This is a genomic window from Buttiauxella noackiae (assembly GCF_000737905.1).
GTDB classification, from domain to species: domain Bacteria; phylum Pseudomonadota; class Gammaproteobacteria; order Enterobacterales; family Enterobacteriaceae; genus Buttiauxella; species Buttiauxella noackiae.
This window is the reverse complement of record NZ_JPRU01000001.1, coordinates 1,497,961-1,555,631: the sequence shown is the minus strand read 5'-3', so window position 1 is coordinate 1,555,631 and position 57,671 is coordinate 1,497,961. Positions and strand designations below refer to the sequence as shown.

The window sequence follows — 57,671 nt, the reverse complement described above, 5'->3', positions numbered from 1 at the left end:
GTTCGCCTGCGGATTCGCCGCGCGTAACGCCGCCACACGTTCGGTGATCGCTTTATCCAATTCCGGATTGCTACCAGCCAGATTGCTACCGCCTGAGGCCATTGGATTATATGGGGTTTCTGCCGTAGCAGAAGGGCGGCCTTGTAAATACTTCGCCTCGGTAAAGTTTTGCCCAATCAGGCTTGAGCCGCGCACTACATTAGTATCAATAATCAACGAGCCATTGGCTTGTGCCGGGAACCACCACTGGGCAAGCAGTGTTGTCATTAGCGGGTACAACCCCCCTGTAATCAGGGTTAGCAAAATCAGTAACAGTATAGCGGGACGTAAGGTAGACATTTGTTTTTCCTCTTAAACCAGGCCACATACGGTCAGGAACAGATCGATAGCTTTAATACCAATGAACGGCACAATTAATCCGCCCAGACCGTAAATCCACAGGTTGCGACGTAACATCGCCGCAGCACTTAACGGTTTGTAACTCACTCCGCGCAGTGCCAGTGGGATCAGGAAGATAATGATCAGCGCATTAAAAATAACCGCACTTAAAATGGCCGAAGCAGGGGAGTGCAGGTGCATCACGTTTAGTGCATTAAGTTGCGGGTAAGTGGCGGCAAACGCGGCGGGGATAATCGCGAAATACTTCGCCACGTCGTTGGCAATACTGAACGTGGTCAGCGAGCCACGCGTCATCAGCATCTGTTTGCCGATGTGCACAACTTCAATCAGCTTGGTAGGGTTGGAATCCAGGTCCACCATGTTGCCCGCTTCTTTCGCCGCTTGCGTACCGGAGTTCATGGCAACCGCCACGTCTGCCTGCGCAAGCGCTGGGGCATCGTTGGTGCCGTCGCCAGTCATCGCTACTAAACGACCTTCTGCCTGATACTGGCGAATTAGCGCCAGTTTGGCTTCCGGTGTCGCTTCCGCGAGAAAATCATCAACACCCGCTTCGGCAGCAATAGCTGCTGCTGTCAGACGGTTATCCCCGGTGATCATCACCGTTTTAATCCCCATTTGGCGCAATTGTGCAAAGCGCTCTTTAATGCCGCCTTTCACGATATCCTTTAGGGCGATAACACCGAGTACATTCGCACCTTCTGCCACCACCAGCGGTGTTCCGCCTGTACGTGCCACGCCTTCTACAAGCGTCTCCACCTGCGGCGGGAAATGTCCACCGTTCGCTTCAACGTGGCGGCGAATTGCATCGACAGAGCCTTTGCGGATCATGCGATCCTGAATGTTGATCCCGCTCATGCGGGTTTGCGCGGTAAACGGTACAAACGTGGCATGCAGGTTTTGCACGTCGCGTTCGCGCAGGTTGAAGCGTTGTTTTGCCAGCACAACAATACTACGGCCTTCCGGCGTTTCATCAGCAAGCGAAGAAAGCTGAGCGGCATCCGCCAGTGTTTTTTCTTCAATCCCCGGAGCGGGTAAAAACTCGGATGCCTGGCGATTACCCAGCGTGATGGTGCCGGTTTTATCTAACAGCAAAACATCGACATCACCCGCCGCTTCCACAGCACGCCCGCTGGTGGCAATCACGTTCGCGCCCAGCATGCGACTCATCCCCGCAACGCCAATCGCAGAAAGCAGTCCGCCGATAGTGGTTGGAATCAGGCAAACCAGCAGGGCAATCAGCACCGTGACGCTGACCGCCACGCCGCCATATTGTGAGAAAGGCCAGAGCGTGGCGGTTGCCAGTAAAAAGACAATCGTCAGCGCCACCAGTAAAATCGTCAGCGCGATTTCGTTCGGGGTTTTGCGGCGCTGTGCGCTTTCCACCATCGCAATCATGCGGTCGAGGAAGGTTTCGCCTGGGTTTACGCTGCACTGAATCACCAGCCAGTCGGAAAGAATGCGCGTCCCACCGGTGACAGAGGCAAAGTCACCGCCAGATTCACGAATCACCGGCGCGGATTCGCCCGTAATCGCACTCTCATCTACCGACGCGCCGCCTTCCAGCACTTCGCCATCGCACGGGATAATATCGCCCGCTTCCACCAGCACAATGTCGCCTTTACGTAAATCAGCAGCGGGGACGTGGTCCATTGGCGCGTCATGCTGCGGGGCGCGCAGTTTGCGTGCCCAACTGGTTTTCTTAACGCCTTTCAGACTATTGGCTTGCGCCTTGCTACGGCCTTCTGCCAGCGCTTCGGCAAAGTTTGCGAACAATACGGTAAACCACAGCCAGACGCTGATGGCTAAGGTAAACAGTGCGTCGCCCTGAAGTTTGCCACTGAACATGGCAATCGCCAGAACCGTAGTCATCACGCTACCTACCCAGACGATAAACATCACTGGGTTACGCCATTGCACCTGCGGGTTAAGTTTTTTAAAGGAATCTATTAGCGCCTGACGAATCAGCGATGGTTCAAATAGCGCCTGTTGCTTGCGACTCATGGAAGCCTCTTAATCACAAATTCACGAAGGAAAGGTGTTCCGCAACCGGGCCTAATGCGAGGGCGGGAATAAAGGTCAGTGCGCCGACTAACAATACGGTGCCAATCAGCAGGCCGATAAACAACGGGCCGTGAGTGGGCAGAGTACCTACGCCTGCGGTTTGCGATTTTTTAGTGACAAGCGTTCCGGCAATCGCCAGCACCGGCACAATCACAGCGAAGCGCCCGAACCACATGCACACCGCCAGAAGCACGTTCCAGAAAGGCGTGTTGGCGCTAAGCCCAGCAAATGCGCTACCGTTGTTATTAGCGGCAGATGAGACGGCGTAAAGCACTTCACTAAAGCCGTGGATACCTGGGTTAAATATTCCGGCACGACCAGCCTCTGTCATCATCGCAAGGGCGGTACCGAGGAGTACTAACGTTGGGGTGACAAGGATCGCCATTGCAGTCATTTTCATCTCTGCGACGTCTATTTTTTTACCCAGATATTCCGGTGTGCGGCCAATCATCAGCCCGGCGATAAACACGGTGAGCAAGACGAACAACAACATGCCGTACAGCCCGGATCCGACGCCGCCGAACACCACTTCACCAATCTGCATCAGCCACATAGGGATCATGCCGCCTAATGCTGTGAAGGAGTCATGCATTGCGTTGACCGCACCGCAGGACGCGGCGGTAGTCACCACAGAAAACAAGCTGGTGGCGAGGATCCCAAACCGGCTCTCTTTACCTTCCATATTGATATTGCTATCAGCGCCAAGCTGCATGAAATGAGGGTTCCCTTGTGTTTCTGCCCACATCACCACCCCAACGCAGATAACAAAAATGATACCCATCGCCCATAAAATGGCGCGTCCCTGGCGTTTATCACCTACTGCTTCACCAAAGGCAAAACACAGAGCGCTTGGGATTAGGAAGATCGCCAACATTTGCACAAAGTTGGTCAACGCCGTTGGGTTCTCGAACGGATGAGAGGAGTTAGCGTTAAAGAAACCGCCGCCGTTGGTGCCGAGCATTTTGATGGCTTCTTGCGAAGCCACCGGCCCCATCGGCAAGACATGCTGCACGCCTTCAAGCGTGGTAAACGGTTGATATGCGGCGATGTTCTGCAAGGTTCCCTGGCTAACAAAGAACAGTGCAATCAAGAGTGAAATCGGCAGTAGGATGTAAAACGTGATGCGAGTTAAATCGACCCAGGCGTTACCAAGGGTAGTTGCGCTGTGGCGGGAAAATGCTCGAATCAGCGCAAACACCACGGCGATACCCGTTGCCGCGGAAAGGAAGTTTTGTACAGTTAAGCCAACCATCTGGCTGAAATAACTTAGCGTGGTTTCGCCACTGTAGGATTGCCAATTGGTATTGGAGACAAAGCTGACAGCGGTGTTTAAAGCCAGATGCCAGGAAAGGCCAGGCAATTGCTGTGGGTTAAGCGGCAAACTCCCTTGCGTCATTAATATGACGAAAAGCAGTAGCAGACCTAAAACGTTGAATGTCAGGATCGCGGCAAGATAGCGTTTCCAGCTCATTTCAGCCGTTTCGCTTCCCAGCACTTTCCACATCACCGATTCAACACGGCCAACGCCCGGCAGCGGTTCACCTTCAATTAATCGCGCAAGCACGCTTCCCAGCGGTTTTGCCAGCGCGAAAAGCACCAGCAAGAAACTGGCTATTAATAAAAATCCGGATGCGGTCATCAGAATGCCTCCGCGTTAATCAGGGCATAAATCAAATAAGCCAACAGCGCAAAAACGAGCACCACGCCAACAATCAGTCCTGCACTCACAGTCCACCTCGACACTTAAGGAATTACAGTGAGTGTGAAAGTTTTGGTGCAAAGAAGTCGTAAAAGTCTGCAGGTGGGATGTAAAAAAAGTATAAAAATGCCATATACCCGTCGCCCTTCATGATGCAGCCAGGCTACATCCCTAAGTGGCTTGGGTATAAAACCATTGATTAACTAATGATTAGTATTTATTTAACTATTTTGTAACTTAATTACGCGCGGGAATGTAAATTAGTGGCAAAAATCGCTCTTTAGTGGTCGGATGAGTAGTAAAGTTTCAGCCAATGCGATACTATTTTGGTCAGATAACAAGTTCCAACTTCCCGGTTTTTGCTACCGGTCACAATTTAAGGGAGAAGCCTATGACTCTATATAAAGACTATCCATTGCATCAGGTCATCCTGCGTCGCACATTTGTTGTTGTAGCAGGTGTTCTGGCTTTGCCAGTGATGCTGTTCTGGAAAGATCGCGCCCGTTTTTACAGCTACCTGCACCGCGTATGGTCTAAAACCAGTGAAAAACCGGTTTGGATGGCTCAGGCTGAAGCCGCATCCGCTGATTTTTACTAAGCTTGCTGAGAAGTCATCACTACGGATACAAACATTAAAGCCCCATCAGTTCACAATTGATGGGGCTTTTTTACGCGTTATGGTCGCGAGCTAATGTGTCAACTCTCTCCAGTTATAAATTTGATTGGTGGTATCCATTACGGGTGCTTTTCCTGCCAATCGGTTAGCGATGTGTTGCACCGTTTCTTCAGGCTTGTCTCCTGGTTGCGAAATTCCCATCCAGCAGCGCAATATTTTGTCGTTATTCACCGTTGAATAAATATCCTCTACCGTTCCGGTATCCGGGTTATTAACCAGTGGGCTGTACCAGATAAACATTGGCACTTCAAAAGCGTGTTGGCTTGGTTTTACCCCTCCGTGATGATAAACCACGTTTTGTGTCGGTTCGCGCTCCAGCGCATGATCGGAAAAATAAGCGACAGAGGCTCGCCTGTCTTTCAATAGAGAGAAAATATTACCGAGTAATTTATCAGTGAAGTGGATTGAGTTGTCATAACAGGCATCAATACCATCACCTTGCTGAGTAAAGGGGGCATCAGTGGCAGGAAAACGTGTGCATTCCGGTTCATGGCTGCCATAAATATGTAGCACAATAAGCTGTTTACCTTGATGGTTTAACGCTTTACGCAAATCAGGTAACAGAGCATCATCAAAACCATCGTTAACCCAATGTTTATGGGCGGCATTCATCGCAATACCCGTAATCGCATTATTGTAATCGCCAAGCATCCCTTGCTTACTAAACCACGATGTATCAAAACCTGCTTGATTCGCCAGATTAATTATATTGTCCGAATAGTGCTGGATATTATGGTCTTTCACAGTATCGGCCGTGATCGCCAGCGGTACAGCGGTAATTGTGATAGGTGCGCCGCTAATGGCATGATTCCATAATAAAAGATGGTTGCGCTCGGCTTCTAATTGTGGCGTGGTGGGCTGCGGGTAGCCATAGATACTCATATTTTCGCTGCGCGCAGATTCCCCGATCACCAACACATAAGTATCAATACCGGTTTCATGTGTTTGCAATGAATAATCGGGAATTTGACTCGCAATCTGTTTAATTAAGAGCTGGTCGCTCCATGCCTGAAGAAAATATTTAACATTACTTATTGGTAAGTAGTTAATCACCCGGGCAGTAATACTCCCCTGGCTATTTTTCTTAATATTATGAGCCGTCGCTTGCACAATATTACTGAGTATCAACAGGATTAATAAATATAGCGGAGATTTTGCCAGCCATTTACCGCTAAATGTTGGAATAGTCACCACGCTGCGTAATAACAAAATAACCAGAGCCAGAAAACCAAAGCAGTATTTTTGGTACAGCCACAGCATCGCGCTGATTTCCTGAGTGTCACTATCCAGAACGCTCATAGCAAAGCCATAGCTAAAAGCTGAGCCAAAGGTCCCCCGAGCATAGAAAGTCAGTGTGATGTCCCATGCCACCATCAATACTGGTAAGAGGGCCACGAATAAACGAAGAGATCTATTTTTAATTAAACCAAGCGACAACATTAACAACACAAATATGATTAATCTTTGAAACATCACATGTACTGGAGAGAATAAAACATTGGCTATAGCCACAATCAATACACATATTCCCAAAGGAATAAATTGGCGTATTTTACTTAACATATAAACAACATCCACGAAGACTGACCGTTTTAGACGGTTTTATAAAAATGGCTATCAACAATATGGATTAATATACTTAAATGTATTAATAAGCACAGACATATTCACATGATGAATTATTTATTTGATTTGTGTCAGCCGATGAACAATTGTCCCTGGACTATTATTTATCGAGCAAAATGTGTGAAGATGACCTAATCCTCGTAATCACTGGAGCACAGCATGTTGATTTGGCAAGATTTACACCATTCAGAATTGAGCGTGACCGATCTCTACACGCTTCTGGCATTGCGTAATGAAGTATTTGTCGTCGAGCAGAATTGCCCCTACCAGGACATTGATGGTGACGATTTAGTCGGTGAGAACCGCCATATTCTTGGCTGGCAGGGCGGTAAGCTGGTGGCCTACGCCCGCATACTGAAAAGCGAAAGTGAGTTTGAACCGGTGGTGATTGGTCGTGTCATTGTCGATAAAAGCGTGCGCGGCGAAAAACTTGGCTACCAGCTGATGGAACAGGCGATGGCTTCGTGCCAGCAGTTTTGGCCAGAAAAAACAGTCTATTTAGGCGCTCAGGCTCATTTGCAATCGTTCTATGCCCACTTCGGGTTTGCTCCAGTTACGGACGTATATGACGAAGACGGAATTCCCCACATAGGCATGGCGAATCGTTAATGACAGATTAATCGCCAGGTAAAAAGCATTAGCGTTGTCTATAGTTAGCGGACGAGTATTTTTTAAACACGGAGAATAGTGATGCAACCGTATGAATCTCGTCTTGATGATGATTTAACTCTGCTAAGTGAAACGTTAGAAGAAGTGCTGCGTTCTTCAGGCGACCCTGCTGACCAAAAATACATTGAGCTGAAAGCACGCGCAGAAGCTGCGCTCAGCGAAGTCAAAGCCCGGGTTAGTAGTGCGTCGGACAATTATTACTATCGTGCAAAAAAAGCCGTTTATCGCGCTGATGATTATGTGCGTGAAAAACCATGGCAAGGAATTGGGGTTGGGGCTGCAGCGGGTCTGGTGTTAGGGCTTTTATTAGCCAGACGCTAGAGCCATATCGGCACATCGTCTCAAGGTGTGCCGATTAAAAGAAATCTTACCCATTGGGTGGGATTTTTTTTTGCCACCATGACCACGTATAATCACGGGTTTTTCAGGGAAGGTGAGGTAAACGTGAATTCAGTTGTCGTCGCGCTGCAACAGTTACAGCTTGCATTGAACGCAGAATTTGCGGATGCGCCGGGTTTACAGCAATTATCTTGTGCTGTCACCCTGAGTGATGCCTCTGATGCACTCGCATGGCTGACTAGCCAACGTCTTTATCCCCAGTTTTACTGGCAACAGCGTAATGGCGATGACGAAATTGCCGCTCTCGGTGCGGTGCGCCAGTTCGATACGTTGGATGCGGCGAGGGTATTTATTGATGACTATGCGGACCAGCCAGCTGTTCGCATTACTGGCGTGAATGCATTCTCACCCACCAGCAGTTTTTTATTTCTCCCACGCCTTGAATGGCGGCGTATCGGTGGGGATGCTTTTCTCTTCCTTAATATTTATAGCGAAACCTCTCTGCAAAATGATGCGCGGGCCGCTCTTCAATTCCTCGAACAAATTCTCCCTGCAAAACAATTGCCATTGCAGCGTTTAAATTGCGTTGGGGAGCAACATATTCCAACACAACCAGAATGGAATCATCTGGTTGACCTTGCCACTACAGCAATTGAGCAGCATAAACTTGATAAAGTTGTACTGGCCAGAGCCACCGATCTGCAATTTACTACCGCAGTTTCCGCAGCCGGTTTTATGGCGGCCAGTCGCCGGGTGAACCTGAATTGCTATCATTTCCTGATGGTTTTTGATGGCAGTCATGCGTTCCTTGGCTCAAGTCCGGAACGCTTGTGGCGGCGCATTGATACCGCTTTACGTACCGAAGCGCTAGCCGGAACTGTCGCTAACCATCCCGACGATCATCGAGCCTGGTCTTTGGGGCAGTGGTTACTTAAAGACGATAAAAATCAACGAGAAAATATGCTGGTCGTTGAAGATATTTGCCAGCGTTTACAAAAAACGGTGGGGGCTATTGATGTATTGCCGCCGCAGGTGGTGCGTCTGAGAAAGGTGCAACATTTGCGCCGTTGTATCTGGACCGATCTGGCTCAGCCTGATGATGCTGTATGCCTTGCAATGTTGCAGCCTACTGCGGCTGTAGCCGGGTTGCCGCGTGATGTGGCGCGTGGGTTTATCGCCAATAATGAACCGTTTGAGCGTGAATGGTATGCGGGTTCGGCGGGCTATATCTCGCAGCGGCAGAGTGAGTTCTGCGTTGCTTTACGCTCGGCAAAAGTCATCAATAATATGGTGCGTTTATACGCCGGAGCTGGAATTGTCGCTGGTTCTGATGCGGCGGAAGAATGGCAGGAAATAGAAAATAAAGCCGCTGGGTTACGAACGTTGCTAACAGCATCAACGTTTAATTGATGTCCAAAATAATTCGAACTGCATTTTTAAGTATTTCGCGAAGCGAGCATTGCCAACAAAAATGCAGTTTGAAGGGTATTACCGACCCATATCAAAATAACAGTTCCAGCAATAATTATAATGAGTCAGCAAAATTGACTCAGGACTAAATCATGTCGATAAGCTCGTTTAACCGCCGTTGGGCTACGGTAATCCTTGAAGCGCTGACTCGCCACGGCGTGCGCCACGTCTGTATCGCTCCCGGTTCGCGTTCAACACCTCTGACCCTTGGGGCCGCTGAAAATCGGGCTTTTATTTGTCATACACATTTTGACGAACGTGGTTTAGGGCATCTGGCATTAGGTCTGGCAAAAGCAAGCCAGGCTCCGGTCGCTATTATCGTGACTTCGGGTACAGCGGTCGCCAACCTCTACCCGGCCATTATTGAAGCCGGTTTGACGGGTGAAAAACTGGTGGTACTTACTGCCGATCGTCCACCGGAACTTATTGATTGCGGTGCCAATCAGGCGATTCGCCAGCCTGGGATTTTTAGCTCCCATCCTACTCAATCGATTAATTTACCTCGTCCAACACAGGATATTCCTGCGCGCTGGTTGGTTTCGACTATCGATAATGCGCTAGGTCAGCAGATGGCTGGTGCGGTTCACATCAATTGCCCGTTCGCCGAGCCGCTGTATGGTGAACCTGATGAAACAGGCATGAGTTGGCAACATGCATTGGGCGACTGGTGGCAAGGTGATAAACCCTGGTTACGCACGGGCCTGGCGCAGGAAGTGCTTAAACAGCGTGACTGGTTCTTCTGGCGGCAAAAACGCGGCGTTGTGGTTGCAGGGCGGTTGAATTCTGAAGAAGGAAAGCAGGTCGCTGCATGGGCGAAAATGCTCGGCTGGCCGTTAATAGGCGATGTGTTATCGCAAACTGGTCAGCCGTTGCCATGTGCAGATTTATGGCTGAGCAACAGCCAGGCGGTAACCGAACTTGCCGAAGCGCAAATTATTATTCAGTTTGGCAGTAGCCTGACCGGAAAACGCGTCCTGCAATGGCAAACAACCTGTGAGCCTGAAGAGTATTGGCTGGTGGATAACCTGCCAGGCCGGCTTGATCCCGCGAATCATCGTGGCCGTCGCTTGTGTTGCGATATTACACAATGGCTGGAAGCTCACCCCGCTGAAAAGCGCGTGGCGTGGGATGAGAAATTAACTACGCTTGCAAAAATCGCCCAGCAGGCGGTGAAGAAGGGCACTCTCGAATTTGGCGAAGCCCAGGTTGCGGCGCGCCTTGCTGAATTGTTACCGGAAGCCGGGCAGTTGTTTGTCGGCAATAGCCTGATTGTTCGTCTGGTAGATGCTTTCGCACAATTGCCAGCTGGCTATCCGGTATTTAGCAACCGCGGTGCAAGCGGTATCGACGGCCTCCTTTCAACAGCTGCTGGCGTGCAACGAGCCACCGCCCGTTCGACGCTGGCGATTGTTGGCGATCTCTCGGCACTTTACGACATCAACTCACTGGCATTATTACGCCAGGTTTCCGCGCCTTTCGTTTTGCTTATCGTGAATAACAATGGCGGGCAAATATTCTCGCTGTTGCCAACGCCGGCAGACGAACGCGAACGCTTCTATACCATGCCGCAAAACGTCACTTTTGCCCATGCAGCAGCGATGTTTAGCCTCTCCTACAACAATCCGACAAGCTGGGATGAGTTGCAGGAAGCAGTGACCCATGCCTGGCGTTCTCCTCATGCGACCATCATCGAACTCACCGTTGGTGATACGGACGGTGCGCAAACCTTGCAGCATTTGCTGGCGCAGGTGAGTCAGGCATGATTCTGGATGCTGTTTTTCATGAAGGCCGAGATGCCAACTTGCCGTGCCTGGTCTGGCTGCACGGCTTTTTAGGTAACCGGAAGGAGTGGGAATCTTTCAGTGAACATTTCACCGATTGGCCTCAACTCTTCATCGACTTGCCCGGTCATGGGAAATCAGCCGATATTACGGCTGAAGGCTTTGTACAAGTCGATAAATTACTGCGAAAAACGCTCCTTAGTTACAACATCCTAAGATATTGGCTGATTGGCTACTCCCTTGGCGGACGAGTGGCGATGTACCATGCTTGTCAGGGTGAGAATACCGGTTTGTGTGGTTTGATTGTTGAGGGGAGCCATCCTGGACTTACGGATGAGAATGCTCGCCGAGACAGAAAAAGCAGCGACCAACAATGGGCGCAGCGGTTACGTACACAACCGCTAAAAGTGGTGCTGGACGACTGGTATCACCAAGCTGTTTTCCTGTCGCTCAATGATCAGCAACGTGCTTCGCTTATTGCGCAACGCAGCCAGAATAATGCCCAGAGCCTTGCCGCAATGCTTGAGGCGACCTCTCTGGGTAACCAGCCAGATTTAAAGGCTATGCTCAAGCAATTGCCGTTGCCTTTTTACTATCTTTGCGGTGAACGGGATGAAAAATTCCGCGCAGTGGCAACTAGCCTGGAATTGTCACCGCACCTTATTACTGCTGCAGGCCATAATGCACATCGGGAAAACCCGATTGCTTTCACGGCCTGCCTGCTCAATTTATTGCGAAAACCTATCGAGGAAACACCATGATTTATCCAGATGAAGAAATGCTGTACGCGCCAGTTGAATGGCAGGATTGCTCGGAAGGTTACACCGATATTCGCTATCACAAATCAGCTGACGGTATCGCTAAAATCACGATTAACCGTCCTGAAGTGCGTAACGCATTCCGCCCGTTGACCGTAAAAGAGATGATTAACGCGCTGGCTGATGCCCGTTACGATGACAACATTGGCACCATTATCCTGACTGGCGAAGGCGAAAAAGCCTTCTGCGCAGGCGGCGATCAAAAAGTACGCGGCGATTACGGCGGCTACCAGGACGCAAGTGGCACCCATCACCTGAACGTGCTGGATTTCCAGCGTCAGATTCGCACCTGTCCAAAACCAGTGGTGGCGATGGTGGCCGGTTATTCCATCGGCGGTGGTCATGTGCTGCATATGATGTGCGATCTGACAATTGCTGCCGAAAACGCAGTCTTCGGCCAGACAGGCCCGAAAGTCGGTTCGTTCGATGGCGGCTGGGGTGCTTCTTACATGGCGCGTATTGTCGGCCAGAAAAAAGCGCGTGAAATCTGGTTCCTGTGCCGCCAGTACGATGCGAAAGAAGCGCTGGATATGGGCCTGGTGAACACCGTTGTGCCGAATGCCGATCTGGAAAAAGAGACCGTGCGCTGGTGTCGTGAAATGTTGCAAAACAGCCCAATGGCGCTGCGTTGCCTGAAGGCTGCGCTGAATGCCGACTGCGATGGTCAGGCTGGTTTACAAGAACTGGCTGGCAACGCCACCATGCTGTTCTACATGACCGAAGAAGGTCAGGAAGGCCGCAATGCGTTCAACCAAAAACGCCAGCCGGACTTCAGCAAATTTAAACGGAATCCATAATGCGTTGTGCCGAATTATGGCGCTTTCAGGTGCCGATGGATGCAGGTGTGGTGCTGCGCGAGCGGCGCCTGAAAACACGCGACGGGCTCCTGGTGCGTCTGACAGACGGCAAAAAACAGGGCTTCGGTGAGATCTCGCCGTTGCCTGGTTTTAGCGTAGAAACTGTCGATGATGCCCTGAGCGTGGCACAAACCTGGCTGCAAGCCTGGCAAACGGGCGCAGAAATCGCTCTGCCAGAAATGCCGTCTGTGGCATTTGGCCTGAGTTGTGCGCTGGCCGAAATCAGCGGTGAATTGCCTCAGGCGGCGGATTACCGCGCGGCACCACTGTGCACCGGTGACCCGGACGAACTATTTGCCATGCTGGCTGCTATTCCTGGCGAGAAAATCGCTAAGGTGAAAGTTGGTTTGTATGAAGCGGTGCGTGATGGGATGGTGGTCAACTTGTTGCTCGAAGCGATGCCAGATTTGCGTCTGCGTCTTGATGCCAACCGTGGCTGGACACCGCTCAAAGCGCAGCAGTTTGCCAAATACGTCAACCCTGATTTCCGACCGCGCATCGCATTTATCGAAGAGCCGTGCAAAACCCGTGAGCAATCTCGCGAGTTTGCCCGTGAGACGGGAATTGCGATCGCCTGGGATGAAAGCCTGCGTGAGCCGGATTTTGAGTTTGTCGCCGAGCCTGGCTTAAATGCTGTGGTTATCAAGCCGACCTTGACCGGTAGTCTTGAGAAAGTGCGTCAACAGGTGGAACAGGCTCATGCTCTTGGATTGACGGCGGTTATCAGTTCTTCGATTGAATCGAGCCTCGGCTTAACACAACTGGCGCGAATTGCCGCGTGGCTGACGCCGCAAACGTTGCCAGGGCTCGATACGCTGTCGTTGATGCAGGCGCAATTGGTGCGCGAATGGCCAGGCAGCACACTACCGTGCTGGTCGCTGGAATCTCTTGAGCAAGTGTTATGAGTTTTCAAGATTTCCCCTGGCAGCATTGGGCACAAATTCGTGGTGACCAACCGGCACTCACATTAGGCCATGAAAGCCTGAACTGGCGCGAGCTATGCCAGCGCGTTGATGCGTTGGCAGGCGGCTTCCGTCAGCAGGGGGTGCTTGAAGGGCAAGGCGTTGTGTTGCGTGCGAAAAACGGCCCAGAAATAGTTTTCGCATTGCTTGCGTTGCTGCAATGTGGGGCGCGTGTATTGCCGCTAAATCCCCAGTTGCCTGAATCTGTGCTCGAACAGTTACTCCCGGATCTGACTATCAGCCATGCATTGACCTTTGATGCGCCGCTTACCGTTGCCGATATTAACCCGTTAACTCTGCTGGAAAGCGAACGTTTCCAGGTTGAGTGGCAGCCTGCAAGGTTTGCATCAATGACGCTGACTTCCGGTTCTACGGGGTTACCCAAAGCGGCAGTTCATACCAGTGGTGCCCATCTTGCCAGCGCCTCAGGTGTGCTGGAGGTGATGAACTACGGTGCGAATGACCGCTGGTTGTTATCACTGCCTCTGTTCCATGTCTCCGGCCAGGGCATTTTGTGGCGTTGGCTGTTGGCGGGTGGATGCATGGTAGTGCGTGTTTTACATCCTTTGAGCGATGCGCTGGAAGGCTGCACGCATGCATCGCTGGTGCCGACTCAGCTGTGGCGAATGCTTGAGCAATCTCCACCGCAAGCATTGCGTGAAGTGTTGTTGGGTGGTGCTGCAATTCCCATTGAACTCACGCAAGCTGCGCAGGAAAAAGGCATCAATTGCTGGTGTGGTTACGGGTTAACGGAGTTGGCTTCGACGGTGTGCGCCAAACGTGCTGATGGGTTGCCTGATGTGGGTGAAGCTCTGCCGGGTCGCGAAGTGAAAATCGTTGATCAGGAAGTGTGGATTCGGGCCGATAGCCTGGCATCAGGCTACTGGAAAGCGGGTGTTGTCGTACCGCTGGTTAATTCCGAGGGCTGGTTTGCCACCCGCGATCGTGGTGTTCTGAATGGGCAACGTCTAACGCTGATTGGCCGCCTCGATAATCTGTTTTTCAGCGGTGGGGAAGGGATCCAGCCGGAAGAAGTTGAGCACGTGATCGCCGCTCATCCCGCGGTGAAGCAAGTTTATGTCGTGCCAATAGATGATGTTGAATTTGGCCAGCGCCCGGTGGCGGTGGTTGAAGCCGACGAGGATTTTGACCTTTCGCTATTGTCAGAGTGGTTGCCGGGAAAAGTAGCCCGTTTTCAGCAGCCGGTACGTTGGTTGCGCCTGCCTGATGAGCTCAGGCAGGGCGGGATTAAGATTTCGCGGGTGCAGTTAACGTTATGGGTAAAGCAGGTGGCTAAAATTTAATGCCACCGGCTCGTTTTAGGGTCGGATGCCGCTTGCGCTAATCCGACTACATGCCCGATTCTAAGGCTGATTTATTCCGCTGCCGGCGAATCATGCGCAGAACCGGTGGTACGATAATCACCGTTACGGCCATAATCAGCAGACCTTTCGCTACACCACTCTCCCACAGAATGCTCAACCCGCCGTTGCTGATTGATAGCGCGCGGCGCAGGTTTTGCTCCAACATTTCACCCAGGACGAAACCCAGAATTAATGGTGACATTGGGAAGTGCATTTTGCGCAGGATATAACCCAGTACACCCAGCCCGACCATCAACAGCAAATCGAAGGTCGTACTATGTACTGCGTAAACGCCAACCGCAGAAACCGCAGCAATGGCTGGCACCAGGAACCACAACGGAATACTCAACATCTTGGTAAAGAAGCCGATTAACGGGATGTTCATGATAAGCAGCATCACGTTGGCAATCAGCAGCGAAGCAATCAAACCCCAAACAATATCCGGCTGCTCGGTAAACATCGCAGGCCCAGGCGTAATGTTATAGAGCGTCAGCGCGCCCATCATCACCGCCGTGGTGCCAGAACCCGGCACGCCGAGCGTTAACATTGGGATAAACGAGCCGCAGGCAGAGGCGTTATTTGCCGCTTCCGGTGCTGCAACGCCACGAATATCACCTTTACCAAACGTGTCGCTATTACCGCTTATCTTCTTCTCGGTCATATATGCAATGGCACTGGCGATGGTGGCACCTGCACCCGGCAAAATCCCGACAAAGAAACCGATAACGGATGAGCGTAAAGCGGCTCCGGTACAGTGTGCGGCCTCCTTCATGCTAAACATCATGCGCCCGGTTTTACGCACCAACACTTGCCCGCTACTGGTGCTTTCGAGCATTAACAGAATTTCTGAAACTGAGAACAGACCAATTACAACCACAATAAATTGCACACCGTCGGAGAGGTGAACGCTATCGAATGTGAAGCGATATACCCCGGTGTTGGCATCCACTCCGACGGTGGCAAGACCCAGACCAATCAGTGCTGCAAGAAACGACTTCAGCGGATTTTGCGCCATCATGCTACCGAGGCAGGCAATGGCAAAGACCATCAATGCAAAGTATTCAGCAGGTCCAAACGCTAGCGACCATTGCGCCAGTGCGGGTGCAAAAAGAATGATGCCAATAATTGCCAGTAGGGAGCCAATAAACGAACTTACGGCGGAAATAGATAACGCCACGCCACCACGACCCTGCTTCGCCATCGGATAACCATCGAGTGCGGTCATAATGGCGGCCGCATCCCCCGGAACGTTAAGAAGTATCGATGAGATGCGTCCTCCGTATTCACAACCGATATAAACCGTTGCCAGCAGAATTAATGCTGACTCCGGCGGTAATTTAAGTGCGAAGGCCAGCGGCAGTAAAATCGCCACGCCATTAATCGGGCCGAGGCCAGGCAGCAGCCCAACGATGGTACCGACAAAGCAACCAATCAGGGCGATCATTAGGTTTTCCGGCGTCAGAGCAACGGCAAAACCTTGCGAGAGATAGAACCAGGTATCCATAAGTACTCCGTTCACCCCGCCAGCTTTCAAGTTGCAGATGCGTAAGTTTGCCGCCTGCCTACACCTCGAAAACTAAAGGGGCTAGATCATAGGTCAATTCAGCCAAACACCGAGAGGAAGGGTCACATCCAACAGACGGTCAAAGGAGTAGAACAACACGCCCCCCATCACCACTCCGGAAATTAATGCTGCCGGAATTGTCGCGCCAAACAGCAAACCGAAACAGGCGGTGAGGAGCGTCGTTGCGAGAGGAAAACCGAGCCATTCGAATGCCCATGCGTACAGTGCAAGGGTTGCGACCATAATCAGTAAGCGTTGCAGCGTCTGGCGGTGCGGCCACTCCACCACGTCGGGATGACGCAGTATCAACAACACCGCGCACATCAACATCAGACCGATAATGGTTAAAGGAAACGGGCGCGGCCCTACGGGTTCATAACTGTATTCGCTCTGAATTTGCCAGCCGATAAACAGGCCACCAATACACAGAACAATCCAGATCCCGGCAAAAATACGATCGCTCATCATCGCCTCCTGTTACTTAGCAAGGCCAAATGCTTTGGCTTGCTCGCGATAATCAGTGACCTGTTTCTTCACATAATTATCCAGCTCTTTGCCAGTCATGTTGAATTCGAACAGGCCACGTAGATCGCGCTGTTTTTTAAAATCGTCGGTTTGTTGGAGTTTGTTGAAGGTTTCGACCCACCACTGGTATTCCGCATCGCTCACTTTCGGGCCGACGTAGAAGCCGCGGATTATCGGCCACACCAGATCATAACCTTGCTCTTTTGCGGTAGGGATTTGTGCCAGTTCACCGGGTAAACGTTCGTTAGCAAACACTGCCAATACACGCAGTTTGTCACCGCTGATATAAGGCACCATTTCGCTAAGATCGCCTGAAACTACCTGAACGTGATTACCCATCAGCGCCGTTACCGGTTCGCCACCACCTTCAAAAGCGACGTAACGCATTTTGTGTGGATCGACGTTAGCTTTTTGCGCAAGCAAGGCAGTCTTCATCCAGTCCTGGCTGCCGATGGATGCACCGGCACCAATCACCACGCTGTTAGGATCTTTTTCCATCGCAGCTAACAGTGATTTCAGATCTTTCCACGGTGAATCAGCACGCACGGCAATCATGCCGTAATCGGTGCCAACACTTGCCAGCCAGCGCACATCATCCACGCCATAACGGCCAAATTTACCTTGCGATAGGTTCAGCAAAGAACCACCGGAGAAGGCGACAACAGTGCCTGCTTCCGCAGGGCGCTGAGCAACAATTGCGTTGTAAGCCACAGCGCCGACGCCGCCTGGCATGTAGGTAACGCGCATTGGTTTTTCAAGTACGCCCGTTTCTTGCAGGCTGACCTGAATCAATTTGCACGTCAGGTCAAAACCACCGCCAGGTTTGGCCGGGGCGATACACTCGGTGCGGGAGGGGACTTCTGCTGCCAGCGTACTGAAAGCGGTTAATAAAAAAGCTGAAGCAATAAAACCAGAGATTAGGGTACGTTTCATTTTTTATTCATCCTCACGTCAAAAAGGCGGTAGATGTTTCGCATTATGTGAAGCGCATTACAGCTGCTTCGTTGCGTGATTGTTAAAGCAATAACCTTTCATTTACCTTTCAGGACGGCAGAAACTTTACAGGATGTGATATGCGTCTCTTACTGGTGGAAGATAACCGTGAGCTGGCTCACTGGCTTGAGAAAGCCCTGATACAAGCGGGCTTTGCGGTGGATTGTGTGTTTGATGGTCAGGCTGCCGATCATCTATTACAAAACGAACGTTATGCGGTCGCAGTAATGGATATCGGGATGCCGAGAATGGATGGTCTGGAGGTTTTACAGCGTTTGCGTAAACGCGGGCAGATATTGCCGGTACTGCTGCTAACTGCACACAGTACGGTGAGCGATCGTGTTAAAGGGTTGAATACGGGGGCTGATGACTATCTGCCAAAGCCTTTTGAGCTCGAGGAGCTCGATGCACGGCTGCGGGCACTGGTGCGACGTAGCGAGGGGCAAATCCATGAGCAACAACAGCTGGGGCAACTCGCTTTTCACGATGAGGGTTATTTCCTGTTGGATAACAAACCGCTGGCATTAACCCCACGAGAACACGCGATCCTGACGGTATTGATGTACCGCCGTACGCGTCCGGTTCCCAAGCAGCAGCTGTTTGAACAGGTGTTTAGTTTGAGCGACGACGCCAGCCCGGAAAGCATCGAACTTTATATTCACCGGTTACGGAAAAAATTAATCACCAGCAATGTTCAGATAACCACGCTACGCGGGCTCGGCTATGTGCTGGAGTGCAGTGATGCGAGCCATTAAACCGCAATCTTTATTCGGACAATTGCTGCTTTTCCTGGGGTTACCATTATTTATTTTGTGGGGCTTATCGGCGGTGAGCGGCTATTTAAGCGCGATGAATGCTGCCACTCAGGCCTACGACCGTACATTACTGGCCTCGACACGCACTGTGGCGGAACAGCTGGTGGTGCATGACGGTAAGCTCGCAGTGGATGTGCCGTGGGTCGTACTCGATAGTTTCGAGCGCAATATGAACGACCGGTTGTATTACAAAGTCACAGATACCCAGGGCAATGTCATATCGGGTTACGACGACTTACCCGATATGCCAAAAAATACCCCCGGCACCGATCTCTATCCCGCGCTGGCGTGGTTCTATAACGCCACATACCGGGGACAGGCATTGCGAGTTGCGCGCCTGCTTCAGCCCGTCAATGAAGGTGGGGTAAACGGGATGGCACAAATTATTGTTGCCGAAACCGTTCAGTCGCGGCACGCACTTGCGGTTCGTTTGTTGATGTCTGCGACCCTGACTCAAGGGGGCCTGGTGCTGCTGACCCTGACGCTCGCCTGGCTGTTATTAAGACGTGTGCTAAAACCGATGCGCCAACTTTCAGTGCTGATGGTGCGCCGCGATCCTGGCGATCTCAACCCGCTACCTGATTTATTGCCCTGGTCGGAAACCCGCTTATTGATAGTTTCGTTTAACCGCTATATCGATAGGCTGCGTGGCCTGGTTACCAGGCAGTCCCGGTTCAGTGCCGATGCTTCCCACCAACTGCGTACACCCCTCACGGTGCTAAAAACTCAGGCGTCAGTAGCACTCAGTAGCCCCGATCCGATGCAGTGGCGTGAAAGTCTGGAGGCAATGCAGGTCACGCTGGATAACACCATCCATTTAACCGAGCGGTTATTACAACTTTCGCGGCTTAGTCGCCTGGATCAGTCTGAAGGGCAAACGATGGAGGCGGTGGATTTGGTGAAAATCGCCCAGGCGTGTTGTTTCTCCTGTATGGCGCAGGCGAGAAGTAAAAATATCGATTTGGGCTATGAAGGCTTATCAGAGGCTTTGATAACCGGCGAGCCGTTGCTGCTGGGGGAGATGTGCATGAATCTGCTGGATAATGCGCTGAAATACACGCCAGAGAACGGCATTGTGACTATTCGTGTCACCCGTGATGAATCGCAAATTGTCTGGCTGGAAATTGAAGACAACGGCCCGGGTATTGAGAGTGGCCAGGTTCGCCATGCGCTGATGCCATTCCATCGTTTAGATAACAGTGCTGAGCAAAGTGGAGCGGGGATTGGGCTTGCGCTGGTTAATGATATTGCGCGTTATCATCGTACACGGCCTGAATTGCTGCGTTCAGCAGCTGGCGGGTTGTTGGTGAGAATTAAACTTTTGGGCACTTAAGGCGCCGTGAAATACTTTTTTTTCATTTTCTTACAAAGGAATGACGAAAAGTATTCCTGATACATTGCTTACATCAATTGGGGCGGTAGAATCGGCGCTTTTCAGGGATATCCCTTTTTCTGCTCAGGATTGAAAGCATGAACAAATTATTAATGGCTGGCGTTGCCGGTTTGGCACTCGTATCTGCATCGGCAAGCGCAATCAGTGTTAGTGGTGAGGCGGGTGAAAAATATACTAACGTTGGCGTAGGTTTTGGTACCGAATCCTCAGGTATTGCTATCAACGGCAACTATGCGCACAACGATGATGATGGCGATATTGTCGGTCTTGGCTTAGGTCTGAATGTTCCATTGGGGCCAATGATGGCAACGGTTGGCGGGCGCGGTGTTTATCTGAACCCGAACGACAGCAAAGAAGGCTATGCAGTTGCAGTAGGCGGCGGTCTGAGCTGGCCTATTTTCGAAAGCTTCACCGTGTTTGGTGATTACTATTACTCCCCGGATTCACTGTCCAGCGGCGTGAAAAACTATCAAGAAGCAAGCGGCGGTGCGCGTTGGACAATCATGCGCCCGATTAGCGTTGAAGCAGGTTACCGTTACATTGGTGTTGATGGTAAAGATGGCGATCGTAATAACACCATCGCTGATGGCCCATATGTCGGCGTAAGCGCAAGATTCTAATCTTTTCAGGCTGCGACATTCTGTCGCGGCCTATTCATTTCAGCCCAATCTATCCTGCTTGAGTTATAGTAAATCGTTATCTTCCCGCGGAGTACAACGATGATAAAAGTGGAAATGCTCTCTACCGGCGACGAAGTGCTGCATGGTCAAATTATTGACACTAACGCAGCCTGGCTTGCTGATTACTTTTTTAACCAGGGTTTACCGATGTCGCGCCGCAATACGGTGGGCGACAGTCTTGAAGATTTAATCGCGGTGCTTAAAGAGCGCAGCGAGCAGGCGGATGTTCTGATTGTAAATGGTGGCCTTGGGCCAACCAGCGACGACCTCAGTGCACTGGCTGCTGCCACTGCCGCAGGTGTGGAACTGGTAATACATCAGGAATGGCTTGCGCATATGGAGCGTTTCTTCGCCGAGCGCGGACGTGAAATGGCACCGAGCAATCGCAAGCAGGCATTAATCCCTGCGACCAGTGAAATGGTTGATAACCCGGTTGGTACAGCCTGTGGCTTTGCTCTAAAGCTGAACCGCTGTCTGATGTTTTTCACTCCCGGTGTTCCTTCCGAATTTAAGGTGATGGTCGAACAACAAATCATGCCGCGTTTGCGTGAGCGCTTTGTGCTGCCAGAGCCGCCAGTTTGCCTGCGTCTTACCACTTTTGGGCGTTCCGAAAGCGAGTTAGCTCAAAGCCTTGAGCCGATTCCGTTACCGGAAGGTGCGGTAATGGGCTATCGCTCATCAATGCCGATTATCGAATTAAAATTGACCGGCCCGGCAAGCCAACGCCAGGCGATGGAAGCCGTATGGCCGCAAGTGCAGCGTGTTGCCGGTGAAAGTGCCATTTTTCAAGGAACAGAAGGTTTACCTGCGCAACTTGCCGAGCGCCTGAGAGCGCAGTCGCTCAATATTGCAGTCAGTGAGCAATTCACCGCCGGGCTGCTCTGCTTGCAGCTTGCCAGCGTGCAAGCGCCGCTGGGGAACAGTGAAGTCTTATCGTCTCGTCCTGAAACACTGGCGCAATTGACCGGGCGTGCTAAAGCGTTCGCACTGCAAGCCGGTAGCGCTGTTGCGCTGGTGGTGGGAAGCCTGGATGACGAGCAGCTTAACTTTGCGCTACACACACCAAAAGGCACTTATGGATTGCAGGTCAAATTCAGTGTGACCCGCTACGCCCTGCGTACACGTCAGGAAGTCTGCGCGATGATGGCACTCAATATGCTGCGTCGCTGGCTTAACGGCTGGGATGTTGCCGCAGAGCATGGCTGGGTTAATGTTGTGGATGTGATCCGTGCGTAATTAACAAATCAGTACGCATAAAAAAACCTCCAGCAGGAGGTTTGAGACGAATGACAAATCTTTTCGTAGGTCGGATAAGCACAGCGTCATCCGACAAAACTGGCGAAAATGGTGGATGACGCTGACGCTTATCCACCCTACAAAATCCATTCATCACCCTTTGTTAGCAATCTGAAACCTCCAGCAGGAGGTTTTTTTACATCTCTATCTCAATATCGCCCTGCGCCTGGCAGCAGCAAGGCAATATTTCACCGGGCTGTATAAACGCCAGCGGTTCGGTAAGCCACTTCACTTCGCCCGTAATCAAGCGGGTACGGCAGGAGCCGCAGTAACCTTCTCGACACTGATATTCTACGGCGACCTGGTGAGATTCCAGAGTCGCCAACAGGGAAGGATGTTCTTCTTCACACAGGAGTTGTGCTCCGGTGATTCGTAGCGTAATGCGGCTCATAATTTACAGCTGGAAATCGCTTAAATCGTCGGTATTAACGTTTGAATCAATCTGCCCGACCAGATAAGAACTCACTTCCACTTCTTGCGGTGCAACCTGCACGTTGTCAGACACAAGCCAGGCGTTGATCCATGGGATTGGGTTAGAACGTGTTTTAAATGGCAGGTCCAGACCAACTGCCTGCATACGGATGTTGGTAATGTAATCAACATACTGGCAGAGAATATCTTTGTTCAGCCCGATCATCGAACCGTCACGGAACAGGTAGCTTGCCCACTCTTTTTCTTGCTCGGCGGCCAGTACGAACAGGTCGTAGCACTCCTGGCGGCATTCCAGGGCGATTTCAGCCATTTCAGGATCGTCTTCACCAGAGCGCATCAAGTTTAGCATGTGCTGCGTGCCTGTCAGATGCAGCGCTTCGTCACGGGCAATCAGCTTGATGATTTTAGCATTGCCTTCCATCAGTTCGCGTTCGGCGAAAGCGAAGGAGCAGGCAAAGCTGACGTAGAAGCGAATCGCTTCCAGCGCGTTAACGCTCATCAGGCATAAATAGAGCTGGCGCTTGAGTGCTCGCAGGTTTACGGTCACGGTTTTGCCGTTCACGTTGTGCGTACCTTCACCCAGCAGATGCCAGTAGCTGGTCATTTCAATCAGTCGGTCGTAATAACCGGAGATATCTTTTGCGCGCTTTAAGATTTCCTGGTTAGTGACGATATCGTCAAACACAATCGCCGGATCGTTAACGATATTACGGATGATATGAGTGTAAGAGCGCGAGTGGATAGTTTCGGAAAACGCCCACGTTTCGACCCAGGTTTCCAGCTCAGGAATAGAGATAAGCGGCAGCAGAGCAACGTTAGGGCTGCGGCCCTGAATGGAGTCCAGCAGGGTCTGGTATTTCAGATTGCTGATGAAGATGTGTTTTTCGTGATCGGGCAGCGCCTGATAATCGATACGGTCGCGAGAAACGTCCACTTCTTCCGGGCGCCAGAAGAAGGAGAGTTGCTTTTCAATCAGCTTTTCGAAGATGTCATATTTTTGCTGATCGTAGCGTGCCACGTTCACCGGCTGGCCAAAGAACATCGGTTCTGCAAGCTGATCGTTTTTCGTCTGTGAAAAAGTGGTGTAAGCCATGAGGTCAAATCCTGTCATGCGTCGAAAAAATCCCCTCAGCAAAGTGAGGGGATTTTAAGTTAGATTTTACATGCGCCGCTTTCGCAGCCATCGTCCTGGATTGAAGGCGCCAGGTCGTCTTGCGCATCTTCCGCGCCGTCGCGGGTATTCTGATAGTAAAGCGTTTTAACACCGAATTTATAGGCGGTGAGCAAATCTTTCAGCAACTGCTGCATCGGCACTTTACCAGACGGGAAGCGCGTTGGGTCATAGTTGGTGTTTGCAGAGATCGACTGGTCGATAAATTTCTGCATCAGACCCACTAATTGCAGGTAACCGTCGTTATTTGGCAGATCCCATAGCAGTTCATAGTTGTCTTTCAGTGTTTCGTAATCCGGCACAACCTGGCGCAGGATACCGTCTTTCGACGCTTTAATGCTGATATGGCCGCGAGGTGGCTCGATACCATTGGTGGCGTTAGAAATCTGCGAAGAGGTTTCAGACGGCATCAACGCAGAGAGCGTGGAGTTACGCAGGCCGTGAGTTTTAATCGACTCACGCAGACCTTCCCAGTCCAGATGCAGCGGCTCGTTGCTGATGACATCCAGGTCTTTCTTGTACGTGTCAATTGGCAGAATGCCTTTTGCGTAGGTGGTTTCGTTGAACCACAGGCAAGGGCCTTGCTCTTTCGCCAGCTCGTTCGATGCTTTCAGCAGGTAGTACTGAATCGCTTCAAAGGTTTTGTGCGTCAGGTTATTGGCGCTGCCGTCGGAGTAACGAACGCCATTCTTCGCCAGGTAGTAAGCGAAGTTAATCACACCAACGCCCAGAGTACGACGGCCCATCGCACCGCGTTTAGCGGCAATGATTGGGTAGTCCTGGTAATCCAACAGCGCATCCAGAGCACGCACTGCCAGAATTGCCAGCTCTTCCAGCTCATCCAGACTTTCGATAGCACCCAGGTTGAATGCAGACAGCGTACACAGTGCAATTTCACCGTCTTCATCGTTAATGTCATTCAGTGGTTTGGTCGGCAACGCGATTTCCAGGCACAGGTTGGACTGGCGAACTGGCGCGATAGCCGGGTCAAACGGGCTATGGGTGTTGCAGTGGTCAACGTTCTGAATGTAGATACGGCCAGTAGACGCGCGTTCCTGCATCATTAGCGAGAACAGTTCAACGGCTTTCACGCGTTGCTTACGGATGCTGTCGTCTTTTTCGTATTTAGTATACAGCTGCTCGAATTTTTCCTGGTCAGCAAAGAACGCATCGTAAAGACCTGGGACGTCAGACGGGCTGAACAGTGTGATGTCTTCGCCTTTCAACAAACGGGTGTACATCAGCTTGTTGATCTGCACGCCGTAATCCATGTGGCGTACGCGGTTGCCTTCAACACCACGGTTGTTTTTCAGTACCAACAGGCTTTCAACTTCCAGGTGCCACATTGGGTAGAAGAGTGTCGCAGCACCGCCACGTACGCCGCCCTGAGAGCAGGATTTCACTGCGGTCTGGAAGTGTTTGTAGAACGGGATACAACCGGTGTGGAACGCTTCACCACCACGAATTGGGCTACCCAGCGCACGGATACGACCGGCGTTAATGCCGATACCGGCACGTTGGGAAACATACTTCACAATTGCACTGGAAGTGGCGTTGATGGAGTCCAGGCTGTCGCCGCACTCGATCAGTACGCAAGAGCTGAACTGGCGAGTTGGGGTGCGCACGCCAGACATAATCGGCGTAGGCAGAGAAATTTTGAAGGTAGAAACCGCATCGTAAAAACGCTTCACGTAGCTCAGACGGGTTTCGCGCGGGTAACCAGAGAACAGGCAGGCGGCTACCAGAATATAGAGGAACTGTGCGCTTTCGTAGATTTCACCGGTCACACGGTTCTGTACCAGGTATTTGCCTTCGAGCTGTTTAACAGCCGCGTAAGAGAAACTCATATCACGATCATGGTCGAGATAATCGTCCATCTGCTTGAACTCTTCTTCCGTGTAGTCTTCCAGCAGATGTTGATCGTATTTGCCCATCTCAACCATTTTCACGACATGGTTATAGAGCTTTGGCGGCTCGAACTCACCGTAAGCTTTTTTGCGCAGATGGAACACAGCCAGACGCGCAGCCAGATACTGGTAATCAGGCGCTTCGCGAGAGATTAAATCGGCAGCTGCTTTGATGATGGTTTCATGAATGTCAGAGGTTTTGATGCCGTCATAAAACTGGATGTGCGAGCGCAGTTCAACCTGTGATACGGATACGTTATTTAAGCCTTCGGCGGCCCAATCCAGAACTCGATGGATTTTATCCAGATCGATACGCTCAGTGCGACCGTCACGTTTTGTAACCAGCAGACTCTGATTCATGTGCGTTTGTACCTGTCCGTGAAATGAAAAATGCCCCGTTTATCCACAGTTGGCCTCTAGTGGCTAACCTTGTGGATAAATACTATATGTAGGGGGTTGTGGATTACTTGATCACTATATGGTGAGTATTCTAGTAACTAATCGGCTGAGAACAAGTATTGATTTCGAGACGGATTTAAGGTTGTGACAAGCGGAATTTCGCTAAGTCCACGTCACATAAGGCCTGTGACAATTGTCAATGGGATGCAAAAAAAATGATATTTTTGATCGAGTGCTGATTTCTTAAACTTCATTGATAAGTGCGCGGTTTGATACCACGCAGTTTTCATCAACCTAGCTTATGGATAAAAATTAATTTTCGGCTTGTGTATGCAACATGTAATTAACATCAACCCCTGCTGCAAGTTTGAACGTGTTGGTCAGCGGGTTGAAATGTAACCCGGTCATGTGACGTTCGCGCAGTTGAGTCTCATCCACCCAGGCCAGTAATTCCGCAGGCTTGATGAATTTTTTAATGTCGTGTGTACCTTTTGGCACCATGCGCAGGATGTACTCTGCACCGACCACCGCCATCAGCCAGGATTTACCATTACGGTTAAGGGTGGAGAAAAAGACGTGACCACCAGGTTTTACCAATTTCGCACAGGCAGTCACGACTGATTTCGGATCTGGCACATGCTCCAGCATTTCCATACAGGTCACCACGTCATATTTCCCGGCAAATTTTTCCGCGTGCTGCTCAACGGTTTCCTGAACGTAGTCAACCTTGATACCGCTTTCCAGCGCATGGAGCTTAGCAACCTGTAATGGTTCGAAACCCATATCCAGCCCGGTCACATTGGCACCTTCGCGCGCCATGCTCTCTGCCAGAATCCCACCGCCACAGCCGACATCAAGCACCGTTTTGCCAAATAACCCCTCTGCGCGTTGACTGATATAACCCAAACGCAGCGGGTTGATGCGGTGCAGAGGCTTAAATTCGCCTTCAAGATCCCACCAGCGTGAGGCTACGGCTTCGAATTTGGCGATTTCATCATGGTCAACGTTCTGGATAACCGGCTGGTTTTCGGCATTCATGGGGCTACTCACTCCTTGTTCGTTTCGTGGCGGGAGTATATCAGTCAATGTCTGTGAATAAACCATTCGGCAACCATGTTGTGGTTTCCCCAAAGTAGGGCGATTGTGTTATAATTTGCGACCTTTGAATCCGGGACACAGTAGAGGGATAGCGGATACATGAGCGACCTTGCCAGAGAAATTACACCGGTCAACATTGAGGAAGAGCTAAAGAGCTCATATCTGGATTACGCGATGTCGGTTATTGTCGGCCGCGCACTGCCAGATGTCCGCGATGGACTCAAGCCGGTACACCGTCGCGTACTTTACGCCATGAACGTATTGGGCAATGACTGGAATAAAGCGTACAAAAAATCCGCCCGTGTTGTTGGTGACGTAATCGGTAAATATCACCCTCATGGTGATACCGCTGTCTATGACACTATCGTGCGTATGGCGCAGCCATTCTCATTGCGTTACATGTTGGTAGATGGCCAGGGTAACTTTGGTTCTGTGGACGGTGACTCCGCCGCGGCGATGCGTTATACGGAAATCCGTATGTCGAAAATCGCTCACGAACTGATGGCCGATCTCGAAAAAGACACGGTAGATTTCGTCGATAACTACGACGGAACCGAGCGCATTCCTGATGTTATGCCGACCAAAATTCCTAACTTGCTGGTTAACGGTTCATCCGGTATCGCAGTAGGTATGGCAACTAACATCCCGCCTCATAACATCACTGAAGTTATCAACGGCTGCCTGGCGTTTATTGAAGACGAAGACATTACCGTTGAAGGGTTAATGGAACACATCCCAGGCCCGGACTTCCCAACTGCCGCTATCATCAATGGCCGTCGTGGCATTGAAGAAGCGTACCGCACTGGTCGTGGCAAGATTTACATTCGCGCCCGTGCAGAAGTTGAAGCAGATGCGAAAACAGGTCGTGAGACCATCATCGTTCATGAAATTCCATACCAGGTAAACAAAGCTCGCCTGATTGAGAAAATCGCTGAACTGGTGAAAGACAAACGCGTTGAGGGCATTAGCGCTCTGCGTGATGAGTCCGATAAAGACGGTATGCGCATTGTTATCGAAATTAAACGCGATGCAGTGGGCGAAGTGGTTCTGAATAATCTTTATTCTCAGACTCAACTGCAAACTTCCTTCGGTATCAACATGGTTGCGCTGCACCAGGGCCAACCGAAGATCATGAACCTGAAAGACATTCTTTCTGCGTTCGTGCGTCACCGCCGTGAAGTTGTGACTCGTCGTACTATTTTCGAACTGCGTAAAGCACGCGACCGTGCGCACATCCTTGAAGGTCTGGCGATTGCGCTTGCGAACATCGACCCGATTATCGAGCTGATTCGTCATTCTCCAAATGCCGCCGAAGCGAAAACTGGCCTGATTGCCCGTTCATGGGCTCTGGGCAACGTTTCTGCCATGCTGGAACGTGCCGGTGATGATGCTGCGCGTCCTGAGTGGCTGGAACCAGAGTTCGGTATTCGTGATGGTCAATATTTCCTGACCGAGCAACAAGCCCAGGCAATTCTGGATCTGCGTTTGCAGAAACTGACCGGCCTTGAGCATGAAAAACTGCTCGACGAATACAAAGAGCTGTTGGAACAGATTGCTGAGTTGCTGCACATTTTGGGCAGCGCTGAACGTCTGATGGAAGTGATCACCGAAGAGCTGGTTGCCATGCGCGATCAGTTTGGCGACAAGCGTCGCACCGAGATCACCGCAAACACCTCTGATATCAACATTGAAGATCTGATCAACCGCGAAGATGTGGTTGTGACGCTGTCCCACCAGGGCTATGTGAAATATCAGCCGCTGACCGACTACGAAGCACAACGTCGTGGTGGTAAAGGTAAATCCGCAGCACGTATTAAAGAAGAAGACTTTATCGACCGCCTGTTGGTTGCCAATACTCACGATACCATTCTGCTGTTCTCCAGCCGTGGTCGCCTGTATTGGATGAAGGTTTATCAGTTGCCGGAAGCGAGCCGTGGTGCGCGTGGCCGTCCAATTGTTAACCTGTTGCCACTGGAAGCGAACGAACGTATTACCGCTATTCTGCCGGTTCGTGAATATGCCGAAGGCGTTAACGTATTTATGGCGACCGCAAGCGGTACCGTGAAGAAAACTGCGTTGACCGACTTCAGCCGCCCACGTTCAGCGGGCATCATCGCTGTTAACCTGAACGAAGGTGACGAGCTGATTGGTGTTGATTTGACTGACGGTAGCAACGAAGCCATGCTGTTCTCGGCTGCGGGTAAAGTGGTGCGCTTCAAAGAAGACGCCGTTCGTACCATGGGCCGTACTGCAACAGGTGTTCGTGGTATCAAGCTTGCGGGTGAAGACAAAGTGGTTTCCCTGATTATTCCACGCGGTGAAGGTTCTATCCTGACCGTGACGCAGAATGGTTATGGTAAACGTACCGCGGCTGATGAGTATCCGACTAAGTCACGTGCAACTCAGGGCGTTATCTCAATCAAAGTCACCGAGCGTAACGGCAGCGTCGTTGGCGCAGTACAGGTTGAAGATACTGACCAGATTATGATGATTACCGATGCAGGTACTCTGGTACGTACTCGCGTTTCTGAAGTGAGTGTCGTTGGCCGTAACACCCAGGGCGTTATCCTTATCCGTACTGCGGATGATGAAAACGTGGTGGGCCTGCAACGTGTTGCAGAACCGGTTGATGAAGAAGAACTGGATGCCATCGACGGCTCAGTTGCGGAAGGTGATGACGAAATCGCACCAGAAGCAGACGTAGATGACAACGCTTCTGATGAAGCAGACGACGAAGCAGACGAATAATCTGAATTTTGTTGTTTGATATGACTCATAACGCCCGATGCATTTATTGCATCGGGCGTTTTTTATTTTAATATCAAGTTAGGCTTGGTTTAACTCATAAGGTAACTCAATGGCTATTCCTGAGAAGTATGAAGATGTAGAACGCTGGGCGTTTGGTGATACCGAAAAACAGGCTGATGAACTGGCTAAATTAGTGCTCGATGGCGTGAAAACAGCCACCTGCGCTAACCTGGATGGCGAGGGCATTGCCCAGCCTGGCGATGTTTTTGTGGTGGTTGATGGCAAGAATAAGCCGGTTTGCGCGATTGAACTGACCACGACAGAAATGACGACTTTTGAACAGGTGGATGAAGCCCACGCTCTGGCAGAAGGTGAAGGTGACCGCACGCTGGCGTACTGGCGCAACGAGCATAAACGCTTTTTTGAAGAGTACGATCTGTTCTCTCCGGATATGACATTAGTGTTGATGCATTTCAAAGTTATCGAAAAGTTCTGATCGTAGTACCTCGCGATCCGATAGATGCAGACAGCCATCACGGCAAATTGCAGGTATTGATCGCGAAAAACCTTATTCCCTTTGCCGTTGCGGGCTGCCATTTTTGCGGCTACCTTAACGGCATCTAAAGTTTTGCAATTTCCACGACCAGGCTCAATTTGAAATATCTTGTCTCCTTTCGCACCACACTAAAAGTCTCCCGCTACCTGTTTCGGGCACTGGCTTTATTGCTTTGGCTGCTGATTGCGCTCTTTTCGGTGTTCTACATCATGAATGCCCTACATGAAAAAGAGGCAGAAATTCGCCAGGAATTTAATATCAGCTTTGACCAGGCACAGCGTTATATCCAGCGTACGTCTGATGTGGTGAAAGAGCTCAAGTACATTGCGGAAAATCGTCTGACCGCCGCTAATGGCGTGTTGCCGTCCGTGGAAAATGATGACAACAGAGTCGACCCACCGAGTTTCATGCCGTTGTTCCCGGACTCGGACTGTTCAGCTGTCAGCTCAACCTGGCGCTCTTCTTTGCAATCACTGGCGTGGTTCTTGCGCTACTGGCGAGACAATTTCTCTGCAGCCTACGATCTTAATCGCGTCTTTTTGATTGGCGGTGACAATCTGTGTATGGCGGATTTCGGCCTGCGCGAGATGCCCCTTGAGCGTGAAAAAGCGTTGAAAACACTGCATGAGCGCATCATGAAATATCGCAATGCACCACAAGATGAGCGCAGCAATAGTATTTACTGGATTGGTCAGGGTTCACGCCCAGGGGTCGGGTATTTCTATACTCTTACGCCTGTGTATCTGGCTAACCGCTTGCAGGCTCTGCTGGGTGTTGAGCAAACCATCCGCATGGAGAACTTCCTTTCACCGGGTTCAATGCCAATTGGCGTAACGATTCTCGACGAAAATAGCCATCCATTGATTTCACTGACAGGCCCGGAAGCAAATATTCAGCCTGATGAAAAATGGCTTCAGGAACGTTCCTGGTTTGGCTATACCGCCGGATATAAGCAATTTATTCTCAAGAAAAACCTGCCGCCGTCATCGATGAGCGTGGTGTACTCCGTACCTGTGGATATGGTGCTTGAACGCATTCGCATGCTGATTCTCAATGCGGTGCTGCTGAATATCCTGGTGGGGGGCTTGCTGTTTACTCTGGCGCGTATGTATGAAAAACGGATCTTTATTCCTGCGGAAAATGATGCCCTGCGTCTCGAAGAGCACGAGCAGTTCAACCGTAAAATTGTGGCCTCAGCGCCGGTCGGTATCTGTATTTTACGTACTCAGGATGGGACAAACATTCTGAGTAATGAGCTGGCGCACAATTATCTCAACATGCTGACCCATGAAGACCGACAACGGTTAACACAAATTATCTGTGGTCAGCAGGTTAATTTTGTCGATGTACTGACCAGTAGCCATACCAACTTGCAGATTAGCTTTGTCCATTCGCGTTACCGGAATGAAAACGTGGCGATTTGTGTGCTGGTGGATGTCAGTGCGCGCGTCAAGATGGAAGAGTCGCTCCAGGAAATGGCACAAGCCTCTGAGCAGGCGAGCCAGTCAAAATCCATGTTCTTAGCCACCGTAAGTCACGAACTGCGCACGCCGCTCTATGGCATCATCGGTAACCTGGATTTATTGCAAACTAAAGAGCTACCGAAAGGGGTAGATCGCCTGGTAACGGCGATGAATAACTCATCGAGCCTGTTACTGAAAATCATCAGCGATATTCTCGATTTCTCGAAAATTGAATCCGAGCAGTTAAAAATAGAGCCGCATGAGTTCTCACCACGCGAAGTGATGAGCCATATCACCGCAAACTATCTGCCGTTGGTGGTGCGTAAACAGCTCGGGCTGTACTGTTTTATCGAACCGGATGTGCCGCTGACGCTGCAAGGTGACCCAATGCGTTTGCAACAGGTCATTTCTAACTTACTCAGTAACGCCATCAAATTTACCGATATTGGCTGCATTGTTCTGCACGTCAGTGTGGAAGGGGATTACCTCTCCTGGCGTGTGCGTGATACCGGCGTCGGTATCCCGGCAAAAGAAGTCACTCGCTTATTTGACCCATTCTTCCAGGTGGGCACAGGCGTACAGCATAACTTCCAGGGCACAGGGCTTGGACTGGCTATCTGCGAGAAGCTAATTAGCATGATGGATGGCGATATTGCCGTTGATACTGAAGTGGGGATGGGGAGCCAGTTTACAATCCGTATTCCTTTATACGCTGCAAAATACGCCGAGCAATCCCAGGTTGAAGGATTGGTTAAAAAACGCTGCTGGCTGGCAGTGCGTAATGCTTCGTTGAGTAAATATCTCGAGTCTGTACTTACTCGTAACCAAATCGATGTTCGGCAGTATCAGGGCCAACTGCCTGATAACGACGATATCTTGATAACCGATGATGAGCTGGAAAAAGCCTGGGAAGGGCGTGCCGCCATTATCTTCTGCCGTCGGCATATCGGAATCCCAATTGAAGCCTCGCCGGGTTGCTGGTTACATAGTCTTGCCGCACCGCATGATTTGTTGCTGCTCCTTGGGCGCATTTATAGCATTACGGTTAATCTGCCAGGAGCAGATTCCACCCAACCGGTAGCCGCTGACAGTAATGAAAAAAATGACGATATGATGATTCTTGTCGTCGATGATCACCCTATCAACCGACGTTTGCTGGCAGATCAGCTAGGATCGTTGGGCTATCAATGTAAAACGGCGAACGACGGTGTCGATGCACTGAATGTGTTGAGTAAAAATCACATTGATATTGTGCTCAGCGACGTCAACATGCCGAATATGGATGGTTATCGCCTGACACAACGGATTCGTCAGCTCGGTTTGACTTTGCCTGTAGTGGGGGTGACGGCAAATGCGCTTGCAGAAGAGAAACAACGCTGTATTGAGTCGGGAATGGATAGCTGCCTGTCGAAACCAGTAACGCTGGATATTCTTAAAACGACGGTCGATCTTTATGCGGCAAGGGTGAGGAAGACCAGGGAGTTATAAGGGATAAAATATTTATCCTAAAGAATTTAAGTTGCAGGTAGGTAGTTAAATAACTCATCCCCAGGAACTTACTCAAGTAAGTGACTGGGGTGAGCGAATGCAGCCAACACCCCTACAACGTGAAGTATGGCGGGTATGGTTAGTCTTTGTCGGCCGGGGACAGACTTACCGACGAAAGATAGTTCAGCAACGCAATGTCATTTTCCACGCCCAGTTTCATCATGGCTGATTTCTTCTGGCTACTGATGGTTTTGATACTGCGGTTCAGTTTGCGAGCAATCTCAGTCACCAGGAAACCTTCGGCAAACAGACGCAAAACTTCGCTCTCTTTTGGAGACAAGCGTTTGTCACCGTAACCACCCGCGCTGATTTTTTCCAGCAGGCGAGATACGCTTTCCGGTGTGAATTTTTTGCCTTTCTGCAGTGCAGCCAGCGCTTTTGGTAAATCAGTTGGCGCGCCTTGCTTAAGCACAATTCCTTCGATATCCAGTTCTAACACAGCGCTCAAAATAGCTGGGTTGTTATTCATCGTCAGAACGATGATTGAAATGTCAGGGAAGTGACGTTTGATGTACTTGATAAGCGTAATGCCGTCGCCGTATTTGTCGCCAGGCATTGAAAGATCGGTTATCAAAACGTGAGCATCAAGTTTTGGCAGGTTATTGATAAGCGCTGTGGAATCTTCAAACTCACCGACAACATTCACCCACTCGATCTGCTCGAGTGATTTACGAATGCCGAACAGGACAATCGGATGGTCGTCGGCAATAATTACGTTCATACTGTTCATGTAATAGGCTACCTTGCTACAGCAAACTCTTGACGTAAGCGTCAATATCGCTGGTATATTTTTGTATGTTGGTAGCATCACTTTCACGAATGTGATGCTCTAACGTTTCACATAACTGTTTGCCGGGTACCAGATTGAGCATTGCAAACACTCCCTTCAAGCGGTGAGCTGTTTGCGCTAATGCTGCGAAATCGTGCGCCGCAGATTCAGTATACAATCTCCTAACATCTTCCGGTACTGTGTCGACAAACAGTGCGTAATAGCCGCTGGCATGAAGTTGTGCATTTTCGTCGCCACCCAGCGGTGATTCTGAAATACCTTCTTGCGCCAGTTGCTCTTCTATCAGCTGCAGCACCGCATCCTGCATGGCATTACTGATATTAAAGTTAACTCGGAACTGGCCTGGGCCTAGCTTCCGCATTCCGTTCTCATCATCGCTTAAAAGCAAACCCGAAGATGTAAGATTAGACGGATTATCTGTCAGGAAGATATCAAACTCTTGACTAGCCAGTCTTTCATCCGGAGTGATGCACTGCGCACCCCAGTTTTCCAGCAGGCGAGTGACAATATTTCGGACCTCACTGGAGGTGATATCAATCATCGCCACCACATCATCGAGCAGTTTCTCTTCCTGCTCTTCATGCTGCGGTTCGGCTGTCATTTTGATATGTAAATTGTAGCGTGTACCAATTTCCTCACGGGTCTTGATATTCAGATGCCCCCCGAGTTTGCGTGAAAGCTGGTCGCATAAATAGAATGTTAATCCATTAGCACGCCCGTAACGATCTTCACTGGTTGCGTTGAGGAAAGGGAAGTGGAGATTATCGACTTCACCACTACTGATACCTTCACCGGTATCCAAAATACGGAATAGTAGACGGTCCGGCCCAGACTCTTCTTCAGTAATATCCAGGGTGATTTTGCCAATTTGGGTCGTCGTTACCGAATAATGCAGCAATAACTGGAGCACTTTACGTAGTGCTTCGCGGTCGCCGTGACGCTCTTCATCTGCCGCCAAATGGTTGTTGATCAGCAGCTGCAAACCTTTACGCTTGATAATAGGCAACATTTCCAGTGCAACTTCATCAATCAATGGCTGGATTGCGAACAGCGTTGCATTCGTTTTCCAGGTATCGGTTTCAAGCATGTTGAGCAACTGAATCTCATCCACCAGGCGCACAATGCTTTGGGCTTCATTGGCAATTGCGTGCCCCTGCGGAGTATTTAGTTCACTGGCATGTTCGGCGATATTTTTCACCGGTAGCTGTAGCGCTTCCCCAATGTTCTGCATGAACGTAATTCGTCCCTGCTGGTTTTTTTCATATAAACGCTGAGCTTGCTTGAGCTTTTTGTTAACCAGAATTTCGCGGTCCTGGTCGCGAATCACAAATATCTGCGTGCGTGGCGCAATCTGGCTGCGAAATTGGCGAATCTCATACAGTTCATTATTGATTGTTGCCTGAATCACACCCTGATGCTGATCGGCCATCGCAATGATGTTTTGCAGATTAAGGTGTGGTAACAAATGGTCGGCAATTTTATTGCTGATGACTGTGCGATTTGAATCCAGGTCATGTACCAACAGGCCAAGTGGCAATTGCGAGACAATCTCTTCGTTGAGTGCACGTAAAATTTGTAATTCGCCGTTGCCGTTCTGTGTCTCTACAGGACGGGCTGCCTGTTGGCGGAAAGTGGTGAAGCCGAATAGCGCCAGCGCCAGCAGACCGATATTGAGTAGCAGAGGTAATATAATATTCTGCAAGGTGTCCATCAGTAGGGTGCCGAGAGGAACCTGCCAGACCAGCCGCATATGGGTTGTAGCAAGCGGGGACGCTATTTCAATTTTCGCACCATTAAAATTAATGGAGATGCTATCCGGATCTTCTTTTTCTATACCGCTAGCCGCCATTGGAGCATCGTTATTTTCCAGACGGAAGCTGTCTAGTGACATCCCTGGTGGAATCAAATCGTTGATGGGTAAATCAAACGCTACGACCGTTGCCAGGTGACCAGGCTGGTTAAAGGTTGTTCGCAGGGTAAAGTAATAACCGTTTTGCCACGCCAGATGGCGTAGCTGAGAGAAGCTTTCACGCTCATCAAGTGCGTTTGCTTGCTGAAGCATTTCAGCGCGGCGTGAATCGACTATGGAACCGACGCCGCTTTCTTTGAGACCGGAAGAAAGATCTTTAAGTGGCAAGGTAGAGACCAGGATCATGCTGTTATCCTGGCCATTTAAATAGTACATCGACCACGGGCTGTTTTCAGCACCCCACAAGGTATCAAGATAAGTAGAGATACGTTGTGTCATATCCAGTGTTGAGCTGTCGTGCGAGCCAAAGATGAGGGCTTCGGTTTTACGACGTGGCTTCTCTAAATAATACACATCCTGGCGTAGACGCGTTTCTTGCAGGCCGTCGCTTGCTGGCGCCGTTGAAACGGCGATGTTGTCATAAATTTGCCAGGTTGCGTAACGATAGGTATCAACCCTTTTGTGAAGCGCGTGGGTGATGTCGACAATCTGATAGCTTTTATCCTTGAGCCAGGTGTTGACGGCACTTTGCACCATGACACCCATGGCAACCAGTAGCACGACTATCAATAGCAGGAAAAAGCGCGTGATATTGCCGGGAATAAGCGAAAATTTATTAGGGATCATACCGTCTGACTGACTCATTGTTAGCGCGCAACCCGGCGAGCATTCGCCACGTAAAAAAATCCACTGCTCTGCAAGGCATGCCAGCAGGCGTTATAGCTGTTAGTAAGAAAACCAACACATCAGATCAAGAATACCTGCAACAGGCGTTGGCGTCATCGTCAGTGTCTTAAAACTCAACGAGTATAATTCGAAATCGTCACATTTCCAGGTTGTTGATAATTAGCCGAAATAATGCCATTAACCAGAGTGTATTTTAGCCAACTTTTCGCGGTATTTTTGTACAAATAAATTTCATTTGTACAATTATTTAATATGAAATGATTGTCTATTTAGGTTTTCTTTTTTGAGAAAATTCCTGCATGAGAGGTGAGATTTTTCTGTAAGCGAAGCGGCAATTTATTAATAGACGTTATTTTTTTGAGGGGAGTAGCACAAAATGATTAAAGTTACGTAAAGAAACGTAAAAAAAACCGGATGCAAGCATCCGGTCCAAATAAGTGTAAACAGACATTCAAAGCTGAATGACGGTAATAAATAAAGTTAATGATGATAGCGGGAGTTATTTTATATATAAATTTTGAGTGTGTTTTATCATTCAGTGCTACGTCTATTCATTTGATTTATTCAATTGATTTTATTGATTATTTTATTTTTTTTGACGATTAGTGCTTATATCGTTGTCTTTTTGTGCGTAAAAAAGTTCCATCATATTTACATTCTGAAACACCTATATAGACAAATGAAACATCTCTATGGTTTTAGTATCATATTCGGATTGGATTAATCTGTATTTGTTTTGGAGAATGGGTTAGCCGACTGATTAGTAAATTAATCAGTAAGCAGTGGCATATAAAAAGGCATATAACAGAGGGTTAATAACATGAAAGTTAAAGTACTGTCCCTCCTGGTTCCAGCATTGCTGGTAGCAGGCACCGCTCATGCGGCCGAAATTTATAACAAAGATGGCAACAAATTAGATCTGTACGGTAAAGTAGATGGCTTACATTACTTTTCTGACAATGATGGTCAAAATGGTGACCAGTCATACGTTCGTATCGGTTTCAAAGGCGAAACTCAGATTAATGACCAACTGACCGGTTACGGCCAGTGGGAATACAACGTTCAGGCTAACAACACTGAAGGTAGCAGCGATCAGGCGTGGACTCGTGTCGGTTTCGCAGGTATTCGTGTTGCTGACTATGGTTCGTTCGACTATGGTCGTAACTACGGCGTTGTATACGACGTAACTTCATGGACCGACGTTTTGCCAGAATTTGGCGGCGACACTTATGGTTCTGATAACTTCCTGCAATCCCGTGCAAACGGCGTTGCAACTTACCGTAACACCGATTTCTTCGGTCTGGTTGACGGCCTGAACTTTGCTCTGCAGTATCAGGGTAAAAACGGCAGCGTTTCCGGAGAAGGCTCTACAGCTAACGGCCGTGGCGCTCTGAAACAAAATGGCGACGGCGTAGGCGGTTCCCTGACTTATGATCTGGGCGAAGGGTTCAGCATTGGTTCAGCGATTTCTAGCTCCAAGCGTACAACTGACCAGAACAGCGATGCATACCTGGGTGACGGCGATCGTGCTGAAACTTACAGCGGCGGCATGAAATATGACGCTAACAACATCTATCTGGCAGCTCAGTACACCCAAACCTATAACGCGACTCGTTTCGGTGGCGGTGACTCACTGGTTTCTGGCTTTGCAAACAAAGCACAGAACTTCGAAGTTGTAGCTCAGTACCAGTTCGACTTCGGTCTGCGTCCATCTGTTGCTTACCTGCAGTCTAAAGGTAAAGACATTGAAGGTTACGGCGACCAGGATCTGGTTAAATACGTTGATGTTGGCGCGACTTACTACTTCAACAAAAACATGTCCACCTATGTTGATTACAAAATCAACCTGCTGGACGACAACAACTTCACTCGTGATGCCGGCGTTAATACTGACGATATCGTAGGTGTTGGTCTGGTTTACCAGTTCTAATTCCTGCTTTCGCAGTGTTCGTTGTAAAAGGCGCCTCAGGGCGCCTTTTTTACGTCTGGACTCTCAACAATCCTTCACTTTTAATCCAATTCTTTGCCACTTGGTGTACCCTTTTGCGCTCAAACTGGAGAGAGAAACAATGGACTTACGATTATTACGCTATGGCCTGTTTGCCATAGTTTTGGGTGCTTTGGCAGGCTGTGATAACCCAGCAACAAAAGTTAATACAGGCATGGTGCTGGAAGGTAAAACCATGGGGACATACTGGCGTGCAAGTCTCGCAGGTGTGGACAATGCGAGACAGGCTGAGCTGCGGGAAAAAATTCAGGCACAGCTAGATGGTGACGATCGTCTGCTATCGACCTATAAAAAAGATTCTGCTTTATCGCGCTTTAACCAGTCTTCTTCGACGGAACCTTATCCCGTCGCTGAAGCAATGAGCGATATTGTGACCATGGCTTTGCGCATTGGTGCGAAGACGGATGGCGCGATGGATATTACCGTCGGCCCGCTGGTGAATCTATGGGGATTTGGCCCAGATAAACAACCGATAAAAACGCCTAACCAGGCGCAAATTGATGCTGCGAAAGCGCTGACCGGTTTGCATCATCTCACTGTGATAAACCAGGCCGGGAAACAGTGGTTACAGAAAGATCTTGTAGGTTTGTATGTTGATCTTTCCACGATGGGTGAGGGTTATGCTGCCGATCATCTGGCGCGTTTAATGGAACAAAATGGTATCAGCCGTTATTTGGTTTCCGTTGGTGGCGCGGTGGTTACTCGGGGTACTAATCCTGATGATAAGGCCTGGAGAGTGGCGATTCAGAAGCCTACCGATCGTGAAAATGCGGTACAGGCGGTGGTTGATCTCAATGGACACGGGATCAGCACCTCAGGTAGCTATCGCAATTATTACGAACTGGATGGCAAGCGTTTGTCCCATGTGATTGACCCACAAACAGGTCAACCGATTCAGCATAAATTAGTTTCCGCGACGGTGATTTCGCCAACGGCAATGGAAGCAGACGGTTGGGATACGGGTTTGATGGTACTTGGAACTGAAAAAGCCAAACAGGTGGCAGAAAAAGAGGGGCTGGCGGTTTATTTAATAACCAAAGAGGGCGATAGTTTTACAACCTGGATGTCGCCTCAGTTTAAAACCTTCTTACTTAGCGAGTAAAATTAGAAAGCAAGATTGCGGGTTTCTCTGCGTCCTTAAACTGTCAAAGTCATACCATGACAGCAAAATACAGGAGCCAGTCATGAATCATTTTTTTGATAAAGCCAACGATGAAAGCCGCTGGCAGGCTGTGGAAACCCGTGATTGTCGCGCTGATGGGCAGTTTGTCTTTGCGGTGAAAACCACCGGCATCTGCTGCCATCCTTCTTGCAGCGCGCGCCATCCGTTACGTAAAAATGTGCTGTTCTTTGAAAGTGTTGACGCCGCCGTTGATGCCGGTTTTCGTCCGTGCAAACGTTGCCAGCCAGACAAACTAGCGCCTGCACAACAACGTATTGCCCGCATCACCCAGGCTTGTAGAATCCTTGAAGCCAGCAACGAGTCAATTGTCCTTGCCGACTTAGCTTCGCAAGTGGCAATGAGCCCGTTCCATTTTCATCGTCTGTTTAAACAAGTCACTGGGCTAACGCCCCATGCGTGGCAAAAGGCGTTGCGCGCAAAACGCTTACGTGAGCAACTGGCCCAGGGGGAGCCTGTCACACGGGCTGTTTTCGACGCCGGTTTTCAGTCAGGAAGCAACTATTACCAGCAGGCTGATAAAGTCCTGGGGATGACGGCGAAACAATACCGTCAGGGTGGGGAGCGCACCGTGATTCAATTTGTGGTGGGGTCCTGTCGTTTGGGGGCGTTTCTGGTTGCACAGAGTGAGCGAGGTATTTGCGCCATACTGTTAGGTAACGAGGACAAAACGCTGATTGCTGAACTGGAAACGCTGTTCCCGCACTCTGCGTTAATGGCCGGTGATGAACTATTTGCGCAAAATGTCGTGCAGGTGGTGAGTTTGCTGGAACGTCCGGGCCAGCAGTTTAATTTGCCTTTGGATATTCAGGGCACCGCATTTCAGCAGCAAGTCTGGCAGGCGTTGCGTGACATTCCAGCCGGGCAGACTGCGAGCTATCGCGACATTGCCGAACGCATCGGCAAGCCGCATGCCGTACGTGCAGTGGCCGGAGCATGCGCAGCAAACAAACTGGCGGTCATTATTCCATGCCACCGTGTTGTGCGTAATGACGGTGCGCTTTCTGGTTACCGTTGGGGTGTTGAACGTAAACGCCAGCTTCTTAACATCGAAGCTGAACAGCAGGGGGAGTGATGCTCGATTTATTTGCCGATGAAGCACCGTGGCTAGAACCACTGGCAGATGGCGGAGTTATTTTGCGCCGCTTTGCCTGCGCTGATGCACGGCTGCTTATTGCGCAAATTGAGGCGGTGGCTGCACTTTCTCCATTTCGCCAGATGGTCACGCCAGGCGGCTACACGATGTCGGTGGCGATGACCAACTGTGGCGAAGTTGGCTGGACCACTAACACTCACGGCTACCTCTATTCCCCGATTGACCCGCTGACGTCACAACACTGGCCTGCGATACCGACGGTTTTTCGCCAGTTATCCGATGCCGCCTCAAAGGCTGCCGGTTATCCTGACTTTAATCCCGATGCCTGCCTGATTAACCGCTACGCGCCGGGAGCTAAGCTTTCACTCCATCAGGACAAAGATGAGCTAAATCTGCAACAGCCCATTGTTTCGGTGTCGCTTGGGCTACCGGCCGTGTTTCAATTTGGTGGGCTCAAGCGTAATGACCCGCTGAAAAGAGTGATGCTTGAACATGGTGATGTCGTGGTTTGGGGCGGACCATCAAGGCTGTTTTATCATGGTATTTTACCGCTTAAACCGGGCCATCATCCTGCTACTGACGAGTTTCGCTACAATCTCACTTTCCGCCACACCCGTTAACACGAATATAAATAAGAATTATTCTTGCTGTACAGTCATTGCCGTTTAAACTGCTCGCTGTTTTCGATTTTGGGTAGTGATTGATGGAACTTTTGCGTGTGGTTTACCGGCAGTATCGCTGGCCTTTTTTGACAGTAATGGCATTAAGCCTGCTTAGCGCGGCGTTAGGTATCGGATTAATTGCCTTTATTAATTTGCGGCTGATAGAAACGCCCGATATCTCCCTTTCGGTACTACCCGAATTTCTTGGCCTGTTACTGCTGTTAATGGCGGTGACATTAGGCTCACAGCTTGCGCTGACCACACTTGGCCACCATTTTGTGTTCCGTCTGCGCAGTGAATTTATTAAGCGTCTGATGGATACGCACGTTGAACGGGTTGAACAACTGGGCAATGCGGCACTGCTGGCGGGGTTAACCAGTGATGTGCGCAACATTACCATTGCCTTTGTGCGTCTGCCGGAACTGGTGCAGGGGATTATTCTGACCTTTGGTTCAGCGGCGTATCTGGCGTGGTTATCGCCAAAAATGCTGGGTGTCACGGCGATTTGGGTCGCGGTAACCATCTACGGCGGTTATGTGCTGGTGGCGCGGGTTTACAAGCACCTGGCGCAGTTGCGTGAAATTGAAGATCAGCTTTACAACGATTACCAGACTGTGATTGAAGGGCGTAAAGAGCTGGCGTTAAACCGTGAACGTGCCGAACGTGTCTTTGAGGATACCTATATCCCCCACGCTAACGATTACCGCAGTCATATCATTCGTGCAGATACCTTCCACCTGAGTGCGGTGAACTGGTCGAACATTATGATGCTTGGCGTAATAGGGCTAGTGTTCTGGATGGCGAACAGCCTCGGTTGGTCTGATACCAATGTCGCCGCCACGTTTTCTTTGACGCTGCTATTTTTACGTACCCCTATGCTTTCGGCGGTTGGTGCGTTGCCGACATTGCTGACCGCTCAGGTGGCATTCAACAAATTGAATAAATTCCAGCTCGCGCCATACGATGCTGCATTCCCGCGAAGCCTTGAACCTGTCCACTGGCAAACCCTCGAAATGCGCGATGTGGTGTTCCAGTACGGTGACAACAGCTTCTCCGTGGGGCCGCTGAATCTCAAAATTGAACGTGGCGAATTACTGTTCCTCATTGGCGGCAACGGTAGCGGAAAATCGACCCTGGCGATGTTGCTGACCGGGCTTTATCAGCCAGTATCCGGCGCCATTTATCTGGATGGTAAAAAGATTGATGCCAGTAATCAGGACGATTATCGCAAGTTGTTTTCTGCGGTGTTTACCGATGTATGGTTGTTTGACCGCTTGCTCGGACCACAGGGTGAGCAGGCTAACCCAGAGTTGGTTGCTCAATGGCTTGAACGTCTGAAAATGAGCAACAAGCTGGAGCTGGAAAACGGCACTATTCTCAATTTGAAACTGTCGAAAGGACAGAAAAAACGCGTGGCCTTACTGCTGGCGTTAGCGGAAGAGCGCGACATTATCTTGTTAGATGAATGGGCCGCAGACCAGGACCCGCATTTCCGCCGCGAGTTTTATCAGACCTTGTTGCCGCTAATGCAGCAAATGGGCAAAACCATTTTCGCCATCAGCCATGACGATCACTATTTTGTTCATGCTGACCGGTTGCTTGAAATGCGACAGGGCCAGTTGAGTGAGTTGACAGGGCATGAGCGCGAACATGCTTCACGAGATGCGGTCGCCAGAACCGGTCACTAATTTTCTTCGTAGGTCGGGCAAGCGCAGCGCCCCCGACATCTTCGACGGCAAGGGTGGATGACGCTAGCTGCTTATCCACCCTACAAAATCTGGTTATATGTGCCTCGACAGGCTATAACTTAGCTCGTCGTTCTCAGGGAATATTGCCAGATGTCTGTCACTCCAAAGTACAGCACAAAACAACGTGCGCAAGACCGAGCCCGCATCCTCCAGATTCTATTAACCAATAAAGCCGTTGCCACAGGCATTCTGGGTAGGTTGCCGCAACCCGACGCCCATACTCCCGAGCAGGATATTTCGGAGATAGCCACGCTGGTGGCAAGACTCCCCGCAGCCGATCTTGCTGATGTATTGGAAGCTCTGCCCACGGAAGAACGCCATGCGTTATGGCGTCTGATCAAAGATGATCAGCGCGGCAAGATATTAATTGAAGCCTCGGAAACCGTCTGGGATGACCTGATTGAAGGGATGAGCGATAAAGCGCTGCTTAATATCATTCGTCCGCTGGATATAGACGACCAGATTTACCTTGCGCAATATCTGCCGCGTGACTTGATGGGGCGTTTGCTGGCAACCATGCCACAGGAACAACGCGCCCGTGTCAGGCAAGTGCTGCGCTACGAAAAGCACAGTGTTGGTGCGATTATGGATTTCGAAGTTATCACCGTGCGGGCGGATGTGACGCTTGCGGTGGTACAGCGATTCCTACGTTTACGTGGCAAAGTGCCGCAAAACACAGATAAAGTTTTTGTCACCACGCGGGATAAAACGCTGCTTGGTGAGCTGGGGTTAACCACCATCTTACTGCATGCTCCGCAGACGCTGGTCATGAGCGTAATGGACGACAACCCAACCTGTTTTGCTCCGGAAGACAACGACGAAGTTGCCGCGCGCACATTTGAACGCGATGACTTAGTTAGTGCGGCGGTTATTGATAGCAGCGGCAAACTCATTGGCCGCCTGACGATTGATGAGATCGTTGATGTGGTTTACGAAGAAACCGACAACGATTTGCGCCGTATGGGTGGCTTGAGCGCAGAAGAAGATGTGTTCGCTCCGGTTAGTAAAGCGGTTAAAGCGCGCTGGGCGTGGCTGGCAATAAATTTGTGTACCGCGTTTATCGCCTCACGCGTTATCGGTCTGTTTGAACACACCATTTCTCAGCTGGTTGCACTGGCTTCTTTGATGCCGATAGTTGCAGGTATCGGCGGTAATACCGGTAACCAAACCATTACCATGATTGTGCGGGCGCTGGCGCTGCAACATATCCAGCCGGGAAACTTCTCCTTTTTGGTATTGCGTGAACTGGGCGTGGCCTTGTTTAACGGAATTATCTGGGGCGGTGTCATGGGCTGCGTCACCTGGCTGCTCTACGACGACCTCGCGTTGGGCGGTGTGATGACACTTGCGATGGTTCTTAATCTTCTGGTTGCATCACTAATGGGCGTGCTGATCCCGATGATCATGATGCGTTTGGGAAAAGACCCTGCAGTTGGCTCGAGCGTACTGATTACCGCTATCACCGACACGGGTGGTTTCTTTATTTTTCTTGGGCTTGCGACAATCTTTTTGCTGTAGGAATGACCGCGCTGAAAAGTACAATGAGGAAATTATCCGAACTTACCACTTTTAAGTTCTGTAATTTACCCCTTAGCATCGTTATATTATGTAATACATAACGAAATGCAATGGAGATAAATATGTCTAAGCAGTGGATCCGTCTGGCATTAGGTGCGGCGTTGAGCGTCACAATATCCGCGCAGGCATTCGCCGATAACAGCAAAGTTACCGTTTTCGCAGCAGCATCCTTAACTAATGCGATGCAGGATATTGCGACGCAGTATCAGAAAGGTAAGACCGTCGAAATCGCATCGTCTTTCGCTTCATCTTCAACGCTTGCCCGCCAGATTGAAGCTGGTGCTCCTGCTGATTTATTCATTTCTGCTGACCAGAAATGGATGGATTACGCGGTAAGCAAAGATGCTATCAAAACTGATACCCGTGAAACGTTGCTTGGCAATAGCCTTGTGGTCGTAGCACCGAAAGCCAGTAAAATTGGTGATGTGACCATCAACGCAAAAACCGATTGGGCCTCATTACTGAAAGGTGGCCGTCTTGCAGTAGGCGATCCTGACCATGTTCCTGCTGGCATTTACGCTAAAGAAGCACTGCAAAAATTAGGTGCGTGGGATACGCTATCACCGAAATTGGCTCCGGCAGAAGACGTGCGTGGCGCACTGGCGCTGGTTGAACGTGATGAAGCACCACTGGGTATCGTTTACGGCTCTGACGCCGTTGCCAGCAAAGGCGTGAAAGTAGTGGGTACTTTCCCTGAAGATTCACACAAGAAAGTGGAATACCCAATTGCTATCGTGAAAGGCCACGACAACCCAACAGTTAGCGCGTTTTACACATATCTGAAAGGACCGGAAGCAGCCGCTATCTTCCAACGTTACGGATTTACGACAATCAAATGATATTGACCGATCCCGAATTGCAGGCGGTTCTGCTGAGCCTGAAAGTTTCCACTCTTGCGGTGCTATTTAGTCTTCCTTTTGGGATCTTCTTTGCCTGGGTACTGGTGCGATGCCGGTTCCCGGGTAAAGCCTTACTCGACAGTATTATCCATCTTCCATTAGTGCTTCCCCCCGTAGTCGTTGGTTATTTATTGCTGATTGCGATGGGTAGACGTGGCGTGATTGGTGCGTGGATATATGATGTTTTCGGGATAACTTTTGCCTTCAGCTGGCGCGGGGCGGTGCTCGCCGCGGCGGTGATGTCCTTCCCACTGATGGTGCGAGCAATTCGCCTTGCGCTCGAAGGTGTGGATATGAAACTCGAACAGGCTGCGCGCACATTAGGTGCCGGGCGCTGGCGAGTGTTTTGTACCATCACGCTTCCTCTGACGTTACCCGGCATTATTGCCGGAACGGTGCTGGCATTTGCCCGTTCACTCGGTGAATTCGGCGCCACAATTACCTTCGTTTCCAATATTCCGGGTGAAACTCGTACTATTCCTTCGGCAATGTATACCCTGATTCAAACGCCAGGTGGCGAAAGTGCAGCCGCGCGATTGTGCGTGATTTCTATCGTACTGGCACTGGTGTCTTTGCTGGTGGCTGAATGGTTAGCGCGCCAGAGCCGTAAACGGATAGGGGCACTGTAATGCTGGAGCTAAATTTTGTTCAGACGTTGGGTGATCATCGTCTGGCGATCAACGAAACCTTGCCAGGGCAGGGGATTACTGCGGTATTTGGCGTTTCAGGTGCAGGAAAGACTTCGCTGATTAACGCGATAAGCGGCCTGACGCATCCGCAGCAAGGGCGAATTGTACTGAATGATCGCGTATTAAGTGATGCTGAAAACAAGCGTTTCCTGGCGCCTGAAAAACGCCGCATTGGTTATGTATTTCAGGATGCGCGTTTGTTCCCGCACTACCGTGTACGTGGAAATCTGAAATACGGTATGCCAAGAAGTGCCGCCGGGCAGTTTGATAAATTAGTCGCTTTACTGGGTATTGAACCTTTACTGGAACGCTTCCCCTGGAGTTTGTCAGGTGGTGAAAAACAGCGTGTAGCAATTGGCCGCGCTCTGTTGACGTCTCCTGAACTGTTACTGTTAGATGAGCCGTTAGCCTCGCTGGATATCCCGCGTAAGCGCGAATTGCTGCCGTATCTGCAACGCCTGGCGCGTGAAATTAACATTCCGATGCTATATGTCAGCCACTCGCTGGAAGAGATCCTGCATCTGGCGGATAAAGTGCTGGTGCTCGATGGCGGCGAAGTGAAAGCGTTTGGCAATCTGGAGGAGGTATGGGGGAGCAGCGTTATGCACCCATGGCTGCCAAAAGAGCAGCAAAGTAGCGTGCTGAAAGTGACGGTGCTGGAACATCATCCACATTACGCTATGACGGCACTGGCGCTCGGCGATCAGCATTTATGGGTGAATAAACTGGAAAGCCCACTGCAGTCATCATTGCGCATTCGCATTCAGGCGTCAGACGTTTCATTGATTCTCCAGCCGCCGGTAAACAGCAGTATTCGTAACGTGTTGCGTGCCAGGGTTGCTCAGTGCTACGACGATGAAGGGCAGGTTGAAGTGCAGTTGGAAGTGGGTTCAAGAACACTTTGGGCGCGAATTAGCCCGTGGGCGCGGGATGAGTTAATGATAAAACCGGGTCAATGGCTATACGCGCAAATTAAGAGTGTTTCGATAACCGCGTAAAAAATTAGGTCGGATGTCGCTAACGCTAATCCGACCTACGAGCCGGGTTTTGTAGGGGGATAAGCGGTTAGCGCCATCCACCGTTTTCTGACGGCTACAGCAAATACTTATAAATCGTCTCGGCAATGCCTGTCTCCAGGTTAGTGCCGATCACCAAATCTGCGCGTGCTTTAATTGCGTCATCGGCGTTACCCATTGCAACACCCAGGCCTGCGCTTTCCAGCATGCTCAGGTCGTTAAAGTTATCGCCAAATGCCATCACCTGATTCATTGATAAACCTTGTGATTCAACCCACTTCTCCAGGCGATTACCTTTACTGTTGCCGCTTTGTGCCACATCGACCTGATCATGCCATGACCACTCGCACGTCAGGCCAAGCTGCTGCTCAACGACTTGAGTAAAGTTTTGCAGTTTCACCGTGTCTTCATCGGTAAGGGCAAATTTCCAGATTGCATCAACGTCGTAGGCCGCTTCGCGCAGTGAATTAACATGGCGGAAAACAGGACGCTGCGATTCAGGTAACGATTTCGCCCAGTTTTCGGCACGCAAAACGTGGCCGGTAGGCTCTTGATACAACATGGCGTCATCAACATACATCAGCCCATGAACGTTGTGGGTATCCAGTAAGTCAATTAACTGATTTGCTTGCTGAGGTTGTAATGGATCGGACTCAAGCACCTTTTTCGCATGATAATCATACAAATAAGTGCCATTACAGCAAATTGCAGGTGTATCCAGGGTCAGTGCCTGATAAAAAGGATGGATGGCAACGTGATGACGACCCGTCACGATGACAACTTTGAAGCCTGCGTCACGTGCGCGTTGTAAAGCTGTCAGTGATTCAGGAAGAATGGTTTTTTGCGGTGTCAGCAATGTGCCGTCAAGATCAAGGGCGATTACGCGATAAGTCATTTAGGGTTCCAGTCAAATTCAGAATCATAAGGCCTGTGCCGATGTTACACCCAAGATACTTCGAGATGCAGGAAGGCAGCAAGTGAAGGAATCCCGATGAGCTTACTCAAGTAAGTGATTTGGGTGACTGAACGTAGACAACGCACTACCCTTATGATTATTACTCAAGACGTTGGGAGGAGAGAGATTTCATGAAACAAACAGTCTATACCGCCAGCCCGGAAAGCCAGCAAATTCACGTCTGGCAGCTTAACCCAGGTGGTGAGCTTACGCTTGTGCAGGTCGTTGATGTACCAGGCCAGGTTCAGCCAATGGTTATCAGCCCTGACAAACGTTACCTGTATGTGGGTGTGCGCCCTGAGTTTCGCGTTATCGCCTATCGTATTACACCAGATGATGGCTCACTCACCGAGGCGGGTGTCACGGCAATCCCTGGCAGCCCAACGCACATTTCTACCGACCATCAGGGCCGTTTCCTGTTCAGCGCTTCTTATAATTCAGGCAGCGTAAGCGTTGTTAGTCTTGCCAACGATGGCCTGCCAGGTGAAGTTGTTGATGTGATAGAAGAGCTGGAAGGTTGCCACTCAGCCAATATCACCCCGGACAACCGCACACTTTGGGTTCCGGCACTGAAACAAGATCGCATTTGCCAGTTTACTTTGTCTGACGATGGCCATCTGGTTGCGCAGACTCCGGCAGAGGTGACCACCGTGGAAGGCGCTGGCCCGCGTCACATGGCGTTCCATCCAAATCAAAATTACGCATACTGTGTCAATGAGCTTAATGGTTCTGTTGATGTCTGGGAGCTGAAAAACGCCAACGGCAAAATTGAATGTGTGCAGACGCTCGATATGATGCCACCGGGCTTCTCCGATACCCGCTGGGGCGCAGATATTCACATTACACCTGATGGTCGTCATCTCTACACCTGTGACCGTACTGCCAGCATCATCACGGTATTTAGCGTCTCAGAAGATGGTAGCGTGATTGCAGTGGAAGGCTATCAGCCGACTGAAACGCAACCGCGTGGCTTCAATATTGACCACAGCGGTAAATACCTGATTGCGGCAGGCCAGAAATCGCATCACATCGCGGTTTATCAAATTACTGGTGAACAAGGTTTACTGGAAGAGAAAGGCCGTTATGCAGTCGGCCAGGGGCCGATGTGGGTGGTCGTAAACGCACACTAATCATTTGATGATTAGGCATAAAAAAAACCTCGCGATGGCGAGGTTTTTTATATCAGGCAAAACGATTAATTTTACTCAGCAACCACTGTGCTACCCACGCCACGGTTGTTGAACTCCCATAGACGGTTAGCATTCGCATCATTCAAATCGCGTTGGATTTCGCCTTTCTCGCCTTTAGTACCGATATTGCCGGTAAACGGACGCTTAGAACCAGCGGCATCACCCCAAGGTTTTGCACTGTTAAAACCTTCGTTAATCACGCTGTCACGGATAACAACCTGGCCGTTAGATGTCTGGCCTGCGGTATAACCATTTTCACTTGCTTCAACATCCCAGGCGCGACCCAGTTGGGCGACGTTATCGCCAGCTGCAGTGAAGCGGCTATTGATGGCAAGGAAACCGTAATAAATATTCGGCAGTGTAGCTGGCGCAAATACGGTGCCTTCTTTTGTGCGGCTGTTAACCAGGCGGAAGTCGGTATTTTCGAACACCACGGCACCACGACCTGCAACCACATCCACATCACCTTCAATGTAGCTGTTAGTCACTAACGTACGTGTCTGGCGGTCATTTAACAGGCGATTTTGTACATCGCTGTTAGTAACGAAGAAGGTGTTCTGGCGGCCCAGCAGGTGAACATTGTTCAGCTGTACTTTATCGCCATCAGTACGCAGTGCTACAGCCTGATGATTACCGGCATCTACGCTGTCACCTAAAGTGTTAGCGATAGTCAGGTTTTGCATCTGCAAGCCGCTGTTCTGAGACCAGACAGCAGCAGAACACATAATACCTACAGTGGCAGTACGCTTATTCTGGCAGCTATCAAACATGTACCAGGCGGGTTTACCTGGCATATATTTACCACCTGGGTTAACGGCACGACGCCAGGTATTCGCATCGATTTCAGAATCCAGTGGCATAGTGATTTTCACATCACTTGCATTATCCGTGGTGCCGTACAGCGTTACGCTGCCAGAAGCAGCCGGAATATAAACGGTGCCAACATATTCACCTGGCTCAATAGCGATGTATTGGCGGGTGTTGCTATGTTTCATGATGGCTGCATCAACGGCAGCCTGGACAGACGTATGGGTCACACCTGCGCCACCGGCAGCACCAACAACAAAGTCAGGTTGCTGCGGAATACGAATAGATGACGGCGCCCAAGGGGCTTCGTTTTTATTTTTGGATGAGAAGTAACGTGCCTGAACAAAGTTCTGGGCTTCATCGGACGATAAAACTGGACGAGATTGGGTGCCTGGTGCCACTTGCGTGGACGGTTTATCTTCTGGCGGTGTTGAACTACAAGCCGATAGCGCTACAGCAAAAGCGAGCACAGCTGCCCGACGAGAAACAGAGAAAGTGTTCAAGGGTTGCTCCTTGCAGTGCAAATTTAAAAGGGGATCTGAAAGCCTGCTTTTTTATACTAAGTTGAGCGAAACGGGAAGCCGATTGTGCAAATCGGCTTCAGAAAGATGGGATTAATTGAACATAGCGGTAATAGAGGCGCTGCCTAATGAATGGAAATGGACGTTGTAACCCACCATTGCGCCGGATGCACTCTCCGCTACATCTAGTTTTTCAACATCAAGCGCATGAACCGTGAAAATATAGCGGTGTACTTCACCTTTCGGTGGTGCTGCACCACCATAGCCCGGTTTGCCAAAGTCGGTGAATGTCTCCATGGCCGGTTCTGGCAGTTCAGCCAGGCCTGAACCTGCACCTTGTGGCAGAACGCGCGTATCGGCTGGTAGATTGATTACGACCCAATGCCACCAACCTGAACCGGACGGTGCGTCAGGATCGTAACTGGTCACGACAAAGCTTTTGGTTCCTGTAGGAACATCATCCCACGCCAAATGCGGCGAAATATTATCGCCATCGTAACCCATACCATTAAGTACCTGACGCCATGGGAGTTTACCCCCATCTTTGAAATCCTGACTGACCAGTTTCATCTCAGCTCCTTGCGCTTAAATATTCAGCAATTTTAGTAACTCTTCGGCAGCAACTGTCGAAGAGGCTGGATTTTGCCCGGTAACTAAATGCCCGTCGACTACTGCGTACTCGCCCCAGTCGTCGGTGCGCTCAAATAAGCCACCTGCTTTTTTCAGCTCATCTTCTACCAGGAAGGGCACTATTGCGGTTAAACCTACACCCTCTTCTTCACTATTGGTAAATCCGGTTACCCGTTTGCCTTTGACCAACGGTGAGCCGTCGGGTTTTGTCACTTTGCGCAACACTCCGGGGGCATGGCACACCGCCGCAACGGGTTTGCCTGCGGCCCAAAATTGCTCAATCAATTTAATGGAATGTGGATCTTCCGCGAGATCCCATAATGGCCCGTGACCGCCAGGATAAAACACTGCGTCATAATCATCGGCATGGATGTTTTCAAGTTTTTCGGTGTTGGCTAACAGTTTTTGTGCGGCGCTGTCGCTGCGAAAACGGCGCGTGTCATCGGTTTGTGCATCCGGTTCATCACTTTTGGGATCAAGCGGAGGTTGCCCGCCTTTTGGTGAAGCGAGAGTGATTTTCAACCCGGCATCGTGAAAGACATAATACGGCGCGGCAAACTCCTCAAGCCAAAAGCCTGTGGGTTTGCCGGTGTTGCCGAGCTGATTGTGCGAGGTTAAAACCATGAGGATTTTCATCTGAATCTCCCTGTTGGGGACGTGAAAAGATCCTCGAAGTGTAGTGCATACCGGAAAGGCTTGCTGATGCTCAGCTTCTGAAAAATGTCGGATTTTGCACCGCACACGCCACAGCTTGAATCAATTTACCCAGTTGTTCAGGGCTAATAACGTATGGCGGCATCAGGTAAATCAGGCGTCCAAACGGACGAATCCAGACACCTTGTTCAACAAAGAATGCCTGAAGGGCTGCCATATCTACCGGTAGATGAGTTTCTACCACGCCAATGGCGCCGAGCACGCGTACATCCGCCACTTGCTCACAGTCGCGTAAAGGCTCCAGCCCTTCCTGCAACTGCCCCTCAAGAGCTTTGACCTGCTGCTGCCAGTGGCCTTCCTCCAGCAACGCAAGGCTTTCGGTGGCAACAGCACAGGCTAGTGGGTTGCCCATAAACGTCGGCCCATGCATAAAGCATCCGGCCTCGCCGTCGCTAATGGTTTCTGCCACCAGGCGGGTGGTGAGCGTTGCGGAAAGAGTCATAGTGCCGCCCGTCAGCGCTTTGCCAAGGCACATAATATCCGGTGAAATTCCCGCGTGTTCACAGGCAAACAGCTTACCCGTACGGCCAAAGCCGGTCGCAATCTCATCGGCAATCAGCAAAATCCCTTCGCGGTCGCACATGCGGCGAATGCGCTTTAGCCATTCCGGGTGATAGAACCGCATACCGCCAGCCCCCTGAACAATCGGCTCAAGGATAACTGCTGCAATTTCCTGGCGATGAGCGGCCATTAAACGTGCGAATGGCACGATGTCCATCTCATCCCATTCATCGTCAAAACGGCAATTTGGCGCGGGAGCAAACAGGTGCTCAGGCAGGTAACCTTGCCACAGGCTATGCATCGAATTATCCGGATCGCACACCGACATCGCACCAAACGTATCGCCGTGATAACCGTGGCGGAAAGTGAGGAAGCGCTGGCGAGGTTCGCCTTTAGCGTGCCAGTACTGCAATGCCATTTTCATTGCGACTTCAACGGCAACAGAACCTGAGTCTGCAAGAAATACGCATTCGAGATTTTCTGGCGTCATGGCGACCAGTTTACGACATAGCGCCACTGCTGGTGGATGGGTGATACCACCAAACATGACGTGCGACATCTGGTCAATCTGGTCTTTCATTGCCTGATTTAAGCGTGGGTGATTGTAGCCATGAATTGCCGCCCACCAGGACGACATCCCGTCAACAAGGGCTTTACCATCAGCAAGTTGTAGTTCGCAGCCTGTTGCCGCCACAACCGGATAAACCGGTAGTGGTTTAGTCATGGAGGTGTAAGGGTGCCAGATATGTTGCTGGTCGAACGCTAAATCAGCAGGGGTCATAGGGTGACTTGTAAACCATTTGAAAAAGATTTAGGTTTACAAGTATAACGTCAATCAATGGCTAACAACACCCTTTTTGGAGATGCCCCATGGCTCACCACGCACGCTGGTCAATGTCGCAGGTCACTGCTTTATTTGAAAAACCTTTCCTCGAACTGATGTTTGAAGCACAAACGGTGCATCGTCAGCACTTCGATCCCCGCCACGTTCAGGTCAGTACGCTGCTGTCGATCAAAACCGGCGCATGCCCGGAAGACTGTAAATATTGCCCGCAAAGCGCGCGATATAAAACCGGGCTGGCTTCAGAACGTCTGATGGAAGTTGAGCAAGTGTTGGACTCGGCACGCAAAGCGTTAAATGCGGGTTCTACTCGTTTCTGCATGGGGGCCGCGTGGAAAAACCCTAACGATCGCGATATGCCGTACCTTGAACAAATGGTGCAGGGCGTGCGCGAAATGGGGCTTGAAACCTGTATGACGCTCGGCACATTAACCGATACGCAGGCACAACGCCTGGCTGCGGCAGGGCTTGATTACTACAACCATAACCTCGACACCTCACCAGAATTCTACGGCAATATCATCACCACGCGTACCTATCAGGAACGCCTCGACACGCTCGATAAAGTACGTGATGCCGGGATTAATGTTTGCTCAGGTGGGATTGTTGGTTTGGGGGAAACGGTGACCGATCGTGCCGGATTGCTGCTGCAATTAGCCAATTTACCAACGCCGCCAGAAAGCGTGCCAATCAACATGCTGGTGAAAGTGAAAGGCACCCCGATGGCCGATAACGAAGACGTCGATGCGTTTGATTTTATTCGCACTATTGCTGTTGCTCGTATCATGATGCCGACCTCTTTCGTGCGGCTTTCTGCCGGGCGTGAGCAGATGAGCGAGCAAACTCAGGCTATGTGCTTTATGGCTGGTGCAAACTCGATTTTCTATGGTTGCAAACTACTGACTACGCCAAACCCGGAAGAAGATAAAGACCTGCAATTGTTCCGTAAACTTGGGCTTAATCCGCAGCAAACAACCACTCATGCTGGCGACAACGAGCAGCAACAACAACTGACCGATCAATTGCTCAACGCGGATACGGAGAATTACTACAACGCGGCGGCTGTATGACCTGGCAGCAACGCATTGATAGTGCGCTTGCCAGGCGGCGGGCAAGCGACAGCTTTCGCACCAGGCAGGCCAACCAACAAGGTAGCGGGCGCTACCTTATCCAAAACGATACCCGTTATCTGAATTTTTCCAGTAACGATTATCTGGGAATCAGCCACCATGCTGAAGTGGTGAATGCCTGGCAACAGGGTGCTGAGATTTATGGAATTGGAAGTGGTGGTTCCGGGCATGTTACCGGGTATCACGAAGCCCATCAGCGATTTGAACAGCAGTTAGCTGACTGGCTGGGTTATCCGCGTGCATTACTGTTTATTTCAGGTTTCGCGGCAAACCAGGCACTGATTGCTGCACTGACAGAAAAATCAGACCGAATTGTTGCTGATAAACTTAGCCATGCTTCACTTCTGGAAGCAGCAATGCACAGCCCGGCGCAATTACGGCGTTTTACCCATAACGATATCGCATCGTTGCAAACGCTGTTGGCCTCGCAAACTGACGGTCAACAACTGGTCATTACCGAAGGTATTTTCAGCATGGACGGTGATGCCGCACCGTTGGCTGAAATTGCGCAGGCTACCCGCGAAGCACAAGGCTTGTTGATGGTTGACGACGCCCATGGCATTGGCGTGATTGGTGAAGAGGGGCGTGGCAGTTGCTATCAGCAACATGTTAAACCAGATTTGCTGGTCGTAACGTTCGGCAAGGCATTTGGTGCGAGCGGTGCCGCTGTATTGTGTAGCGAATCGATGGCTGATTATTTGCTGCAATCGGCCCGACATCTTATCTACAGCACCGCAATGCCACCTGCACAGGCGTGTGCACTGTCGGCGGCGTTAAATGTTATCCGCAGTGAAGATTCCCGGCGTACTCAATTACACGCCAATATTGCCCATTTCCGCGCAGGATCAGCACAACTACCGTTGCAATTAATGGCCTCACAAACAGCCATCCAGCCATTGATCGTGGGAGAAAATCAGCCTGCATTGAACCTTGCTGCGACCTTACGCGAACGCGGATTCTGGCTAACAGCGATTCGTCCACCTACGGTGCCAGCGGGTACGGCACGGTTGCGTGTGACGCTCACTGCCAGTCACACCCGTGAAGACATCGACAAGCTTTTGGAGGCGCTTTATGACGCGACTCGTTGATAAAGCGGCGATTGCCGCTGCATTTGGCCGTGCGGCGAACACCTACGACAGCCACGCCGAATTGCAACGCACCAGCGGGGGCTTGCTGATGGGAATGCTTGAAGGCCGTCATATCAGCGACGTGTTAGATGCCGGATGCGGCACGGGTTGGTATAGCCGCGCCTGGCGTGAAAAAGGCTGCCATGTCACGGCTCTGGATCTTTCCCCGGCGATGCTGAACCACGCTGCACTTCAGGGTTCAGCTGATAACTATCTCGAAGGCGATATTGAAGCCATCAACCTTGCAGACCAGCAGGTCGATCTCGCATGGAGTAACCTGGCGGTGCAGTGGTGCAGCGATTTACGCAGCGGCTTAAGTGAGCTTTACCGTGTCACTCGCCCTGGCGGTTGCGTGGCATTTACCACGCTTGCGGCAGATTCAATTTGCGAGCTGCATACCGCCTGGCAGGTGGTTGATGAACGATCTCATGCCAACCGATTTATGACGTTTGAACAGATTCAGGGCGCGTGTGAAGGGTGGCGCTGCTCTCTAAAAATTCATGAAATTAGCCAGTCTTACGATAGCGTATTGAGTGCCATGCAATCGCTAAAAGGCATTGGTGCAACGCATCTTCATGATGGGCGTAAAGCATCGTTGATGACTCGCCAACAATTGCAAAAATTAAGCCTCGCCTGGCCGCAGAAACGGGGGCAATTCCCTCTGACGTGGCAACTTGTTTGTGGAGTGATTGAACGTGATTAAAAAATGGTTTGTAACCGGAACGGATACGGAAGTGGGTAAAACCGTTGCCAGTTGTGCTTTGCTGCAGGCCGCAGGAGATGCGGGTTACCGTACTGCAGGATATAAGCCCGTGGCCTCTGGCAGTGAAATGACCGCTCAGGGTATTCGTAACAGTGATGCGCTTGCTCTGCAGCGCAACAGTAACGTCAAATTAAGCTATGCCCAGGTAAACCCGTTTGCATTTTTAGAGCCTACATCACCGCATATCGTTAGTGCGGAAGCACTGCAGCCCATCGAATTTTCGCAGATGTCAGCAGGTCTTGAAGCGCTCGCTTCTCAGGCCGACTGGGTACAGGTTGAAGGGGCGGGCGGCTGGTTTACACCTCTTTCAGCAACGACCACTTTTGCTGATTGGGCAATACAAGAGCAGTTGCCAGTGATTTTGGTCGTGGGGGTAAAACTTGGCTGTATCAATCATGCAATGCTAACGGCGCATGCCGTGCAAAATGCAGGCTTGCGCCTGGCGGGCTGGATTGCCAATGATGTTCAACCTACCGGGAAGCGTCATGCTGAGTATCTCGCAACGTTACGTGATGTTTTAAAAGCCCCTATGTTAGGTGAGATCCCGTTCTATCCGCATATCGACGAACAAACTTCGCCAGGCTGCCACCTGGATATTTCCCTTCTTTCGCTGTAACTCGTAAATCCACAGTTCATTTTTGCAACGCCCGATAATTCTTGCGGGCGTTCTTCCAGATATCGCTAATTCTCAGATTTTCTCCTTGAAGAAGAATAGTTCGCAGGTAAATTGTTTCTCAATTTCCAGTTGTCATATGACAACTTATTTGCGAGTATGGACAGGAGGTTTTATGAAGCGGCGCATACACCCCAATAAGGACATTGAAGCAGCATTAAGTTATGCCGAATGTCAGGGCTGGCAAG

General features: G+C 50.3%; 50 protein-coding genes (2 of these 50 only partly in view). 31 read left to right on the top strand and 19 right to left on the bottom strand.

The window, feature by feature from the left end; all coding sequences use genetic code 11:
* The 4 genes in view from kdpC to kdpF are tightly spaced (at most 13 nt apart) and all read right to left on the bottom strand, a layout consistent with a single transcriptional unit that may run on beyond the window.
* Window positions 1-339: the 5' portion of a potassium-transporting ATPase subunit KdpC gene (gene kdpC / locus IX31_RS07140; protein WP_034456668.1), read on the bottom strand. It extends 237 nt beyond the left edge of the window; the window shows 339 of its 576 coding nt (coding positions 1-339); the start codon lies at window positions 337-339; the stop codon falls past the left edge of the window.
* A gap of 12 nt (window positions 340-351) precedes the next feature.
* Window positions 352-2,400, bottom strand: coding sequence for a potassium-transporting ATPase subunit KdpB (gene kdpB, locus IX31_RS07135; RefSeq protein WP_034456667.1), 2,049 nt, complete (start codon window positions 2,398-2,400; stop codon window positions 352-354).
* A 13-nt stretch (window positions 2,401-2,413) separates the two neighbouring features.
* On the bottom strand, window positions 2,414-4,099 hold the full coding sequence (gene kdpA, locus IX31_RS07130; protein WP_034456666.1) for a potassium-transporting ATPase subunit KdpA: 1,686 nt from the start codon (window positions 4,097-4,099) through the stop codon (window positions 2,414-2,416).
* The gene (kdpF, locus tag IX31_RS23775) at window positions 4,099-4,164 is read right to left on the bottom strand and encodes a K(+)-transporting ATPase subunit F (protein ID WP_422110227.1); all 66 of its coding nucleotides are present in this window, start codon (window positions 4,162-4,164) and stop codon (window positions 4,099-4,101) included. The genes kdpA and kdpF overlap by 1 nt, the downstream gene beginning before the upstream one ends.
* A 386-nt stretch (window positions 4,165-4,550) precedes the next feature.
* On the opposite strand from kdpF, the gene IX31_RS07120 reads away from it, so the two are divergent.
* Complete coding sequence (locus IX31_RS07120; protein ID WP_034456665.1) at window positions 4,551-4,757, top strand: YbfA family protein; 207 nt, start codon at window positions 4,551-4,553, stop codon at window positions 4,755-4,757.
* Between the two features lie 90 nt (window positions 4,758-4,847).
* Here the strand turns inward: IX31_RS07120 and IX31_RS07115 are convergent, their stop codons facing one another.
* Window positions 4,848-6,398, bottom strand: a complete 1,551-nt coding sequence (locus tag IX31_RS07115; RefSeq protein WP_034456664.1) for a phosphoethanolamine transferase — start codon at window positions 6,396-6,398, stop codon at window positions 4,848-4,850.
* Window positions 6,399-6,620: 222 nt separating this feature from the next.
* Between IX31_RS07115 and IX31_RS07110 the strand changes: the two genes are divergently transcribed.
* The 8 genes from IX31_RS07110 to menE all read left to right on the top strand — a co-directional run bounded on the left by IX31_RS07110 (window position 6,621) and on the right by menE (window position 14,661).
* On the top strand, window positions 6,621-7,070 hold the full coding sequence (locus IX31_RS07110; protein ID WP_034456663.1) for a GNAT family N-acetyltransferase: 450 nt from the start codon (window positions 6,621-6,623) through the stop codon (window positions 7,068-7,070).
* An 81-nt stretch (window positions 7,071-7,151) separates the two neighbouring features.
* The gene (gene elaB, locus IX31_RS07105) at window positions 7,152-7,451 is read left to right on the top strand and encodes a stress response protein ElaB (RefSeq protein WP_034456662.1); all 300 of its coding nucleotides are present in this window, start codon (window positions 7,152-7,154) and stop codon (window positions 7,449-7,451) included.
* A gap of 123 nt (window positions 7,452-7,574) precedes the next feature.
* Window positions 7,575-8,879 (top strand): isochorismate synthase MenF, encoded by a 1,305-nt coding sequence (gene menF, locus IX31_RS07100; protein WP_034456660.1) that lies wholly within the window; start codon window positions 7,575-7,577, stop codon window positions 8,877-8,879.
* 152 nt (window positions 8,880-9,031) lie between these two features.
* Window positions 9,032-10,702 carry a 2-succinyl-5-enolpyruvyl-6-hydroxy-3-cyclohexene-1-carboxylic-acid synthase gene (gene menD / locus IX31_RS07095; RefSeq protein ID WP_034456658.1) on the top strand — a complete coding sequence of 557 codons (1,671 nt, stop codon included), beginning with the start codon at window positions 9,032-9,034 and terminating at the stop codon, window positions 10,700-10,702.
* Entirely contained in the window at window positions 10,699-11,481 is a 783-nt protein-coding gene (menH, locus tag IX31_RS07090; protein ID WP_034456656.1) for a 2-succinyl-6-hydroxy-2,4-cyclohexadiene-1-carboxylate synthase, read from the top strand. The genes menD and menH overlap by 4 nt, the downstream gene beginning before the upstream one ends.
* On the top strand, window positions 11,478-12,335 hold the full coding sequence (menB, locus tag IX31_RS07085) for a 1,4-dihydroxy-2-naphthoyl-CoA synthase (RefSeq protein WP_034456650.1): 858 nt from the start codon (window positions 11,478-11,480) through the stop codon (window positions 12,333-12,335). Before menH ends, menB begins: the two co-directional genes overlap by 4 nt.
* Window positions 12,335-13,300, top strand: coding sequence for an o-succinylbenzoate synthase (menC, locus tag IX31_RS07080; RefSeq protein WP_034456649.1), 966 nt, complete (start codon window positions 12,335-12,337; stop codon window positions 13,298-13,300). The genes menB and menC overlap by 1 nt, the downstream gene beginning before the upstream one ends.
* Window positions 13,297-14,661, top strand: a complete 1,365-nt coding sequence (menE, locus tag IX31_RS07075; RefSeq protein WP_034456647.1) for an o-succinylbenzoate--CoA ligase — start codon at window positions 13,297-13,299, stop codon at window positions 14,659-14,661. Before menC ends, menE begins: the two co-directional genes overlap by 4 nt.
* A 46-nt stretch (window positions 14,662-14,707) precedes the next feature.
* Here the strand turns inward: menE and IX31_RS07070 are convergent, their stop codons facing one another.
* From IX31_RS07070 to IX31_RS07060, 3 genes are all read right to left on the bottom strand, one after another.
* Window positions 14,708-16,225 carry a tripartite tricarboxylate transporter permease gene (locus IX31_RS07070; protein ID WP_034456645.1) on the bottom strand — a complete coding sequence of 506 codons (1,518 nt, stop codon included), beginning with the start codon at window positions 16,223-16,225 and terminating at the stop codon, window positions 14,708-14,710.
* A 93-nt stretch (window positions 16,226-16,318) separates the two neighbouring features.
* Window positions 16,319-16,750, bottom strand: coding sequence for a tripartite tricarboxylate transporter TctB family protein (locus tag IX31_RS07065; RefSeq protein WP_034456643.1), 432 nt, complete (start codon window positions 16,748-16,750; stop codon window positions 16,319-16,321).
* Between the two features lie 12 nt (window positions 16,751-16,762).
* A complete protein-coding gene (locus tag IX31_RS07060; protein WP_034456641.1) occupies window positions 16,763-17,743 on the bottom strand; it encodes a Bug family tripartite tricarboxylate transporter substrate binding protein in 981 nt (326 codons plus the stop codon).
* A 140-nt stretch (window positions 17,744-17,883) separates the two neighbouring features.
* On the opposite strand from IX31_RS07060, the gene tctD reads away from it, so the two are divergent.
* The 4 genes from tctD to IX31_RS07040 all read left to right on the top strand — a co-directional run bounded on the left by tctD (window position 17,884) and on the right by IX31_RS07040 (window position 21,927).
* Window positions 17,884-18,558, top strand: coding sequence for a transcriptional regulator TctD (gene tctD / locus IX31_RS07055; protein WP_034456639.1), 675 nt, complete (start codon window positions 17,884-17,886; stop codon window positions 18,556-18,558).
* Window positions 18,545-19,951 (top strand): sensor histidine kinase, encoded by a 1,407-nt coding sequence (locus IX31_RS07050; protein WP_034456637.1) that lies wholly within the window; start codon window positions 18,545-18,547, stop codon window positions 19,949-19,951. Before tctD ends, IX31_RS07050 begins: the two co-directional genes overlap by 14 nt.
* A 137-nt stretch (window positions 19,952-20,088) precedes the next feature.
* Entirely contained in the window at window positions 20,089-20,631 is a 543-nt protein-coding gene (locus IX31_RS07045) for a YfaZ family outer membrane protein (protein ID WP_034456635.1), read from the top strand.
* A gap of 99 nt (window positions 20,632-20,730) precedes the next feature.
* The gene (locus tag IX31_RS07040; RefSeq protein ID WP_034456632.1) at window positions 20,731-21,927 is read left to right on the top strand and encodes a nicotinamide mononucleotide deamidase-related protein YfaY; all 1,197 of its coding nucleotides are present in this window, start codon (window positions 20,731-20,733) and stop codon (window positions 21,925-21,927) included.
* 196 nt (window positions 21,928-22,123) lie between these two features.
* Here IX31_RS07040 and yfaE read toward each other — a convergent pair whose 3' ends face one another.
* The 4 genes from yfaE to ubiG all read right to left on the bottom strand — a co-directional run bounded on the left by yfaE (window position 22,124) and on the right by ubiG (window position 26,934).
* On the bottom strand, window positions 22,124-22,378 hold the full coding sequence (yfaE, locus tag IX31_RS07035) for a class I ribonucleotide reductase maintenance protein YfaE (RefSeq protein ID WP_034456630.1): 255 nt from the start codon (window positions 22,376-22,378) through the stop codon (window positions 22,124-22,126).
* Window positions 22,379-22,381: 3 nt separating this feature from the next.
* On the bottom strand, window positions 22,382-23,512 hold the full coding sequence (nrdB, locus tag IX31_RS07030; protein WP_034456628.1) for a class Ia ribonucleoside-diphosphate reductase subunit beta: 1,131 nt from the start codon (window positions 23,510-23,512) through the stop codon (window positions 22,382-22,384).
* A gap of 59 nt (window positions 23,513-23,571) precedes the next feature.
* The gene (gene nrdA / locus IX31_RS07025) at window positions 23,572-25,857 is read right to left on the bottom strand and encodes a class 1a ribonucleoside-diphosphate reductase subunit alpha (protein WP_034456626.1); all 2,286 of its coding nucleotides are present in this window, start codon (window positions 25,855-25,857) and stop codon (window positions 23,572-23,574) included.
* 351 nt (window positions 25,858-26,208) lie between these two features.
* Entirely contained in the window at window positions 26,209-26,934 is a 726-nt protein-coding gene (gene ubiG / locus IX31_RS07020) for a bifunctional 2-polyprenyl-6-hydroxyphenol methylase/3-demethylubiquinol 3-O-methyltransferase UbiG (RefSeq protein WP_034456624.1), read from the bottom strand.
* A 159-nt stretch (window positions 26,935-27,093) separates the two neighbouring features.
* Between ubiG and gyrA the strand changes: the two genes are divergently transcribed.
* The 3 genes from gyrA (at window position 27,094) to rcsC (ending at window position 33,249) form a co-directional block, all read left to right on the top strand.
* The gene (gene gyrA / locus IX31_RS07015) at window positions 27,094-29,742 is read left to right on the top strand and encodes a DNA topoisomerase (ATP-hydrolyzing) subunit A (protein ID WP_034456621.1); all 2,649 of its coding nucleotides are present in this window, start codon (window positions 27,094-27,096) and stop codon (window positions 29,740-29,742) included.
* A 109-nt stretch (window positions 29,743-29,851) separates the two neighbouring features.
* Entirely contained in the window at window positions 29,852-30,238 is a 387-nt protein-coding gene (locus IX31_RS07010; RefSeq protein WP_034456618.1) for an ASCH domain-containing protein, read from the top strand.
* A 158-nt stretch (window positions 30,239-30,396) separates the two neighbouring features.
* Window positions 30,397-33,249: a two-component system sensor histidine kinase RcsC gene (gene rcsC / locus IX31_RS07005; protein ID WP_034456615.1), complete on the top strand. Its 2,853-nt coding sequence runs from the start codon at window positions 30,397-30,399 to the stop codon at window positions 33,247-33,249.
* A 139-nt stretch (window positions 33,250-33,388) separates the two neighbouring features.
* Here the strand turns inward: rcsC and rcsB are convergent, their stop codons facing one another.
* Together rcsB and rcsD are read right to left on the bottom strand one after the other, a co-directional pair.
* Window positions 33,389-34,039, bottom strand: coding sequence for a response regulator transcription factor RcsB (rcsB, locus tag IX31_RS07000; RefSeq protein ID WP_034456612.1), 651 nt, complete (start codon window positions 34,037-34,039; stop codon window positions 33,389-33,391).
* A gap of 16 nt (window positions 34,040-34,055) precedes the next feature.
* Window positions 34,056-36,713 (bottom strand): phosphotransferase RcsD, encoded by a 2,658-nt coding sequence (gene rcsD / locus IX31_RS06995; protein WP_034456609.1) that lies wholly within the window; start codon window positions 36,711-36,713, stop codon window positions 34,056-34,058.
* 862 nt (window positions 36,714-37,575) lie between these two features.
* Between rcsD and IX31_RS06990 the strand changes: the two genes are divergently transcribed.
* The 9 genes from IX31_RS06990 to modC all read left to right on the top strand — a co-directional run bounded on the left by IX31_RS06990 (window position 37,576) and on the right by modC (window position 47,613).
* Complete coding sequence (locus IX31_RS06990) at window positions 37,576-38,685, top strand: porin OmpC (protein ID WP_034456606.1); 1,110 nt, start codon at window positions 37,576-37,578, stop codon at window positions 38,683-38,685.
* Window positions 38,686-38,824: 139 nt separating this feature from the next.
* Window positions 38,825-39,865, top strand: a complete 1,041-nt coding sequence (gene apbE, locus IX31_RS06985) for an FAD:protein FMN transferase ApbE (protein ID WP_034456602.1) — start codon at window positions 38,825-38,827, stop codon at window positions 39,863-39,865.
* A gap of 82 nt (window positions 39,866-39,947) precedes the next feature.
* The gene (ada, locus tag IX31_RS06980) at window positions 39,948-41,018 is read left to right on the top strand and encodes a bifunctional DNA-binding transcriptional regulator/O6-methylguanine-DNA methyltransferase Ada (RefSeq protein WP_034456600.1); all 1,071 of its coding nucleotides are present in this window, start codon (window positions 39,948-39,950) and stop codon (window positions 41,016-41,018) included.
* Window positions 41,018-41,659 carry a DNA oxidative demethylase AlkB gene (gene alkB / locus IX31_RS06975; RefSeq protein WP_034456597.1) on the top strand — a complete coding sequence of 214 codons (642 nt, stop codon included), beginning with the start codon at window positions 41,018-41,020 and terminating at the stop codon, window positions 41,657-41,659. The genes ada and alkB overlap by 1 nt, the downstream gene beginning before the upstream one ends.
* A gap of 83 nt (window positions 41,660-41,742) precedes the next feature.
* Window positions 41,743-43,389, top strand: a complete 1,647-nt coding sequence (locus IX31_RS06970) for a multidrug ABC transporter permease/ATP-binding protein (RefSeq protein ID WP_034456595.1) — start codon at window positions 41,743-41,745, stop codon at window positions 43,387-43,389.
* A 150-nt stretch (window positions 43,390-43,539) separates the two neighbouring features.
* Window positions 43,540-44,967, top strand: coding sequence for a magnesium transporter (gene mgtE / locus IX31_RS06965; RefSeq protein WP_034456592.1), 1,428 nt, complete (start codon window positions 43,540-43,542; stop codon window positions 44,965-44,967).
* Window positions 44,968-45,089: 122 nt separating this feature from the next.
* Window positions 45,090-45,866: a molybdate ABC transporter substrate-binding protein gene (modA, locus tag IX31_RS06960; protein WP_034456589.1), complete on the top strand. Its 777-nt coding sequence runs from the start codon at window positions 45,090-45,092 to the stop codon at window positions 45,864-45,866.
* Window positions 45,863-46,555, top strand: a complete 693-nt coding sequence (modB, locus tag IX31_RS06955; RefSeq protein WP_034456586.1) for a molybdate ABC transporter permease subunit — start codon at window positions 45,863-45,865, stop codon at window positions 46,553-46,555. The genes modA and modB overlap by 4 nt, the downstream gene beginning before the upstream one ends.
* The gene (modC, locus tag IX31_RS06950; protein ID WP_034456583.1) at window positions 46,555-47,613 is read left to right on the top strand and encodes a molybdenum ABC transporter ATP-binding protein ModC; all 1,059 of its coding nucleotides are present in this window, start codon (window positions 46,555-46,557) and stop codon (window positions 47,611-47,613) included. Before modB ends, modC begins: the two co-directional genes overlap by 1 nt.
* Window positions 47,614-47,707: 94 nt before the next feature.
* On the opposite strand, the gene IX31_RS06945 is transcribed toward modC, so the two are convergent.
* Window positions 47,708-48,526 (bottom strand): pyridoxal phosphatase, encoded by an 819-nt coding sequence (locus IX31_RS06945; RefSeq protein WP_034456581.1) that lies wholly within the window; start codon window positions 48,524-48,526, stop codon window positions 47,708-47,710.
* A gap of 191 nt (window positions 48,527-48,717) precedes the next feature.
* Between IX31_RS06945 and pgl the strand changes: the two genes are divergently transcribed.
* On the top strand, window positions 48,718-49,716 hold the full coding sequence (gene pgl / locus IX31_RS06940; RefSeq protein ID WP_034456578.1) for a 6-phosphogluconolactonase: 999 nt from the start codon (window positions 48,718-48,720) through the stop codon (window positions 49,714-49,716).
* A 71-nt stretch (window positions 49,717-49,787) separates the two neighbouring features.
* On the opposite strand, the gene IX31_RS06935 is transcribed toward pgl, so the two are convergent.
* From IX31_RS06935 to bioA, 4 genes are all read right to left on the bottom strand, one after another.
* A complete protein-coding gene (locus IX31_RS06935) occupies window positions 49,788-51,086 on the bottom strand; it encodes a putative acyl-CoA thioester hydrolase (protein WP_034456575.1) in 1,299 nt (432 codons plus the stop codon).
* Window positions 51,087-51,197: 111 nt separating this feature from the next.
* On the bottom strand, window positions 51,198-51,674 hold the full coding sequence (locus IX31_RS06930) for a kinase inhibitor (RefSeq protein WP_034456573.1): 477 nt from the start codon (window positions 51,672-51,674) through the stop codon (window positions 51,198-51,200).
* A gap of 15 nt (window positions 51,675-51,689) precedes the next feature.
* Window positions 51,690-52,370: a type 1 glutamine amidotransferase domain-containing protein gene (locus IX31_RS06925; protein WP_034456571.1), complete on the bottom strand. Its 681-nt coding sequence runs from the start codon at window positions 52,368-52,370 to the stop codon at window positions 51,690-51,692.
* A gap of 70 nt (window positions 52,371-52,440) precedes the next feature.
* Window positions 52,441-53,730: an adenosylmethionine--8-amino-7-oxononanoate transaminase gene (gene bioA, locus IX31_RS06920; RefSeq protein ID WP_034456569.1), complete on the bottom strand. Its 1,290-nt coding sequence runs from the start codon at window positions 53,728-53,730 to the stop codon at window positions 52,441-52,443.
* 89 nt (window positions 53,731-53,819) lie between these two features.
* Here bioA and bioB point away from each other — a divergent pair, with 89 nt between their 5' ends.
* The 5 genes from bioB to IX31_RS22270 all read left to right on the top strand — a co-directional run.
* A complete protein-coding gene (gene bioB, locus IX31_RS06915; RefSeq protein ID WP_034456567.1) occupies window positions 53,820-54,860 on the top strand; it encodes a biotin synthase BioB in 1,041 nt (346 codons plus the stop codon).
* Window positions 54,857-56,008 carry an 8-amino-7-oxononanoate synthase gene (gene bioF, locus IX31_RS06910; RefSeq protein ID WP_034456564.1) on the top strand — a complete coding sequence of 384 codons (1,152 nt, stop codon included), beginning with the start codon at window positions 54,857-54,859 and terminating at the stop codon, window positions 56,006-56,008. The genes bioB and bioF overlap by 4 nt, the downstream gene beginning before the upstream one ends.
* Entirely contained in the window at window positions 55,992-56,750 is a 759-nt protein-coding gene (bioC, locus tag IX31_RS06905) for a malonyl-ACP O-methyltransferase BioC (protein WP_034456562.1), read from the top strand. The genes bioF and bioC overlap by 17 nt, the downstream gene beginning before the upstream one ends.
* A complete protein-coding gene (gene bioD / locus IX31_RS06900; protein WP_034456560.1) occupies window positions 56,743-57,426 on the top strand; it encodes a dethiobiotin synthase in 684 nt (227 codons plus the stop codon). Before bioC ends, bioD begins: the two co-directional genes overlap by 8 nt.
* 172 nt (window positions 57,427-57,598) lie before the next feature.
* Window positions 57,599-57,671, top strand: the start of a protein-coding gene (locus IX31_RS22270; RefSeq protein WP_072009414.1) for a hypothetical protein. Its footprint extends 191 nt past the window's final position; only the first 73 of its 264 coding nucleotides appear in the window; the start codon lies at window positions 57,599-57,601; its stop codon lies beyond the right edge, outside the window.

Bases quoted from the DNA above. Each gene is read 5' to 3' on its own strand.
- nrdA (WP_034456626.1), bottom strand. From the start codon at position 25,857: ATGAATCAGAGTCTGCTGGTTACAAAACGTGACGGTCGCACTGAGCGT.
- pgl (WP_034456578.1), top strand. From the start codon at position 48,718: ATGAAACAAACAGTCTATACCGCCAGCCCGGAAAGCCAGCAAATTCAC.
- modA (WP_034456589.1), top strand. From the start codon at position 45,090: ATGTCTAAGCAGTGGATCCGTCTGGCATTAGGTGCGGCGTTGAGCGTC.
- IX31_RS07050 (WP_034456637.1), top strand. From the start codon at position 18,545: ATGCGAGCCATTAAACCGCAATCTTTATTCGGACAATTGCTGCTTTTC.
- bioF (WP_034456564.1), top strand. From the start codon at position 54,857: ATGACCTGGCAGCAACGCATTGATAGTGCGCTTGCCAGGCGGCGGGCA.
- IX31_RS06990 (WP_034456606.1), top strand. From the start codon at position 37,576: ATGAAAGTTAAAGTACTGTCCCTCCTGGTTCCAGCATTGCTGGTAGCA.
- menE (WP_034456647.1), top strand. From the start codon at position 13,297: ATGAGTTTTCAAGATTTCCCCTGGCAGCATTGGGCACAAATTCGTGGT.
- apbE (WP_034456602.1), top strand. From the start codon at position 38,825: ATGGACTTACGATTATTACGCTATGGCCTGTTTGCCATAGTTTTGGGT.
- rcsD (WP_034456609.1), bottom strand. From the start codon at position 36,713: ATGAGTCAGTCAGACGGTATGATCCCTAATAAATTTTCGCTTATTCCC.
- tctD (WP_034456639.1), top strand. From the start codon at position 17,884: ATGCGTCTCTTACTGGTGGAAGATAACCGTGAGCTGGCTCACTGGCTT.
- IX31_RS07010 (WP_034456618.1), top strand. From the start codon at position 29,852: ATGGCTATTCCTGAGAAGTATGAAGATGTAGAACGCTGGGCGTTTGGT.
- yfaE (WP_034456630.1), bottom strand. From the start codon at position 22,378: ATGAGCCGCATTACGCTACGAATCACCGGAGCACAACTCCTGTGTGAA.
- menH (WP_034456656.1), top strand. From the start codon at position 10,699: ATGATTCTGGATGCTGTTTTTCATGAAGGCCGAGATGCCAACTTGCCG.
- alkB (WP_034456597.1), top strand. From the start codon at position 41,018: ATGCTCGATTTATTTGCCGATGAAGCACCGTGGCTAGAACCACTGGCA.
- ada (WP_034456600.1), top strand. From the start codon at position 39,948: ATGAATCATTTTTTTGATAAAGCCAACGATGAAAGCCGCTGGCAGGCT.
- nrdB (WP_034456628.1), bottom strand. From the start codon at position 23,512: ATGGCTTACACCACTTTTTCACAGACGAAAAACGATCAGCTTGCAGAA.
- modC (WP_034456583.1), top strand. From the start codon at position 46,555: ATGCTGGAGCTAAATTTTGTTCAGACGTTGGGTGATCATCGTCTGGCG.
- IX31_RS07065 (WP_034456643.1), bottom strand. From the start codon at position 16,750: ATGAGCGATCGTATTTTTGCCGGGATCTGGATTGTTCTGTGTATTGGT.
- kdpA (WP_034456666.1), bottom strand. From the start codon at position 4,099: ATGACCGCATCCGGATTTTTATTAATAGCCAGTTTCTTGCTGGTGCTT.
- IX31_RS06945 (WP_034456581.1), bottom strand. From the start codon at position 48,526: ATGACTTATCGCGTAATCGCCCTTGATCTTGACGGCACATTGCTGACA.
- elaB (WP_034456662.1), top strand. From the start codon at position 7,152: ATGCAACCGTATGAATCTCGTCTTGATGATGATTTAACTCTGCTAAGT.
- kdpB (WP_034456667.1), bottom strand. From the start codon at position 2,400: ATGAGTCGCAAGCAACAGGCGCTATTTGAACCATCGCTGATTCGTCAG.
- menB (WP_034456650.1), top strand. From the start codon at position 11,478: ATGATTTATCCAGATGAAGAAATGCTGTACGCGCCAGTTGAATGGCAG.
- rcsB (WP_034456612.1), bottom strand. From the start codon at position 34,039: ATGAACAGTATGAACGTAATTATTGCCGACGACCATCCGATTGTCCTG.
- bioB (WP_034456567.1), top strand. From the start codon at position 53,820: ATGGCTCACCACGCACGCTGGTCAATGTCGCAGGTCACTGCTTTATTT.
- modB (WP_034456586.1), top strand. From the start codon at position 45,863: ATGATATTGACCGATCCCGAATTGCAGGCGGTTCTGCTGAGCCTGAAA.
- bioA (WP_034456569.1), bottom strand. From the start codon at position 53,730: ATGACCCCTGCTGATTTAGCGTTCGACCAGCAACATATCTGGCACCCT.
- IX31_RS06970 (WP_034456595.1), top strand. From the start codon at position 41,743: ATGGAACTTTTGCGTGTGGTTTACCGGCAGTATCGCTGGCCTTTTTTG.
- mgtE (WP_034456592.1), top strand. From the start codon at position 43,540: ATGTCTGTCACTCCAAAGTACAGCACAAAACAACGTGCGCAAGACCGA.
- gyrA (WP_034456621.1), top strand. From the start codon at position 27,094: ATGAGCGACCTTGCCAGAGAAATTACACCGGTCAACATTGAGGAAGAG.
- IX31_RS07110 (WP_034456663.1), top strand. From the start codon at position 6,621: ATGTTGATTTGGCAAGATTTACACCATTCAGAATTGAGCGTGACCGAT.
- menD (WP_034456658.1), top strand. From the start codon at position 9,032: ATGTCGATAAGCTCGTTTAACCGCCGTTGGGCTACGGTAATCCTTGAA.
- IX31_RS07060 (WP_034456641.1), bottom strand. From the start codon at position 17,743: ATGAAACGTACCCTAATCTCTGGTTTTATTGCTTCAGCTTTTTTATTA.
- menC (WP_034456649.1), top strand. From the start codon at position 12,335: ATGCGTTGTGCCGAATTATGGCGCTTTCAGGTGCCGATGGATGCAGGT.
- IX31_RS07115 (WP_034456664.1), bottom strand. From the start codon at position 6,398: ATGTTAAGTAAAATACGCCAATTTATTCCTTTGGGAATATGTGTATTG.
- IX31_RS07120 (WP_034456665.1), top strand. From the start codon at position 4,551: ATGACTCTATATAAAGACTATCCATTGCATCAGGTCATCCTGCGTCGC.
- bioC (WP_034456562.1), top strand. From the start codon at position 55,992: ATGACGCGACTCGTTGATAAAGCGGCGATTGCCGCTGCATTTGGCCGT.
- IX31_RS07045 (WP_034456635.1), top strand. From the start codon at position 20,089: ATGAACAAATTATTAATGGCTGGCGTTGCCGGTTTGGCACTCGTATCT.
- IX31_RS07040 (WP_034456632.1), top strand. From the start codon at position 20,731: ATGATAAAAGTGGAAATGCTCTCTACCGGCGACGAAGTGCTGCATGGT.
- IX31_RS06925 (WP_034456571.1), bottom strand. From the start codon at position 52,370: ATGAAAATCCTCATGGTTTTAACCTCGCACAATCAGCTCGGCAACACC.
- ubiG (WP_034456624.1), bottom strand. From the start codon at position 26,934: ATGAATGCCGAAAACCAGCCGGTTATCCAGAACGTTGACCATGATGAA.
- IX31_RS07070 (WP_034456645.1), bottom strand. From the start codon at position 16,225: ATGGATACCTGGTTCTATCTCTCGCAAGGTTTTGCCGTTGCTCTGACG.
- IX31_RS06930 (WP_034456573.1), bottom strand. From the start codon at position 51,674: ATGAAACTGGTCAGTCAGGATTTCAAAGATGGGGGTAAACTCCCATGG.